The 57,671-nt window shown below is 31.9% G+C and carries 64 protein-coding genes and 3 pseudogenes; 59 read left to right on the plus strand and 8 right to left on the minus strand.

From position 1 onward, the window contains the following. Positions 1 to 21 precede the first annotated feature (21 nt). A complete protein-coding gene (locus CAB05_RS22090) occupies positions 22 to 327 on the plus strand; it encodes a hypothetical protein (protein ID WP_087999138.1) in 306 nt (101 codons plus the stop codon). Positions 328 to 521: 194 nt separating this feature from the next. Here the strand turns inward: CAB05_RS22090 and CAB05_RS07170 are convergent, their stop codons facing one another. Next, positions 522 to 1,805 carry a saccharopine dehydrogenase NADP-binding domain-containing protein gene (locus tag CAB05_RS07170; protein ID WP_087999139.1) on the minus strand — a complete coding sequence of 428 codons (1,284 nt, stop codon included), beginning with the start codon at positions 1,803 to 1,805 and terminating at the stop codon, positions 522 to 524. A 298-nt stretch (positions 1,806 to 2,103) separates the two neighbouring features. Between CAB05_RS07170 and CAB05_RS07175 the strand changes: the two genes are divergently transcribed. The 32 genes from CAB05_RS07175 to CAB05_RS22340 all read left to right on the plus strand — a co-directional run bounded on the left by CAB05_RS07175 (position 2,104) and on the right by CAB05_RS22340 (position 30,372). Continuing rightward, positions 2,104 to 2,691 carry an SET domain-containing protein gene (locus tag CAB05_RS07175; RefSeq protein WP_087999140.1) on the plus strand — a complete coding sequence of 196 codons (588 nt, stop codon included), beginning with the start codon at positions 2,104 to 2,106 and terminating at the stop codon, positions 2,689 to 2,691. A gap of 547 nt (positions 2,692 to 3,238) precedes the next feature. Continuing rightward, positions 3,239 to 4,579, plus strand: a complete 1,341-nt coding sequence (locus CAB05_RS07180) for an erythromycin esterase family protein (protein ID WP_087999141.1) — start codon at positions 3,239 to 3,241, stop codon at positions 4,577 to 4,579. Positions 4,580 to 4,786: 207 nt separating this feature from the next. Continuing rightward, the gene (locus CAB05_RS07185) at positions 4,787 to 5,365 is read left to right on the plus strand and encodes a sensor domain-containing protein (protein ID WP_087999142.1); all 579 of its coding nucleotides are present in this window, start codon (positions 4,787 to 4,789) and stop codon (positions 5,363 to 5,365) included. A gap of 94 nt (positions 5,366 to 5,459) precedes the next feature. Further along, positions 5,460 to 7,247 (plus strand): hybrid sensor histidine kinase/response regulator transcription factor, encoded by a 1,788-nt coding sequence (locus CAB05_RS07190; RefSeq protein WP_087999143.1) that lies wholly within the window; start codon positions 5,460 to 5,462, stop codon positions 7,245 to 7,247. Positions 7,248 to 8,123: 876 nt separating this feature from the next. Further along, positions 8,124 to 8,579, plus strand: a complete 456-nt coding sequence (locus CAB05_RS07195) for a hypothetical protein (protein ID WP_087999144.1) — start codon at positions 8,124 to 8,126, stop codon at positions 8,577 to 8,579. Positions 8,580 to 8,793: 214 nt separating this feature from the next. Beyond that, the gene (locus tag CAB05_RS07200; RefSeq protein WP_213087718.1) at positions 8,794 to 9,111 is read left to right on the plus strand and encodes a cyclic-phosphate processing receiver domain-containing protein; all 318 of its coding nucleotides are present in this window, start codon (positions 8,794 to 8,796) and stop codon (positions 9,109 to 9,111) included. Further along, a complete protein-coding gene (gene tnpA / locus CAB05_RS22730) occupies positions 9,108 to 9,476 on the plus strand; it encodes an IS66 family insertion sequence element accessory protein TnpA (RefSeq protein WP_407920421.1) in 369 nt (122 codons plus the stop codon). The genes CAB05_RS07200 and tnpA overlap by 4 nt, the downstream gene beginning before the upstream one ends. 183 nt (positions 9,477 to 9,659) lie before the next feature. Then, the gene (locus CAB05_RS07210; RefSeq protein ID WP_087999146.1) at positions 9,660 to 10,088 is read left to right on the plus strand and encodes a DUF6326 family protein; all 429 of its coding nucleotides are present in this window, start codon (positions 9,660 to 9,662) and stop codon (positions 10,086 to 10,088) included. Positions 10,089 to 10,507: 419 nt separating this feature from the next. Beyond that, positions 10,508 to 11,071: a DUF3916 domain-containing protein gene (locus CAB05_RS07215; RefSeq protein ID WP_087999147.1), complete on the plus strand. Its 564-nt coding sequence runs from the start codon at positions 10,508 to 10,510 to the stop codon at positions 11,069 to 11,071. 575 nt (positions 11,072 to 11,646) lie between these two features. After that, positions 11,647 to 11,865, plus strand: coding sequence for a DUF4083 family protein (locus CAB05_RS07225; RefSeq protein ID WP_235821411.1), 219 nt, complete (start codon positions 11,647 to 11,649; stop codon positions 11,863 to 11,865). A 182-nt stretch (positions 11,866 to 12,047) separates the two neighbouring features. Then, a complete protein-coding gene (locus CAB05_RS07230; RefSeq protein ID WP_087999150.1) occupies positions 12,048 to 12,587 on the plus strand; it encodes a hypothetical protein in 540 nt (179 codons plus the stop codon). A gap of 214 nt (positions 12,588 to 12,801) precedes the next feature. After that, a complete protein-coding gene (locus CAB05_RS22095; RefSeq protein ID WP_158093203.1) occupies positions 12,802 to 12,972 on the plus strand; it encodes a hypothetical protein in 171 nt (56 codons plus the stop codon). A 91-nt stretch (positions 12,973 to 13,063) separates the two neighbouring features. After that, positions 13,064 to 13,408 carry an SdpI family protein gene (locus CAB05_RS07235; RefSeq protein ID WP_087999151.1) on the plus strand — a complete coding sequence of 115 codons (345 nt, stop codon included), beginning with the start codon at positions 13,064 to 13,066 and terminating at the stop codon, positions 13,406 to 13,408. A 181-nt stretch (positions 13,409 to 13,589) separates the two neighbouring features. Next, positions 13,590 to 14,414: an aminoglycoside 6-adenylyltransferase gene (locus tag CAB05_RS07240; protein ID WP_087999561.1), complete on the plus strand. Its 825-nt coding sequence runs from the start codon at positions 13,590 to 13,592 to the stop codon at positions 14,412 to 14,414. A gap of 289 nt (positions 14,415 to 14,703) precedes the next feature. Next, positions 14,704 to 15,102 carry a hypothetical protein gene (locus CAB05_RS07245; RefSeq protein ID WP_087999152.1) on the plus strand — a complete coding sequence of 133 codons (399 nt, stop codon included), beginning with the start codon at positions 14,704 to 14,706 and terminating at the stop codon, positions 15,100 to 15,102. A gap of 188 nt (positions 15,103 to 15,290) precedes the next feature. Further along, positions 15,291 to 15,812: a DUF6368 family protein gene (locus CAB05_RS07250; RefSeq protein WP_087999153.1), complete on the plus strand. Its 522-nt coding sequence runs from the start codon at positions 15,291 to 15,293 to the stop codon at positions 15,810 to 15,812. A 286-nt stretch (positions 15,813 to 16,098) separates the two neighbouring features. Continuing rightward, entirely contained in the window at positions 16,099 to 16,521 is a 423-nt protein-coding gene (locus CAB05_RS07255) for a hypothetical protein (protein WP_142283063.1), read from the plus strand. Between the two features lie 91 nt (positions 16,522 to 16,612). Beyond that, on the plus strand, positions 16,613 to 16,897 hold the full coding sequence (locus CAB05_RS07260; RefSeq protein WP_087999155.1) for a DUF8220 family protein: 285 nt from the start codon (positions 16,613 to 16,615) through the stop codon (positions 16,895 to 16,897). A gap of 91 nt (positions 16,898 to 16,988) precedes the next feature. Continuing rightward, a complete protein-coding gene (locus CAB05_RS07265; protein WP_087999156.1) occupies positions 16,989 to 17,351 on the plus strand; it encodes a hypothetical protein in 363 nt (120 codons plus the stop codon). 188 nt (positions 17,352 to 17,539) lie between these two features. Beyond that, positions 17,540 to 18,061 carry a GrpB family protein gene (locus CAB05_RS07270; RefSeq protein ID WP_087999157.1) on the plus strand — a complete coding sequence of 174 codons (522 nt, stop codon included), beginning with the start codon at positions 17,540 to 17,542 and terminating at the stop codon, positions 18,059 to 18,061. Positions 18,062 to 18,264: 203 nt separating this feature from the next. Further along, on the plus strand, positions 18,265 to 18,816 hold the full coding sequence (locus CAB05_RS07275) for an AAA family ATPase (RefSeq protein ID WP_087999158.1): 552 nt from the start codon (positions 18,265 to 18,267) through the stop codon (positions 18,814 to 18,816). Between the two features lie 176 nt (positions 18,817 to 18,992). Then, positions 18,993 to 19,814: a hypothetical protein gene (locus tag CAB05_RS07280; RefSeq protein ID WP_087999159.1), complete on the plus strand. Its 822-nt coding sequence runs from the start codon at positions 18,993 to 18,995 to the stop codon at positions 19,812 to 19,814. An 80-nt stretch (positions 19,815 to 19,894) separates the two neighbouring features. Continuing rightward, positions 19,895 to 20,320, plus strand: a complete 426-nt coding sequence (locus tag CAB05_RS07285; protein WP_087999160.1) for a DUF7878 domain-containing protein — start codon at positions 19,895 to 19,897, stop codon at positions 20,318 to 20,320. Between the two features lie 275 nt (positions 20,321 to 20,595). Beyond that, on the plus strand, positions 20,596 to 20,781 hold the full coding sequence (locus CAB05_RS07290) for a hypothetical protein (RefSeq protein ID WP_087999161.1): 186 nt from the start codon (positions 20,596 to 20,598) through the stop codon (positions 20,779 to 20,781). Positions 20,782 to 21,261: 480 nt separating this feature from the next. Next, entirely contained in the window at positions 21,262 to 24,519 is a 3,258-nt protein-coding gene (locus tag CAB05_RS07295; RefSeq protein ID WP_087999162.1) for an Ig-like domain-containing protein, read from the plus strand. Between the two features lie 358 nt (positions 24,520 to 24,877). Continuing rightward, positions 24,878 to 25,297: a hypothetical protein gene (locus tag CAB05_RS07300; protein WP_087999163.1), complete on the plus strand. Its 420-nt coding sequence runs from the start codon at positions 24,878 to 24,880 to the stop codon at positions 25,295 to 25,297. A 403-nt stretch (positions 25,298 to 25,700) separates the two neighbouring features. Continuing rightward, positions 25,701 to 26,477: a hypothetical protein gene (locus CAB05_RS07305; protein ID WP_087999164.1), complete on the plus strand. Its 777-nt coding sequence runs from the start codon at positions 25,701 to 25,703 to the stop codon at positions 26,475 to 26,477. Between the two features lie 482 nt (positions 26,478 to 26,959). Next, positions 26,960 to 27,190 (plus strand): hypothetical protein, encoded by a 231-nt coding sequence (locus tag CAB05_RS07310; RefSeq protein ID WP_087999165.1) that lies wholly within the window; start codon positions 26,960 to 26,962, stop codon positions 27,188 to 27,190. A 139-nt stretch (positions 27,191 to 27,329) separates the two neighbouring features. Beyond that, positions 27,330 to 27,827 carry a CDI toxin immunity protein gene (locus tag CAB05_RS07315; protein ID WP_087999166.1) on the plus strand — a complete coding sequence of 166 codons (498 nt, stop codon included), beginning with the start codon at positions 27,330 to 27,332 and terminating at the stop codon, positions 27,825 to 27,827. A 230-nt stretch (positions 27,828 to 28,057) separates the two neighbouring features. Then, on the plus strand, positions 28,058 to 28,354 hold the full coding sequence (locus CAB05_RS07320) for a hypothetical protein (protein ID WP_087999167.1): 297 nt from the start codon (positions 28,058 to 28,060) through the stop codon (positions 28,352 to 28,354). Positions 28,355 to 28,777: 423 nt separating this feature from the next. Next, positions 28,778 to 29,656 (plus strand): SMI1/KNR4 family protein, encoded by an 879-nt coding sequence (locus CAB05_RS07325; RefSeq protein ID WP_087999168.1) that lies wholly within the window; start codon positions 28,778 to 28,780, stop codon positions 29,654 to 29,656. Between the two features lie 284 nt (positions 29,657 to 29,940). After that, positions 29,941 to 30,372 (plus strand): AbrB/MazE/SpoVT family DNA-binding domain-containing protein, encoded by a 432-nt coding sequence (locus CAB05_RS22340; RefSeq protein WP_167374462.1) that lies wholly within the window; start codon positions 29,941 to 29,943, stop codon positions 30,370 to 30,372. Positions 30,373 to 30,432: 60 nt separating this feature from the next. Here the strand turns inward: CAB05_RS22340 and CAB05_RS07335 are convergent. Then, a protein-coding gene (locus tag CAB05_RS07335) for an IS3 family transposase (RefSeq protein ID WP_087999170.1) occupies positions 30,433 to 31,736 on the minus strand; the annotation gives its coding sequence in 2 pieces (ribosomal slippage) (positions 30,433 to 31,283 and positions 31,283 to 31,736; 1,305 coding nt in all). Positions 31,737 to 32,391: 655 nt separating this feature from the next. Between CAB05_RS07335 and CAB05_RS07340 the strand changes: the two genes are divergently transcribed. From CAB05_RS07340 to CAB05_RS07405, 14 genes and pseudogenes are all read left to right on the plus strand, one after another. Next, positions 32,392 to 33,633: a glycosyltransferase family 2 protein gene (locus CAB05_RS07340; protein ID WP_158093204.1), complete on the plus strand. Its 1,242-nt coding sequence runs from the start codon at positions 32,392 to 32,394 to the stop codon at positions 33,631 to 33,633. Then, positions 33,626 to 34,474 (plus strand): polysaccharide deacetylase family protein, encoded by an 849-nt coding sequence (locus tag CAB05_RS07345; RefSeq protein ID WP_087999172.1) that lies wholly within the window; start codon positions 33,626 to 33,628, stop codon positions 34,472 to 34,474. Before CAB05_RS07340 ends, CAB05_RS07345 begins: the two co-directional genes overlap by 8 nt. A gap of 234 nt (positions 34,475 to 34,708) precedes the next feature. Next, positions 34,709 to 35,083, plus strand: a pseudogene (locus CAB05_RS07350) (GNAT family N-acetyltransferase); the annotation flags it as partial. Positions 35,084 to 35,572: 489 nt separating this feature from the next. After that, positions 35,573 to 36,028, plus strand: a complete 456-nt coding sequence (locus CAB05_RS07355; RefSeq protein ID WP_087999174.1) for a cell wall hydrolase — start codon at positions 35,573 to 35,575, stop codon at positions 36,026 to 36,028. Positions 36,029 to 36,281: 253 nt separating this feature from the next. After that, positions 36,282 to 36,497: pseudogene (locus tag CAB05_RS07360) on the plus strand (SF0329 family protein); the annotation flags it as partial. A gap of 341 nt (positions 36,498 to 36,838) precedes the next feature. Beyond that, positions 36,839 to 37,204 carry a hypothetical protein gene (locus tag CAB05_RS07365; protein WP_087999175.1) on the plus strand — a complete coding sequence of 122 codons (366 nt, stop codon included), beginning with the start codon at positions 36,839 to 36,841 and terminating at the stop codon, positions 37,202 to 37,204. Positions 37,205 to 37,349: 145 nt separating this feature from the next. Continuing rightward, positions 37,350 to 37,775 carry a hypothetical protein gene (locus tag CAB05_RS07370; RefSeq protein WP_087999176.1) on the plus strand — a complete coding sequence of 142 codons (426 nt, stop codon included), beginning with the start codon at positions 37,350 to 37,352 and terminating at the stop codon, positions 37,773 to 37,775. 49 nt (positions 37,776 to 37,824) lie between these two features. Then, positions 37,825 to 38,052: a hypothetical protein gene (locus CAB05_RS07375; RefSeq protein ID WP_087999177.1), complete on the plus strand. Its 228-nt coding sequence runs from the start codon at positions 37,825 to 37,827 to the stop codon at positions 38,050 to 38,052. Between the two features lie 46 nt (positions 38,053 to 38,098). After that, positions 38,099 to 38,299 (plus strand): hypothetical protein, encoded by a 201-nt coding sequence (locus tag CAB05_RS07380; protein ID WP_087999178.1) that lies wholly within the window; start codon positions 38,099 to 38,101, stop codon positions 38,297 to 38,299. 172 nt (positions 38,300 to 38,471) lie between these two features. Then, positions 38,472 to 38,672, plus strand: a complete 201-nt coding sequence (locus CAB05_RS07385) for a hypothetical protein (RefSeq protein WP_087999179.1) — start codon at positions 38,472 to 38,474, stop codon at positions 38,670 to 38,672. Positions 38,673 to 38,980: 308 nt separating this feature from the next. After that, a complete protein-coding gene (locus tag CAB05_RS07390) occupies positions 38,981 to 39,649 on the plus strand; it encodes a Type 1 glutamine amidotransferase-like domain-containing protein (RefSeq protein WP_087999180.1) in 669 nt (222 codons plus the stop codon). Between the two features lie 202 nt (positions 39,650 to 39,851). Then, on the plus strand, positions 39,852 to 40,361 hold the full coding sequence (locus CAB05_RS07395; RefSeq protein WP_087999181.1) for a DinB family protein: 510 nt from the start codon (positions 39,852 to 39,854) through the stop codon (positions 40,359 to 40,361). 203 nt (positions 40,362 to 40,564) lie between these two features. Then, positions 40,565 to 40,720, plus strand: a complete 156-nt coding sequence (locus tag CAB05_RS07400) for a hypothetical protein (protein WP_213087719.1) — start codon at positions 40,565 to 40,567, stop codon at positions 40,718 to 40,720. 380 nt (positions 40,721 to 41,100) lie between these two features. Next, complete coding sequence (locus CAB05_RS07405) at positions 41,101 to 41,643, plus strand: DUF1003 domain-containing protein (protein WP_087999182.1); 543 nt, start codon at positions 41,101 to 41,103, stop codon at positions 41,641 to 41,643. Between the two features lie 140 nt (positions 41,644 to 41,783). Here the strand turns inward: CAB05_RS07405 and CAB05_RS07410 are convergent, their stop codons facing one another. Next, entirely contained in the window at positions 41,784 to 42,323 is a 540-nt protein-coding gene (locus tag CAB05_RS07410) for a helix-turn-helix domain-containing protein (protein WP_087999183.1), read from the minus strand. Between the two features lie 132 nt (positions 42,324 to 42,455). Between CAB05_RS07410 and CAB05_RS07415 the strand changes: the two genes are divergently transcribed. The 7 genes from CAB05_RS07415 (at position 42,456) to CAB05_RS07445 (ending at position 47,684) form a co-directional block, all read left to right on the plus strand. Beyond that, positions 42,456 to 42,695 (plus strand): PLD nuclease N-terminal domain-containing protein, encoded by a 240-nt coding sequence (locus CAB05_RS07415; protein WP_087999184.1) that lies wholly within the window; start codon positions 42,456 to 42,458, stop codon positions 42,693 to 42,695. Then, positions 42,692 to 43,591: an ABC transporter ATP-binding protein gene (locus tag CAB05_RS07420; RefSeq protein ID WP_087999185.1), complete on the plus strand. Its 900-nt coding sequence runs from the start codon at positions 42,692 to 42,694 to the stop codon at positions 43,589 to 43,591. Before CAB05_RS07415 ends, CAB05_RS07420 begins: the two co-directional genes overlap by 4 nt. Positions 43,592 to 43,593: 2 nt before the next feature. Further along, complete coding sequence (locus CAB05_RS07425) at positions 43,594 to 44,382, plus strand: ABC transporter permease (RefSeq protein WP_087999186.1); 789 nt, start codon at positions 43,594 to 43,596, stop codon at positions 44,380 to 44,382. Between the two features lie 334 nt (positions 44,383 to 44,716). Beyond that, the gene (locus tag CAB05_RS07430) at positions 44,717 to 44,923 is read left to right on the plus strand and encodes a hypothetical protein (RefSeq protein ID WP_158093205.1); all 207 of its coding nucleotides are present in this window, start codon (positions 44,717 to 44,719) and stop codon (positions 44,921 to 44,923) included. A 153-nt stretch (positions 44,924 to 45,076) separates the two neighbouring features. Continuing rightward, the gene (locus CAB05_RS07435; protein ID WP_087999188.1) at positions 45,077 to 45,748 is read left to right on the plus strand and encodes a Crp/Fnr family transcriptional regulator; all 672 of its coding nucleotides are present in this window, start codon (positions 45,077 to 45,079) and stop codon (positions 45,746 to 45,748) included. A gap of 88 nt (positions 45,749 to 45,836) precedes the next feature. Continuing rightward, on the plus strand, positions 45,837 to 46,166 hold the full coding sequence (locus CAB05_RS07440; protein WP_087999189.1) for a carboxymuconolactone decarboxylase family protein: 330 nt from the start codon (positions 45,837 to 45,839) through the stop codon (positions 46,164 to 46,166). Between the two features lie 1,068 nt (positions 46,167 to 47,234). Beyond that, the gene (locus CAB05_RS07445; RefSeq protein ID WP_087999190.1) at positions 47,235 to 47,684 is read left to right on the plus strand and encodes a DUF805 domain-containing protein; all 450 of its coding nucleotides are present in this window, start codon (positions 47,235 to 47,237) and stop codon (positions 47,682 to 47,684) included. Between the two features lie 265 nt (positions 47,685 to 47,949). On the opposite strand, the gene CAB05_RS07450 is transcribed toward CAB05_RS07445, so the two are convergent. Further along, positions 47,950 to 49,194: an NAD(P)/FAD-dependent oxidoreductase gene (locus CAB05_RS07450; protein WP_087999191.1), complete on the minus strand. Its 1,245-nt coding sequence runs from the start codon at positions 49,192 to 49,194 to the stop codon at positions 47,950 to 47,952. A 517-nt stretch (positions 49,195 to 49,711) separates the two neighbouring features. After that, complete coding sequence (locus CAB05_RS07455) at positions 49,712 to 50,821, minus strand: GerAB/ArcD/ProY family transporter (protein ID WP_087999192.1); 1,110 nt, start codon at positions 50,819 to 50,821, stop codon at positions 49,712 to 49,714. Between the two features lie 201 nt (positions 50,822 to 51,022). Between CAB05_RS07455 and CAB05_RS22100 the strand changes: the two genes are divergently transcribed. The 3 genes from CAB05_RS22100 to CAB05_RS07465 all read left to right on the plus strand — a co-directional run bounded on the left by CAB05_RS22100 (position 51,023) and on the right by CAB05_RS07465 (position 53,098). Then, complete coding sequence (locus CAB05_RS22100; RefSeq protein WP_158093207.1) at positions 51,023 to 51,169, plus strand: hypothetical protein; 147 nt, start codon at positions 51,023 to 51,025, stop codon at positions 51,167 to 51,169. A gap of 651 nt (positions 51,170 to 51,820) precedes the next feature. After that, positions 51,821 to 52,438, plus strand: a complete 618-nt coding sequence (locus tag CAB05_RS07460; RefSeq protein WP_087999193.1) for a hypothetical protein — start codon at positions 51,821 to 51,823, stop codon at positions 52,436 to 52,438. 231 nt (positions 52,439 to 52,669) lie between these two features. Further along, on the plus strand, positions 52,670 to 53,098 hold the full coding sequence (locus tag CAB05_RS07465; protein WP_087999194.1) for a hypothetical protein: 429 nt from the start codon (positions 52,670 to 52,672) through the stop codon (positions 53,096 to 53,098). Positions 53,099 to 53,318: 220 nt separating this feature from the next. Here CAB05_RS07465 and CAB05_RS07470 read toward each other — a convergent pair. Further along, positions 53,319 to 53,651 (minus strand): annotated as a pseudogene (locus CAB05_RS07470) (hypothetical protein); the annotation flags it as partial. Positions 53,652 to 54,108: 457 nt separating this feature from the next. Here CAB05_RS07470 and CAB05_RS07475 point away from each other — a divergent pair. Beyond that, entirely contained in the window at positions 54,109 to 54,309 is a 201-nt protein-coding gene (locus CAB05_RS07475; protein WP_087999195.1) for a hypothetical protein, read from the plus strand. Between the two features lie 474 nt (positions 54,310 to 54,783). After that, entirely contained in the window at positions 54,784 to 55,260 is a 477-nt protein-coding gene (locus CAB05_RS07480) for an SMI1/KNR4 family protein (protein WP_158093208.1), read from the plus strand. A 146-nt stretch (positions 55,261 to 55,406) separates the two neighbouring features. Here CAB05_RS07480 and CAB05_RS07485 read toward each other — a convergent pair whose 3' ends face one another. Both CAB05_RS07485 and CAB05_RS07490 read right to left on the minus strand, forming a co-directional pair. Next, positions 55,407 to 55,865: an LptM family lipoprotein gene (locus CAB05_RS07485; protein WP_087999197.1), complete on the minus strand. Its 459-nt coding sequence runs from the start codon at positions 55,863 to 55,865 to the stop codon at positions 55,407 to 55,409. Between the two features lie 363 nt (positions 55,866 to 56,228). Further along, the gene (locus CAB05_RS07490; protein ID WP_087999198.1) at positions 56,229 to 57,071 is read right to left on the minus strand and encodes a hypothetical protein; all 843 of its coding nucleotides are present in this window, start codon (positions 57,069 to 57,071) and stop codon (positions 56,229 to 56,231) included. Positions 57,072 to 57,671: the final 600 nt, after the last annotated feature.

Here is a 57,671-nt window from a genome sequence, read left to right on the forward strand (position 1 = left end):
AATATTTGGGGTGTTTGAAAAATGTCATTATTAAAGAAATATGGAATTTGGGTTTCCAAAATTATTGCTAGAAGATATGATCTAGCTGAATTACTAGCTTTGGGAATTTTTTTTCCTTCGCTTTTCGTCGGAACTAAATTTCTTCTTCACAAGTATTCTTTCATGAATACTTTATTAGTTGTGTTTTTGGTCATAAATCTCTTTATATTATCATTAAACTTGTTGAGGAGAATTTTGGGTAAATTTAATATTAAAATACCAAAGTGGATGAGTGCTATTCCGGTTACTATTGTTATTATTTTTATTATTTTTGAAGATTTCATATAAAAGGAATGTTTCCGTTGTTTCAAGAAATAAACTTGCTGTTGTTCAACTAACTGGCGCGTTAGTTGAACAAAACTTAGGAGCTGAGTATTGATATAATCCCCTTAAGTAAAAGGTACAGCTCTCCTTTGTACCTGTCTACTTAAAGGGGATTATATCAATATGCTGCTTTTTTGTTATTCCACTCCCTAAGATAGTTAGATATCATCTCTTGTGTTTTTTAACTTTTTCATGCGATCAAGTAATAGACCATCGGTTTGACTGTTTTCCCCTATTACAAAATCAGACATATAATAAGATAGGTATTGACCATAATTATTTTTAGTGTTTAACAATAATTCATCTACATAGTGAACCCCATTAGGTATTGAATCTAACAATAAGGTAGAAAGAGCGGAATAAAGACCACATGCAACTTGAAAATAGGTAGCGTTCGTTTTGAATTTTTCGAAAATTTCACAATTGTTCATTGAATTATATATATATCGTTCTTTGCCATCGTAAACTAGTAGAACTCCTACCATATCATCTCCTTCTAGCGGTGCTTCAGAAGGATCAAGAACTTTCATTTCATATTCCCATAAATCATCTACATGATCGAGGTTTGCTTTAATTAATTCAGTTGTGTACTCGTTAATACGGTATAGAAATCCGCCCTCCATATCAAATAAACGACATAAAGTGTATACTTCCTCATGTGGCATTAAACATCCATAAAAGCTTTTATCACCTAATGTGACTTTAAATTCAAGGTCATAAACTTTCTCATATATAAAAAGTGGAGAGCGATGCTTCATAAACATCGGATAGCATAAAATGGCTTCATCAAGAAAACATTCAGGTGACCACGTTACATAAATAACATTGTCTTTTGTATTGTCTTTATTAACATAAAAAGATGTGTCATGTTCTACAATGTAACAGGCTTGAGGAATTTCTAGAGGATATTTTTTGATAAGCTCTAATGCCATCCATTGTACAACTCCAGGATTCATTCCTGAACAAACAATTGCCTTAGTATTTTGAAAGCTATGCTTATTTCTTTCAAAGATTCGAATTCGCTCTATTAAAGGAAACCCTTCAAATAACTCTTCATTCTCATCGATCATTGTATTTTCTAATGCGGAATTAACATAATAGACACCTAGCTCATTACAGCAATGAAGCATTTCAATCGTATCTGCCCACGAAACATCAATAACAATTTTTGTTTCTGTTTTCTTAAGATGTTTTTTAAATCGTTCAGTATCTTTAAGGTCAAACTGATGGATTATAAATTGATTCTCTAAATTTGAGAACAATTTGTTATAATAATTATTTTCTTTTTGCTTTACATCAATCAAATGAATTTTTGAATGCCGGATTAGATTATGAACGGGGTCGCTGGCATCGTTTGCTGAATGATTTAATATTGCCAAGATAGATTTTGCAACGCCTCCCGAACTTCCGAGAATAGTTATCACTGTATGGTTATTGGACATTTGAAACCCTCACTTTACAAATTTACATCCAATATATGCTAAAGACTACAAATGGCTTAGACATGAATCCTTAAAATTTAGCATTGAATCATACTCTTACAGTTTCTGAACAATTTTGCCTATTAATAAACCATTCTTTAAGATCAGTGATTGTGGAACAAAAATAAAATAGCTTTCTCATTTTCAAAGGGGACATTTCGCTGATTGAACTTTGATAAAATACGCGAACGAACGGTCACTTAAATGAAACTGCTGTATATTGTAATAATAAGTTTTTTAGAAAGGGTGAACAGAATCGATGATACATCCAGATACCGAGATTCGGTTTGTCAACGAAAAGATTGGAGTAGGCGTTTTTGCCACAAAATTGATTCCAAAAGGAACGATTATCTGGGCGTTGGATGATTTGGACATCATCCTCGAGGAAGATAAAATTGAAGCGCTTGATCCCCTGCGAAGGGAAATCGTCTATAAATATTCCTACCTCAACGATGACAACTACTATGTGCTGTGCTGGGACCATGCTAGATACATTAATCACAGCTTCAGCCCAAATGTGGTATCGACGGTCTATGAGATTGAATTGGCGTCGAGGGATATTCTTCCCGGAGAGCAAATCACATGCGACTATGCTACGCTCGGGATAGACGAACCGTTTGAGTGTGAACCGGAGGAAGGGACGTCTAGCACCGTAGTGATGCCGGATGATTATCTGCATCGCTACAAGGAATGGGATGAGTTGGCTAAGGAGGCATTCAAACGATTGAATCAAGTAGACCAACCATTGCGGCATCTGATTCGACCAGAGTTCGTCATCAGGATAACCGCGATCGCAGAGGGACGTGCCGAGCCGGATTCCTTTCTTACGCTCTTTGAAAATGAGTAAAGGTTACCAAACAACCACCAGCACAAAGATTTGGTGGTTGTTCTATGTTCATTTAACCAGCTATTTCCGGTGATCCAAATTAAAAATAAAGATTTCATAAGTTATCCATCCAAATGCTATATTGAGTCTAAAACTACTGTATTTCAAGAATGGGAGATTTCTGCAAAAGCATATAATGAAAATGGAAATATAGTTTTCTTGTTCAACTAACTGGCGCGTTAGTTGTACGAGATCAAGAGTCACAAATGCGACTTTTTTTATTGAACAAACTGGCAGTATAGTTTCTGTGGTTCTTTAATAATAAAATAAAGCCCCAAATACTAGTCTTACTTGCAATCCAATAATGTAATTATTAATCATAAGTTGTCATAACCGATGGTACGAAAGTGTAATGATTAGCCTATGGCCTATGTCAAATAAATCTTATGACAATATGTCACTAGATAATATGATATTGAATAAATAACAATTGAATTAAGGCAATTGATTCGTGAAAGTACATGAATCAATCTTGCTTTTGAAAATAATTCAATTGAGGTGATAAAAAATGAATAAGAAAAAGATGTATGGAGCAATGGTCAGTACAGCTATATTAGTTGCAGGATGTGGTGTAGAAGGAAAAGCTCAAACGGTAGCAGTCGAAGATTCAGCTCGACCAATCCAAAATAATATCGTTAAATCAATACAATCACAGGCAAAGCGATTAAAAACGATTGAACCATCAAAATCATTTGACGATTTAAAACTACTTAAGAACATGATTGGGAGAGCACAATATGTAGGATTAGGAGAGAATACTCATGGAAGCTCTGAGATTTTCACCATGAAGTTCCGCCTAGTAAAATACTTGGTTACTGAGATGGGTTTTACGAATTTTGGTATGGAAGAAGATTGGGGTAATGGCTTAAAGCTAAATGAATATATCCAAACAGGAAAAGGAAATCCTAGGGAATTTTTAAAATTGTTATATCCTACTGATGAAATTATAGCCATGATTGAGTGGATGAAAGATTATAATGCTGATCCATCTAATAAAAAAAAGATCCAATTTATCGGACTTGACTTAAAAACAATGGACCAAAGTGTTTTTAATAAAGTAATTGATTATGTAAAGCTGCATCGACCAGATTTGCTGGCAGAAGTGGAAGAAAACTATAAAGAGCTTTCTTTATTCACTGGAAGTATACAGGAATATATGCAGCTTGCTCCTGAAAAAAAAGAAAAATTCAAGGCAAATGCTGAGAAAGTAGTCGAATTACTAAAAGATGAAAATGAACAAGCAAGCACAGAGAGAGTTTCATCCGAGCTGATTTGGGTGAAAGCGACGGCGAATGCAATAGAGAAATTTACCATAATGCTGCTTCCTAATGATTATCCAAGTATAGTGAGGTTACACGATCAATATTTGGCCGACCATGCAATGTGGGCACAAGAGATTTTTGGCGGTAAAACTATGGTATGGGCACACAATATTCACATCGCCAAAGGTATTATCGATGAGCAATTATACCCTAATGTTGCGGGACAGTTTTTGAAAGAACGTTTAGACAATAATTATGTCACAATTGGTAGTACAACTACGGAGGGGAAATTCACCTTATACAGCGAATATAATCCTTCCACTGGAGGTAAGCTTGCAACGGAAATTATTCCACAAGATGTGAATAGTTTCAATTATACCCTTGGAAAAGTCCCATATGAAATGTTTTTGTTGGATAACCGTCACCTTAAAGGTCAAGCAAAGAAATGGGTTAGAGAAAAAAGGCCATTACTAAGTATAGGGGGACAACTCATCCCAAACGGTTCGTTATATTTTGATACTTCATTGCTAGAGCAGTTCGATTTAATTTTTCATATCCGAAAAACAAGTCCATCTCATATTAAATAAGAGTACAAAACAATCCCTTCTTGCAGAGAGCCAAGAACGGGATTGTTTTGTAGAGGATTAATAAATTAATCTAGTTTTTAACCATGAGTAGGCTGCTCTCCCCTTTTTTGCATCATTTAAAAATGTCATATGACATTTTTACACTGGTGAGTATGACAAAGTAAGCAGTATGATGCGGTTATTAAACAGAGAGGAGCGATGAACCTTATGAAATCAAGATTCATCCAAAATGGTTATTTTTTATTGCTAACTTTCGTTACAGGATTGTTTTATTTTTGTTTTTACCTGGTAGCTCTGATATTCAGTTTCACCCTTTCATTTACCGTAGTTGGAATTCCACTAGTTATACGCGTACTACAGACTACAACACCCTTTATCAAATATGAGCGCATACAAACCAAAATTTATACTGATATTTCCACAGACTCATACAATAGAGGTGTAACAACGGATACATCGGACTGGGCTCAAGTGAAGTTTGTGCTTACGAATCGTCGCACCTGGTCTGCTGTCTTTTGGTTAATGCAGAAATTTGTGATTGGAATTTTCAGTCTCATTAGTGCAATTATTTTTTATGTAATGCCACTTATGTTTCTGTTGGCACCACTACTATATCGATACATCGACATGAATATCCTTTTCATGCAGGTAAATACTTTTGCCAAGTCACTCCTTGTAATGGTTATGGGTATAGTGTCTACCGCCTTAAGTATTAAAATAGTAGATGGTTTGGCAAAAAAAATTGGAGGTTATACACACAGTATGATTCGTCAGCTAAATCGATAAAAGTTTGAAGTTTAAACTTAAAAGTATAAAAATCCAAGAAAGAATATTTTATAATATAGAAATATGAAGGAAGCCTACTTAGGGGGTAAATGACTTGTTGGATTTGGTTAAGTATTGGTTTTGGTATGATTGGATAATGTTAGGCATCCGTCTACTTGCTAGTGTGTCTATCATCCTAGCTACATTCAATTTTCAGGATGGATTAACGTTACCACTTTGGATTATTATTCTTTGGGAAGTTGTTGCCTTCTCTATCCCATGGGTAGCCTTACTGTTCAATTACAAATATTACTTGTTTACAGAAATACTGTTATTTGGCGGACTATGTATATATTTAACCTCTTTATTTCCAGAAGCTTATAACACATTTCTTATACCGGTGTTTCTTATCGCAGCAAATAGTATGTATTTGTCCTATTATTGGACAGCTCCAACAACAGTTTTTATAATAACTGGAATTTTCTATGCCGTTACGCCAAGTAATAACTATTGGATTATGGTAACCTACTACGGACTCGCTTATGTAATGGGGTTCGCTTTTCATTTATTAATCGTCAATCATAAACAAAATGAAGCGATTTTTAAACAAAACGCGGTACTTGAGCAATATATGTCTCAGATCGAACGCATTACACTAGCAGAGGAGCGAAGCAGGCTGTCTAGTGAGCTTCATGATACAGTTGGCCACGCTTATACTTCCATTATTTTGGGGATGGAGACGTTACGTTCCGAGCTTGTTACCGAAATGGGTATACAGAGGCTAGATTCTCTGCTTGAAATGGGACGTAAAAGCATCGAGGATGTGAGAGGTTACCTACATCAAATGGAGTCTCCGTGTCAATCGCTTTCCTTGATTCAATCTCTACAAAATCTTGGAGCTGAATTTCAGGAGTATGCTCGGGTGAATGTAAGCTTTCGAGCATTCGGAGAGGAATACCAACTGTCTCGGCAAGCGAGGATAGCGTTCATTCGTTGCTTACAAGAATCCCTTACGAATGCAGTACGTCATGGTCAGGGGAACGAAATTATAGTTTCATTGCAGTTTGAACAACAATATACGAGGTTGGAAGTGCAAGATAATGGAAAGGGAAATGTAGAATGGCAGGAAGGCTTCGGTATTAATGCGATGAAAGAGCGGGCAATGAATTTGCAAGGCCAATTGTCTGTATATACAAAGCCAGATGAAGGAATGCTTGTTACATGTACTATACCGCGACAAACTGAAATAAAAGATGGACTTATTCGTTTGTTAATTGTCGACGACCAGCCATTTGTTCGGGAAAGTTTGAGTAGACTACTCGACACATATGAAGATTTAAATGTAGTAGGTTTGGCTGAAGATGGAATCCAAGCCATCGACTTGTGCGGGCGCCTTCAACCCCACCTTGTACTAATGGATTTAGATATGCAACACATGGATGGAGTCGAAGCAACCAAAAAGATTAAGCAACAATGGCCACATATCCGCGTATTGATTTTTACAACGTTTCAAGATACGGAACAGGCGTTGGACTCGCTTCGTAACGGTGCGGATGGATTTTTACTTAAGTCTATTGAAACGTTGGAGCTAGCTAATACGATCCGACTTATTCACAGAGGTGGGACCCTGATAGATCAGGGAATGTCTCACAAAATATTTGAGAAGTTTGATAAGCAAAACGATACTCCACAATCAAAAACAACTGCTTATGAGCTAACTGCCAGAGAGATAGAAATATTGCAGCTAGTAGCAAAGGGACTCCGATACACTACGATAGCTTCAAGGTTATATTTGTCGAATGGTACGGTTAGAAACTATGCTTCCCTGGCTTACACAAAGTTAGGAGTGCGTAACAAAGAAGAAGCTGTCCAGAAGGCTCAAGATATCGGAATTATCACTTAGTACGATTTAACTTTATAAGTGAGGTCATAAGTGGTGAAATTCACATCGATGGTGACGATATCATTAATACTGAATGGTTTACTTTTGAAGAAATATTAAATATGGATGATAAGAAACATTGGAACGGAAAGTCCGTTAAGAAAATCATTGAGGATGTTCAGTCAAAACGACACTTTCCATTTGAATTAATCCAAGATGTACTTTAATGAGACATTGCCTTATTCAACTAACTGGCGCGTTAGTTGAATAACTTAAGGGACTGTTAATCAGTCCTTTTGTTGTTCCTCTACAGAAAAACAGTTAGAAAATAAAGGATATTAAAAATAATGGTTGAATATGGTTATTTAGATTCTCAAAAAATAGAGGTGAATAATTATAGTTATTTTAAAAGAAATAATTAAACAGTTAAATAATAAATCTATTTTACCTCCGATGTATTTAAGGAGAAATTCAACTTATTATACTTTTATTTCATATATTAACAATTCAATTGGTTGCTATATTAGTGATAATTTTGATGGAACCTCACGCTTTATATGTAGAGCATACAAGGAGTTTCGATTATTAGAGGATAGAAATGAAATTAAAGATGAAAACATTGAATATTTTTCTCTCTGCAAAAAGTATTTAATAACTATTTCTGAAAATTTGATTCAGAAGCAGTTCGTTAGTGAATTTGAAAATAAAGAACTTATATCACTTGGATTAGAAACTTTACTAAACTAAAGAGAGCATTTGTTGAAGTTCAAGAGCAGCCATTGGCTGCTTTTTATTTTAATAGTTGGCAGTCTAAATCAATACAAAAAGGACTTATTAGAATCAAATGGAATATTAATTAAGTAGTAAATATTAATATATAATCAATAGGGGGATAAGGTGAAGAAAAGTAAGAAGTCTCTTTGGATTGGTTTAATTGTGATTATTTTAATTGCTAGCACCATTACATACTATAAGATTCCCTTAAAAACTAATACAGTTTTTTATAATGGAGAAATTAAAATAATTGATTTCGGTTTTTATGTAAATGGTAAAATGAATAACTACAATGTAAGATTTAAAAATACAAAAGAAATTAATCAGATAGTAAATATATTTAATACCACTCGATATACGAGAATCCCTGGAAATAGAAATATAAGAAATGACGGGAAGCTTTTATCAATGTATGTGTTTGTAAAAGAAAAAAATCTTGAATTTTATATTTTAGATATTAATGACCAAGGTTATTTAAAAGTTGGTAAAAACATCTATAAGTTAGCTGATAAACATACACAAATATTTAATGAATTATATGAGATATTAGTTGCAAACCGTAAACCAATCAATGAATAAACTAATTCACTTATTGAACTAACTGGCGCGTTAGTTGAAGATCATGGCAGCCATTGGCTGCTTTTTATTTATGTGTTTGGCAGTCTAGTTGAATTAGCTATGCTATAATTATTGAACTAAGAATTTGTTTTTTGTATTAAAAGTTGTACAAGAAAAATAATATTTGTGGAGTAAAATATGAATGAAACTGTTAAGAAATATATAAAAAAGTATTATGAAAAAAGGGAAGATAAGAGACTGTCCTGATGGATATATCATTGCAAGAAACATAGAGGAAGCAATTTATTATCTTAGGAATTATAACGTTCATAATCTTTCTCATGATCATGATTTAGGTGAGGACGGAGAAGGAAATTTACTACCACCAGGCTATGACCTTGTTAAATATATTTGTGAAAATGGATTACGTGCCGAGAAAATATACCTTCATACTGATAATGGTGTTGGCAGACAAAATATTTGTAAGCGTCAAATCTTATACACCTTCAAGGGACACCAATTCCATGAGATAATCTTCCTCCGAACGATATGAGGAGGATTTTTTTGGTGGTGGCAAAACTCAATGGGCTATGGCGTGTGAGGATCGCAATCTACCGGTTCAGTGGTGAACGTGTTGTTATTTGGTGTGAGCGCCATGAGATTGCACAGAAACAACTGTATTATTGGATGCGAAAGCTGAAAGGTCTGAAGGTACAGCAATCGCTCCGTCAATCAGGTGTGTATTCATTTAATTCCAACGACGCTATACCAAACGTTACAACCACCCCAGTGCTTGTCAAAATTGGTCCTGCAAGTATTGAGGTTTGGACAGAAAAATCGAAAGTTCGTGCAAGTTCATATTATTGGGATGATCCGAATATGATAATGTATGGCCCATTAAAATTTGTAGGTACGTGAGCGTGTTGTGAATAATGGGTACGTTTTTATCAAGTGTGTTGAGAAAGGTGCATGAAAATTAAAATGTAGAAGTAACTACTTGAATTCTTCGTAGGATATGCGAAAATATCGAATTGTTATGGTTATCATAAAATGACGTGGAATATAGGGATTACAACTTTTAATTTATGAATGGAGATTAATATGAATACACAAAATAAAGCACAAAATGCACTGGAAGACATCAAAGTCAGTTCGAAACTGAAGATTGCTACGCTGTGGGCGAGTTTTATGTTTCTCTATATTTATGTTGATTATTTCGCCTTATATATGCCGGGCAAAATAGAAGGTATTCTGGCAGGAAAAATATTTATATTTGACATTTCACACGTCTTTCTATTGATAGCACTGATTTCGGTAACAATTCCAGCTCTTATGATTTTCCTTTCTGTTGCCCTGCCGGCAAAAGTAAGTCGCTGGGCAAATATCATTATTGCAGCGGTGTATATTCCCTATACATTGTTTAATTTGACAGGAGAGGCTTGGGTGCACATGGTGTTTGGCGCTGTTGTAGAAGTCGCTCTTCTTTGTCTAATTATCTGGTATGCATGGAAAAGGCCTTCTTCGTTATAAAAAGTAAAAATGCAATATATTGGAATAGGGTGGAAGGGCTGGGTATGCGAATTGTAAATAAGTCAGAATATGAGATGAAAGTAGAATTAAAAGATGTACAATTGATGGAAAAGAAAAAACCTATATGGGGATTTTCTTTATAATGAATAGGCTTATATATTGTCTGCTATCTTTGTAAGTTAATAAATGAATCGGAAAATAAATAAGTTCTTATTCAACTAACATATGCTTTAGTTGAACAACGTGATCGACTTTATAGTCGATTTTTTTATTGCGCTAGATGACAGGATTTTTCAATAAGGAAGAATTATTTTATCTTATAAAATAACTAGTAAATTATGATAAAATCATTCAGGGTATAAACGTCTATGGTAAGCACAATAAAGGCAAATATTTTATACGATTAAGAGGTAGAAATAATGAGGCGTAATAACAAATATGATTATAGTGATAAAAAGAAAATTCGAGGATTGAAAAGAAGATTTCGCAATTTAAATCGATATATTTTAGAAAGAGAAGAAGTTTTACCGATTCCGCCAAATGATAGTTCTACTTACAGGGGATATCGTTCTTATGTTTTTGATTTCGGTCGTGATTTTCCTGGATTCCATCGATATCCAGAGCGAATTAAAAAGCGAGTTTACCAATCTTTAATTGATTTTACATATAACCTAAATCAATTAAAGGGTGATAGTGAAAAAGAGTATCGTATATTTTGTTGCTTAACAACACCAGACATCGATTACGCAGCGGTTAGTATTTTATTCACACGAAGTGGTATGGAAAGTTTTTATGACGGGTTACTAGGAAGAAGAAATCTAAATCCAGACCAATACCAACTAACAACTAATCGAGAAGTCTTATGTCACGAATTGGACGTATGGATTCCTAACGAATTAGACGTTAAAGGGATTATTCGTGAGGATGAAGATGGGGAATTACAAGGAAAACAAATTTGGCTAATAGGTAGTTTTGAAGAATAAGAAAAATAACTTAGCAAATTGATATAGAAATAAAAGTAGAGCATCTTCATCTACAGTTATATTAAGGAGAAAAAGTAAAAATATATGTCTATTTATAAATTTAGTTTAGTATTAATTTTAATAGTACTATTCATTATTTTTTATTGGTTTTTGAGGAGGATGTTAAATATATCAGATAGATATTTTACTGGGATTGACCTAATAATGGCAGGTTTGGGATTATTATTATTATTGGGTTATTTAAATATGTTTCGAAAAATATTTGAAGGTTTTGGTTTTCCCACTAATGATATATTTGAGGCGAGATACTCTGGATTTTCTTTTATATGTTTTGGACTTGTATATATATTAATTAAATCTTTAAGAAAAAAAAGAAAGTCTTAGTGTAAATTGAATCATAATTTAAAAATAAACTAATATTTGTTATAGAACTAACTGGCGCGTTAGTTGAACAACAGTGGACTACTTAGTAGTCCTTTTTTTATTTTATAACGTTCAGTTTAGATCAATAAGAAGGGGAACAGGCTATTCTAATTGAATTTAAGAATGTAATAATGTTTGGAGGGATAATTTTGGTGTTGGGTGATTTGTTATATTTGTTAATAATTATTAGTTTATTACTACTTTTCTCTGTCTCTTTAGGATTGTTTATTAAGAGAAGAACTAAAAACCAATCTATTAAAACAGAATCATTAAGAAATATAGAAGAGAAGTTAGACAGATTAATCGAGGTGCTTGAAAAAAAACGAACTAATATTATTCAACTAACTGGCGCGTTAGTTGTACAACAATAAGGCTGCATTGGTAGCCTTTTTTTATGTAATAAATTGATTATGGTCTTGAATTAAAAAATTAATCAATTAACTCGATATATAATTCAAAGACAGTTTTTAATAAAAGTGTGTTGTCAAAATTTCGGTTTGTATGTAAAAAATTAATTGATCAAGGAATTTGAATGAAAGGATAAATGGATTTAATGAAAAAAGTAAAATTACTTTTGATAGTAATCATTTCATTTAGTTTATTATTAATTTCTCCCTTTTTACCAGGGACTATTATGTACTTCACTTCACTATGGGAGTACAAAGTAGATGATTTTGATACTTTTAAAAAGGATTTCCAAACTATAGTTAACTTAGCTTATCGTGAATTTAACAAAGGTCAAATGATGGAATCTTATATAGTTGTAAATGAGAATCCCGATGGAACAGTCAATTTAGAATATGAAGATGTGAACACTGAAGATTTCGTTGAAGTAAAGATGAGCAAAAAAGAGCAAGAATCTCTTAAGAAAATTTTAGAAAAAGCTTTTCATCAAGGGGATATGGCATATTTATCCTTAATTAGAGTGTATAAAAATCAGGTAGAATTCGAAATCGAAAATGGTCAATATTCTTTGATCTATAGAAAAGATGATCATAAACCTAAATTTGTAAATACCTCGTATACAAAAGGTACTTTTAAGACAAAGAAGATTTCAAATCATTGGTACCATGCAAGATTCGTAGAAGATTAAAAGACGGCTGGTTTTCTCGTTTTTGCAAAAAATTAAATTCTCTTCCTAATTGAACTAACTGGCGCTTTAGTTGCAAAAGACTTGGGAGCTGATCATTCAGCTCCTTTTCAACTATCTGGCAGGTTAGGTTAACAAGGAAAATTCTATTGTAGATTAAAAATATAGGAATTCGAATATTATTTGGTGTAATAAATTAAAAGAGGAGGATGGAAAAATGAAAAAGTTGGATATTTTTTTAATAGCATTAGTTGCTCTCATTTCTGCAGTGCTCTTTACTTTTCTTCAAGGAAAAATAAGCAATAGTTATATCTCATTAATAGTTTTAACTTTTGGATTGGGGATAGGCTTAATTTCTAGATACGTTAGTGCAAGGCAAAAAAAATGAACCCTTTCCTAATTCAACTAACTGGCGCGTTAGTTGAAGTTCGTCAGGGGTTCAGAACAATATTAAGTTAACTTTAAATAGGGGTGAGAGAGTGGAGAATATAGCCTCAAATTTTATCAGTTTATTAATTCCTTTTCTTATGATTGCCATTGGAATTGTACATAAAATAAAAGCTCCCAAAAAAATAAATCATTTTTACGGTTATCGCACCTTCCGTTCTATGGCATCACAAAAAGCTTGGGATCATGCTCAAAAATTGTTAGGCTATTATTCCATTAGGTTTGGTATCTGTAATATAGCGATTGCTATATTCCTTTTGTATATTTTACCTTTTTCATTGGATGTAGTTACGTTAATTAATATGGGATTAAGTATGGTTTTTTTATTTATTCCAATTTTCTTTATCCAAAAAAATTTAAAGAGAAATTTTCAGTAACATAACCTTAGATTTAAAATTTTTGTACAACTAACTGGCGCGTTAATTGTATAGTTTGAGCAGCCTTTGGCTGTTCTTTTTTATTGGAGTACTGGCAGTATAGTTGAAGAAGGAAATAGTTCTTTTTTTACGAATTTTAATATTTGAAGGCATTTTTAAATTAAGGAGTGGTTATTTGTGTGTGGGATTAGAAACTAAACAAAGAGATCTAGATATTCCAAAACATCGTCAAAACTTAATAAATGAACTTGAACTAGATTTGATAAATGATAATAATGTATTAGCTGTTTTTTACGGAGGGTCAATAGCAAATCAAAACACTGACTTATATTCGGATATAGATCTTCGTATAGTGGTTAAAGATGAATTGTTTGAAGAATATAGATTAAATAAAAAACAGAGAGCAAAAAAATGGGGGAATGTTCTGTTTTTTGAAGACTTTCCATGGGCAACTTATAGTATTGCTCACTATGATTCATTTATTAAAGTTGATAGCTTTTACTATAAAACAATAGATATTCAACCATCAGTATGGCTTCAAAATATAAAAAATGTCCACGATACTACTGAATTGGTGAAAACTGTATTAGAAAAATCAATGAGTTTATCATATAAGCCAACAATAGAAGAAGTAGAAGTATGGAGATCGAAATTCTTTGCTTATGTTCACGAAGCATATAGAAGAATAATGAGAAAAGAAACATATTATGCACTTCATTGTTTAGATAACCTTCGTTTATCAATGACAACAGCCTGGTATATGGAAGCAGGAATTCAACCTAACACTTTCGGAGACTGGGCTAAATTAGAAGGTAAAAGTAGTAAACTATGCGATTGGCAGTTAGCACTACTAGAACAATGGTTTAGTAACAGGGAACCAATTGAAATAATGAAAGCAATAAAAAATATGGTTCCTGAATTTAAAAGAGTTCATAAAAGTTTATGTAATAAACTAGGTTTAGAAGAGGACCCTGAATGGGTAGAAACAATACTTAATATGGTTTAATTTATAAATAATTCCTTATTCTACTAACTGGCGCGTTAGTCCAACACAATCAAGAGTCGCAAATGCGGCTCTTTTTAAAATACTCAGTTATTAAAAGCACTTCGCTTTTATGTTCTATTGTATAATTTAAGTACAACTAGAATTCGGGGGATATTTAAAGAAAAATGAAAGTTTATAAAGCGAAAATTCAATTGGTATATTTCTTCATAATAATTGGTTTTATTTCACTGTTTTTTACCATCATGTTCTCGGTTAGTATTAATGGGTTTAATTTAACAGATTTCTTCATTTGGATTGGTTTACTCGCCTTAACTTATTTTTTATTTTGGTGTGCATACTCTATGTTTCTTTCGAGAAAAAAGGTGAAGGAGTCCATTGGGATGATGAAGGTATAGTAGTTGATTTAGATGGTAACAAAATTTTTTGGGATGAAATAGAGAATATCGAATTTTATAAATCTGAATATGAAATGTTTACAAAATCAACATATATACGAGTATTCATTTACAAAGAAGAGCAAGTAAGATTGAGACATAAGCTCCCATTAAAAAATATCTTTTGGAGATATAGTGGTAGTATCGATTGGTTTATGTTTGAAAAACCAAAAGAAATGCACAAAGCACTTATTCAATTTTGGGAAGAAAAAAATAAACTTAGTTCTAACAAAAACGAAAACTTACTTAAGTGAATTTTTGAAATGCTTATTGAACTAACTGGCGCGTTAGTTCTACAAGATCATTAGTCGCTTATGCGGCTTTTTTTTATTGATGTAGTTGCATAAGAAAAAGGCTTCTTTAATAAAAAATAGAATAATATGTAAATGGAATATCATATAGAAAAAGAAAATAAGTGTTAAAGGAGGCAATGTAGCGATTTATGAGTGGTCCAACAGTTGGTATTCTATTAAAAGAAAAGTTGTCCATTGAAAACATAAAATCTCTTTATCAAGAAATAAAAAATTACAGTATCGAAATTGATAAGAAAGATATAGAATCCAATGGGTTTGATTTTTGGATTAATGATGGAAAGTCACTTGGAACCTCTTATTTTGGTGAAGGACTTCCATTTGGAATTATAATAGAAGAAGTAGAATTCGATGAAACTGAAGAGAATTTGATATACCAAGCAGTAAACTATTTTCCGAAACAAGAGATTATTATCATCTCATACTGTAATGGGAAATATGAGCATCTAATACTTGCTAATTTGGCTATAATGATCACGGAAAAGTTTAATGGAATAATTGATATGGGTGGAAAATTACCTTCTTCATATTCAGAAATAAATGATGGTTCAATATGGGAAATATCATATGGCAAGGATAGGGTCTATCATCTTTCTGATGTTGGTTTTCTAAAGAAATGGGTACAACATCCTAATTTTCTAATGATAAAGTAACAAAAAATACCGGCCTTATTCAACTAACTGACACGTTAGTTGTAGAACACGATCGACATTTTAGTCGATTTTTTTATTGCATTAAATGGCTTGTACAGTTAACTATAGTATTGCGGTTTATGCCACATGAACCGTGGTTTCGATCGCTAAAGAGGAATTAGATATGTGTATTTCGAATATTAATGAGATGCAATGTCACAGAAAATTATCTACCCACTATCAAAGGGATATAAATTCGCCAATTGAAATTGAAGGTTTAATCGAGAAGAGAGACTGGAGGGATTTCATGAGAAAATGGTGTTTAGTAGGTTGTATATGGATTCTTTTTATAAGCATAATTTTGGGTTGCGGTAACACTCGAAAGAATTTAACGAGAGTTGACTACAAACAGAATAGAACAAACGGAACATATTCGGATATAGTAATGCTAACAGATAAAAAGAAACTTGAAAAAATAGAGCGTATTTTCAGCAAAATTAAATGGGAAGAAAATGTTGCGGTAAAAAGAACACGAAAAGAAGACATCAAAGCAACATTATTCTATGTAGAAGAGAAAAACATGCCAGAAAGATTGTACGAATATGAAATTTGGTTCCACAATGATATCAACAAGGCGGTATTGATAGGAGACAATGGTGAACAAAGTTATGCCATGCTGAACAAAGAACTTTCAAAAGAATTGCAAAAACTTTTGAATTACGAAAAGTAAAGTTGTACTTATTTGGGAGAGTCCAATTTATTTAACTAACTGAAGATAATAGAATAAGTAGCTAGATATCTAGATATGTGGAGGATTAGCATTGAAGAAAAATGTGCAAGTAATTGACAGTGCAGTAAATAGCATTTTTAAGATATTTGAAGTAAGTTCGGAGCAATTTAACATACTGTTTCCTAATCATTCAGAAATAGCATTTCTTGAGGATTATCCAGAACTAATTGATGACATTAGCTTTTGGAGTGAGTTCTATAAAAATAGATTAGATAAAATTGATGTTGTGGGTATTCATGGAACATTACACCTTACAGGAAGTGATATTGATAAAAGTGAATTTCCTAATAGAAGAGAATTAGACGTATGTAACTAACTAGCGCGTTAGTTGTAAAAATATAGAATAAAACATGCTATAGTAATGTTAACTTGAAATTCAGAATTTAACGCTTCTAGGAGAATTACAAATGAAAAAGGTAATTATTATTAGTATAATTTTAGCTGTTTTATTACTTAGTGGGGTAGACATTACATTTAAAGATGCATTGTTATATGCTGTTATTTATCTTATTGGGAAGACTCTAATCTATTATTTCGAATCTAAAAAAATAAATTGGAAGCAAAATATTAGAAATTTTGCTTTTTTCGTTATTTTTGCTTTTTCTTATCATACTTGTTATCTAATACTAGAATCATTAGGATTTAGATCTATTAAACTTTTTTCAAGTGGGTTCGGATTAATAGTGGGAATTTTAGGAGGATTATCATTTATATATATTGTATTTGTAGTACCCTATAAAATTTTAATTCAAAAAAAAGAACATAAGTAGGATATTATTTTCTCTTTAATAACCTTCTTCAACTAACTGGCGCATTAGTTGAAGATCACGAGTCACACATAAGTGGCTCTTTTTTTTGAAGAGAGGGTTGCTCTTTAAAAAATCCCCTTTTGGTAAATATTTTTGATATTATCGTTTAAGGTATTTGCTAAATATGGTAAAAGTTTGGAGGAGAACATATGAAGGTAAGACTGAAAGAATATACTCAAACATGGAAGACGATGTTTGAAGATGAAGTAAAAGTATTAAATGCTATTTTTGGTAATGAAATAATAGTTTTTGAACACTTCGGTAGTACATCTATCCCTGGAATGAAAGCAAAACCAGTTATTGATATGATGTGTATTGTAAGAGATATTGAAAGAATTGATACATATAATGAAAAAATGATTGAGTTAAACTATGATGTAGCTGGTGATTGGGGAATTACGGGTAGAAGATTATTTCGTAAGGGTGGAGAAAACAGAACACATCATATTCATTTTTATCAAATTGACAATCCACATATCGAACGGCATTTAATTTTTCGAGACTACCTTCTTGCACATCCTGAAGAAGTTCAGAAGTATAGTGAATTTAAAGAGAACTTAGCAAAGAAGTATGAGTCTACTTCTGATTATAGTCCCGCAAAAAAAGCATTTGTATCGGGGATGGAAAAGAATGCAATTGTTTGGCATAAATTAAGAGAAGCTCAAAAATAGATATTCAAGAACATACAATTAGTAATATATAATTAATCCTTCTTCAACTAACTGGCACGTTAGTAGTACAACATTATCGACTGTTAGTCGACCTTTGTAAAAAAAGATAGTAAGTATTAACACGGAGTTCTATTGTACAATATAGGAAAAATTGTTATTGAACAAACGGATTGTTTATCGATAGTTGAATGGAGGATCTAGCCATGGGTATTAGGAATTATCTGGTTGAAGGCGTTTCGGGAACCGGTAAAACTTCGGTGTGCAAAGAATTGCAACGGCGCGGCTACCATGCCATTAATGGTGACCGTGAATTAGCTTATCAAGGTGATCCGGAAACTGGTACACGGACGGATGGCGTAACGGAAGCCGACACAAACGAGGACCACATTCGGCATTTACACGAGCATCACATTTGGGATGTAGATAAAGTAAAAGCTTTGGTTGCTAACCAGGATGAGGCGGTAACATTTTTCTGCGGTGGCTCTAGGAACTCTTCGAAATTCATAGATCTTTTTGACGGAGTGTTTGTCCTCGAGGTTGACCTTGACACATTGAACAAGCGGCTTGACGAGCGACCGGAAAATGAGTGGGGTGGAAAGGGAAGGAAAACGGAACGGGAACTCATTGTGCGATTGCACCAAACGAAAGAAGACATTCCGAAAAACGGAATTATAATCGACGCCACCGCACTGATCGAGCACGTCGTTGACGAGATCGTTCGTCAAAGCGAAGAAAATAAACGTCACCGACAGTAACTTACGGTCGCTCACGGAGGCGTTAGTTTAAGATAATTCTTTTTCAACTAAATGGCGCGTTAGTTGCATACGAAAGCAGCCGATGGCTGCTTTTTTAATTTAAGTAATTGGCAGTTTAGTTACATAAGGAATGATATAATATTTAATTAAAATTATAAGGATAGTAGGATAGACAATTGAAAAATATAAAAAAAATCATTCAGATTATCATATTAAGTACATCAACCCTAATTCTTAGTGGATGTTTTTCTAAAGAACATATGTATAAACCTGTTAAAGATTACTTAAAAGCTAATTATGGCTTAACAGAGAATATTAAGATAGTGTCTGCTACAAATTATTGGCTTGCAGGTGTCGATCATTCTGTCTTTATAAAAATTAGTAAACCTTATCATGCTTATATAGATTTACAAGCTGATTTCGACTCTTTAGAAGTTATTCCTGAGGAAGGGGATGACGTGTATTTAGAAATATTTAAAGGTGCATATATTGAACAGCATTCAGAGGTTATTAAATTTTCAAATCATTTAATTGAGAAATACAAATTAGTATCTCCACAGCAACATGTGAATGATGAAGTAAACGACGAAGCTAAAGCAAGAGCAGCTGATCTATACTATCTACATATTAATATTGGTGGTAAGACACAAAAATCTAGATTAATTGAGCAATTTAAAAAGAGTCAAAAGATTGATACAACGAGTATCTTAGCAACAATTGTTAAAAGAGTGCCGGAAGTTGAAACATACCACATGGGCATTGTAAATTTTACTTACGAATATAAGGTGACTAATAAGAAAAGGAATGTCCCAAACTCAAAAGTACTTGCCGAGGAATTTAAGAGGAGTAAGCTACTACAAAAGGGATTATATTGTATAGAAATTCAAGTTGAAGATAAAGAAGGATATTCAGATGATGAACACAGTAGCTATTCTCTTTTTAGGGTAGATGACAACGGAAATTACACATTAATTCCTGTACGTTCCAATAATAGGTAAGACCTATAATAGTGTTATTGAACTAATTGGCGCGTTAGTTCAATATCAATTGGTTATTACGAAAGTGTGAGGTGTGTTTTATGGATGTAAATTTCTCGTTTATATTGGATACCGAGATACCCAGTGGACCAGCTTATACTGCATATAAAGAAGGATACATAGAAGGTCAATTAACTATTTGTCTGAATGGAAAAGTTTTTTTTGATGAACCATACATCAATCTTGCAGAGTTTGGAATCCAATTGGGAAAATGGCTACTAAAGATACAAAGTGGAAATAGAGAAAATATGGACTACGAAACTATTGATCATGATGAGATCATAATTAATTTTAATTATACTGCTGATGAGTACTGGTTTATTTATTCTATTTGGCAAAATTTTGAATCGGATGAATACGTTGACACAAAGTCATTGGTTAAGGCAGTAAAAGATTTTTTACAGGAATTAAATAAGGAACTTCACGACATTCATTATATGTTTACACTTGATGAGTTCATTGATTAAATAATTTATTTATTTATTTATTTATTTATTTATTTATTTATTTATTTATTAAACCTTACTAAAGAGGACATTGTTATGTAACTAACTGGCGCTTTAGTTTAACAAGGATCGACTGCTTCGGCGTTCTTTTTTATTGCACTATCTAATTACAGGAGCAGATTCACTTGTTTTGCATACTTATCAATTGAAACTAACCCTTCAATATTTTTTTCCGTCAGACGGAATGATTTCCCCAATATCTACACGAATAATATCACCTTTGCGAAGTTGAATTGATGCTACTAATTTATATGAACTATGAATTAGTAAAAAATATAAGTGATAAAAAGACTACCAAGTTTATTTTAAGACAGTCTGCAAGAACAAGATGGGAAGAAATAAAAACATTCAATTGTTCAAAAATTAGTAAGAGAATTAAAGCATTTAGATGTTTAATTGTTGCTGATCAAACATTAAAATAATAGTTATTGATCTTATTTATTTAAAGATTCAATTATTCAATATGTTTTACTATATCGTATGTTCAAATAAATTATTTTTTCTTGAAAAAAGATTGAGAATGTAAGAGAATCTCAATCTTTTTTTGTTATAGAATTATTCTACAAAAAAAGTTGGATTATACAATACTTAAGATTTGAAGTAAAAATGTAGATAAAAAATTTAGGATGGAAAATTTTAGGTTAGATGCTATATTCAATCCTAAATCTCATTTTCAATTTACCAATCTATTATCATCTAATTTATCAATCATTATCATCTAAAATATTGTATTGTTTATATTTCTGAATACTTATAAGATTATGACTAGTCTTACTATATCTCTTAAAGGAGGAATAAATAACACGATTTAATAGTGGATTTAAAGAAGCAATGAATAGAAGGCGGTTATTATGCAATCTGCATCCTCAGTTTGTTTAATAAAAAAATATGGAGGTTAACAAATGAGAATAAAAATGACAAAACGTATTACATCTTTAACACTCGTACTAACCCTATTCATGTCTCTATTTAGTAGTTTGGTTTTTGCCTCAACTGAAAAGGCAGCCGGAGCAACAAAGAGCCCACCAACGAAGGAGATTGTAAAACTCATTCCAAGTGAATCAACAGTCTCGCTCTCACTGAATCAAGGTCACCACGGTTTAAAGGTTGAAGCAGAGTATAAGGATGGAAGTAAAGCAGATGTTACAGCGGAAGGAAAATGGACATCACAAGATGAAAAAGTTGTAACTGTTGAAACTGGAAGACTAAAAGCAGTAAATATTGGGTCTACAAATGTACAATTTAGTCTTGGTAATGCCGTTTTAAACATTGAAGTAAATATAAAGAAAAGTACACAAGTTTTAAGTCAATTGTCAACTCCTTCAGAAAGTAAAAAAATTGTATCGCTTGTTTTAGAAGCTAAACAAATTACCTACATAGATGAAGGGCAAGAGCGTCCGATCGCTTTAAAAGCGCTTTATAGCGATGGTTCGATGGAAGACGTATCGAAATTAGCTAAATGGGAATCAGAAGATCCTTCAATTGCATTGGTTGAAAAAGGTGTATTAAAAGGGATATCAAACGGTAATGTTGCAATGAAAGTAACTTACGCAAATCTTCCACAAATAAACTTCTTTGCTTCGATAAGAGGCATTCCTCATGGTGATGAGCTGTACCTTTCGGCTGACATGTTTAGGTTAGAAACCTCTCATGAGCCGGTTCAAGTAGATGCCAATATAAAGAACACCTGGGGGAATGGAGCATATTCATGGAAAGATGTTACTTCTTCAGGAAGTTGGACAACGACAAATCGTAATGTTGCTACTGTTAATAAAGATGGTCAGATTACCCCAGTTGGAATAGGCCAAGCATACATCTATTTTAAATACGATAAGTTGGTTAGTGCTGTACTTGTTAATGTTGTTAAGCCTACAAAGCTTGTAACTGATGAACCTACAGTTGAATTATTGCCAGGTCAAAATTGGCCTGTTAATTTAACCGAAGTATTCACAAACGGAATATCAGAAGGTGGTGTGAATTTAAGTGAAAATGTAAATCCTAATGAAGTCAAATGGACCGTCGATGATAACAGCATTGCAACGGTTACTGATTCAGGATATATCATTGGACGTAAGACCGGTAAAACCATTGTGACAGCTTCCTATCGATCAGATGTTCTTCCTCCAGTTAAAATTGAGGTTGCTGTCACCAATAAGCTTACTACTCCAAGAGTTATTGGTTTGACAGCATCTCCATCAAATCTCTCTTTAGGTGCAGGAGATGAATCGCCAGTTGCAATAACAGCGATTTACAGTGATGGAAGCACGGAGGATGTCTCAGGTTCCGTTGAATTTTACTCTGATAATGAAAAAGTAGCTTATACTCAGCGAACATATGGTGGAGCACCAAATGTTATTGGTAATATGAGTGGCTCAACTGTTTTTCATGCTATCTATAATAATGGTCGTAACACTGTAGATATCCCGGTGGCAGTCAAGGATAAAGATGGTCAGAAGCAGGCTCCAATCCCTGAATCAATTTCTGTTACACCAGATATGAAAAATATGGTAATAAATCAACAGCAGCAATTAGAGGTAAAAACGACCTATTCAGACAGATCAAATTCAACTTCATATGCGGAATATAAATCATCTAATCCTAATGTTGTTAAAGTAAATAAGGATGGCCTGCTTACTGCTGTAGGCACTGGTACAACAACTATTACCGTAGATAGCTCTGGATACTCAAAGCAGGTTTCAATTGTCGTTTCAAATGAACCTTCTAATGATTTTGTAAATAAAATTGTTGATCTGATTCCTAGTGAAAAAGACATCTCCTTTAGTTTATCTGAGCACACGCATTCGTTCTCTGTAAAAGCAAAATATAAGGATGGTTCAACAGCTGACGTTACATCAGACACAAGATTCACATCATTAGACCCAGACAAAGTTACAGTTAAGAATGGTGTTCTTACAGCAGTAGCAGCAGGAACAACACAGGTACTGATCGATTACGGCACAAGCACAAAAATCTTGAATGTTTCAATCCTTTCTAGGAATGATGCATCAATTAAAGATTTAAAAATTGAGTCCTTACTTGTTTCATCATTGAATGTTGTTGTTCAAAAAGATAAGCTTTATCCAGTACATCTCTTTGCTCAATACAATGATGGAACTCAAAGGGAGATATCGAACTCAATTCAGTGGACAACAGAGGATTCAACAGTTGTAAGTGTTAAAGATGGGAAATTTATTGGAATGAAAACTGGAAAAACGACGGTTAGTGCAACAATTGCAGGTTTCTCTTCTATTAAAATTCCAGTAAAAGTACAAGACCAAGCTGGACCAGTAAATTTAGTAGGAATTGTTAGCACAGGGATGGTATTACAGCCTGAAGCAGGATCTCTAGTAGATGCGCTTTCTGGTACGCAAAATGGGATGATATTACACCCTGAAGCAGGAACTGTTGATGCGAACGCGTTTGCTGAGTATACAGATCATAATATCGTTCAGGTTGATACAGAAGGGAAATGGGAATCTTCCGACGAAAGTGTAGCAACTGTTGATCAGAACGGGGTTATTAAATGGGTCGGCCCTGGTGAAGCATACATCTGGTTCATTTATGAAAATATGAGAGATGCTGTTTGGGTAAGAAACATTAAGCCTGTAGATTTATATTGGGCTGAAAACGATAAATGGACAGATAGCAATGTAATATTAGAACCTAATAAGTCCACTGATATATCAATTAATGGATTCTTTGGTCGTCCAGGCAGAGATGGAAGGTGTGATTGTTATAATCTTAATAGCAAAGCAAAATTGACGGTGGCGGACGAATCGGTTGCAACGATTTCTGCTGATGGACATCTCATCGCTCACTCTGTTGGAAAAACGACAATAACTGCTACTGTTTTTGGAATGTCAAAGACAATTGATGTAGAAGTTGTAGCAAAGTATCCTACATTTACTATAGGTATAAGTTCCTCGCCTGGTTATATCGTAAATTCAGTAGGCTCAAAAAATGAGGTAGTCATTAATGCTATGTCAAGCGATGGAACGATAAAAGACGTAACAGCTGATGTCAAATATACTAGTTCCAATCCGGAAGTAGCGGAAGTGACCGCTGATCATAAGATTGTGACGAAATCAGAGGGAGCAGCTGTGATATTTGCCGAATATGACGGATTTAAAATTTATTTTCCTGTTATCGTTAAACCATAAAGCATACTTTGTATTATTGACGTTTAGATGAACTTTACCTTTAAGATACAAAATAGTCTGGTTTTTATGTTCAACCCCGTAAGTTAGCTATAATCTAACATTACGGGGTATTTTTATGAATGAATTTAAAAGGAATAGTAAAAATTCCTTTATTAGTTCAATTAATGAATTTGCAATGAAGCAAGGTATCAAAATAAGAAATTCTTATTAAGCTAACTGGCGCGTTAGTTACATAACGGATAGGCTGCTTCAGCAGCCTTTTTTTGCACTAATTAGCAGTCAAATATTCAATTTTTGATTATGGTGTATTATAAAAGTACAAATAAGATATAAAAACCTTGTTTAAAGGAGAAATGTAATGAGCCTTGCGACTTATCTTGGGTGTAATTTTAATGTAGAAATAACGGACAAAGTAACTAATGAGCCTATTGAAATTGGTTACACTTTTTCAGATGAAAATAACAGAAGAGATGTTCAAAGTAAGCACTTTTCTACTCAAAATGTATATGAAATTGAATTACCGAATCCTATTTGGCAGTTAAATCATTATCAAAAAAAGAACTATCCACGAAATTATAAAAAATCACAAAGAGATTTTATTGCTTTATGTGACCTTCTAAAACAGTATCTTAAGCCAGGGGAGTATTGTGAAATCTATCCCTGCTGGCTAGGTGAAGAGCTTGAGCGAAGTGAAAGTGAATGTACAATTCAATTAGACAGTTATAATATCGATAAAATTACAATTTATGAAAAATGTCTAGTTAGAATAGAGAAATAGATGTTCATATAAATAGCACCAATTCTAAATAGAACTACAAGTTTTCTTATGTAACTAACTGGCGCGTTAGTTAAAGAGCAAGAAGGCTGCTTCGGCAGTCTTTTTATTTTGTAAAGGAAAACCTAATTTCCATAAATTTCAAAATTAATGTTCAATATTGTTTTGATATAATTACCTTTGTGAGTGTATTCAATCGGGAATGGACGTAGTGAAAAATTTGAATGGGACGTGTTGTAATTATTATTATTGGAGTGTTATAGGAAGTATAAATATTTTCTTTTATAATGAAGAAAAACATAAAAGTAATATTCCGAAATGGACTTGAATTTAAGAACGGCACATTAATTGATGAATTTCAATGAGTGGTAACGGCGTACTATGCTAGTAAAAGGAGGTTTTATGTTTGAAAAAAATTGTGTTGTTTTTGCTTTTTTTATCTCTTACGATTGGTTTATTTTTCTTATTTAAAAACAAACCGCTTCATGAAGGTAGTTACATTCGTTATGATCAAAAGCATGACAAGATTGAATACCTACACATTAAAAATGTAAAGCCTTTTAATGGAGAGATGAAAATCATTTATTTAGATCGCAGTGATTTCAGTATTAAAGAAGACCAGTACGCTCTTAAAACCTCACCTCAAGCAGATAACTTTAAAAACGTTTCAATAAGACAAGCAGAAGCTAAACTAACAAAATTTAAAGTGACGTTAGAGAAAAAAATGGTGAACATAGGTGTTAGCCGCGTGAAGGAAGTATTGAAACAGCCGTTTTTTGATAAACCTGTAGTTTTACCTCCAAATCATAGATTCGAAGGTAAATTGGGTGCTACAAAATTCGTTTATGTGACATTATTTGGTCGAGATGATATTTATAATTATTTTTATGTTGATTTAACAAAAACAGCTAATAAAGATTATGAAAACGATGTAACCTCAAAATATAACCCTAGTATTTTGATGACCTCAGATACAGCTGAACAAATCATCAAACTTGCGGATGATTATTATTACAAGAGTGATGGGACATACAACCCAAATTTATTTTATAATGTTGAAGATGAGAATGATGGTATGTACACTGTTAGTGTGTATGATTTGTCTGACGATACCTCTCCGCCAATATATACGTATCTTGTTGATTTGAAGAATAAAACTGTAGAACTAAAAAAAGATAGCTAATTAGCTATCCTTTTTTAGTTCTACCTAATTTAGTTTTTCAAGGATCAACAATTATTAAATTTTTATTGAACTAACTGGCGCTTTAGTTGAACAAGATCCTTGTCGCAATTGCGACTTTTTTTATTGAAGAAACAGGGCAGATTAGTTGAATTAGAGTGTTATAATTAATGTGAGTTTACAACAAAGAATTAAAAATGGAGTGACAATAATGTCATGGTATATATTAGGGTATTTAGTTTTCTACTGGGGGATTCCTCTTTTAATACTAATTGCACTGTTTACTTGGTTGGTGTTTAAACTTTAAGAGAATCCTTGTACAACTAACTGGCGCATTAGTTGAAAAACGTGATCGACGTTTTTGTCGGTCCTTTTTATTGCACAAAATGGCAGGAAAGTTGAATATGGAAAAAGGTTTCAATGGTATGATATGGAATATAATGGTAATAAACATTAGCAATTAACTTTTTAAAAGTAGGTGAATTATGAAGAAGAAAACACATGAAACAGAGTCAACGGATAGTAAGGTTAATGTGGATGATCACGAAATATATTCACCGATAGAGGATTTACAAAGAATAGAAGGTGTTGGTCCTTTAAAAAGGAATAGTTTAGACTTAGATAAACAACCAAAGGCAATTAAATTTATAGGATATTTTTTTATTGCATTTGTTTTAATATCAACTTTATTTTTTCTAATTGCAAATTTCTTATAGAACTAACTGGCGTGATAGTTGAATTTTATCGCGAGTCGCTAAAGCGGCTTTTTTTATTGAAGTAACGGCTGGAAAGTTTAATAATTATTATTATCTAAGAGGGGATAATTAAGTATGTTTTGATGAAAAGGTGATTTATTTGGATCGAGAAGAAAAAGAAATAAGAAAACAAAGATTGAAAGAACTTATACAACAAAGTCAGAAAAAGCGTTTAGAAGAAGAATATACAAATTTAGCATCTGTGTATAAAGAGGATTATCAAGATATAAATTCTGTAGAAATTTTATCAGAAGAAGAAAGTGAAAGTATTTATGATAAATTACAAGATAATTATCCATTAGTATCTTATGGAATTGGTGGAATTGACTGGAATTTAATGAAAAACAAAATGGAAATTACGACTTCGCGTCAAATCCAACAGTTTATTAATGAGCAAAGATATGACAATGTTAAGGTATATAGTTTAAAAAAAGCATCAGGATATCCAGGAACCCCGCCAGTTTTAGTAACTCCAATAAATAATATTATTAAGAGTTTCAATGACTTAAAATATGTTGAGCAAATACTATATTGTATTGAAAAGAAGTTTGTACTAGAAATAAATTTTAGTGGAAAAATTTTATTAGGGTGGAAGTAACGGATATTGTTATGTCTGTTTTTCTTCTTCAACTAACTGGCGCGTTAGTTGAAGTTACGAGTCGCAAATGCGGCTTTTTTTTTGAAGAAAATGGCAGTTTAGTTTAATAAGGATAATTATAAAAAGCAAATTCCCCCAAATTACAATTCTTATTCCAGTGATATAATTAATTTATATTTATTTACTATTAAATATAATACTAAGGTTTTTCTTTTATGGAGGAAAGATAAGTGCAGAAAGTAAAGAATGTTCTTTGTATCCTTTTTAATTTCTTTATCTTTGGTTTTCTTGTGTATTTTTTGAATGCACGTAGTAGTGGTTTTTGGAGTGTAAGCCCTTGGGGAGCTCACAATTTTACAACTATAACAATCCAAATAGTTGTGATTATTTTACCTTTAGTAGCCTTAGCATTATCAATATTTATGGGTAAATCTAGAATAAGAATTGTTATGATACTAGTTAGCATCGTATTTTGTCTAGTATTCTTACACTATATTTTGGCTTGGTATAGGTATTTAACAGAGTAAGAATAAATTGTGCAACTATTGAGAGCTTTAGTTGAACAAGTAATTGCTATAATAAAAGGCAGAATTTTTTTATAAGGGGAAATAAAATAATGTTAATACTTGCCCAAGAAGCGAATCCTATTTTAATTTATTTAGCTCTAATTGCTCCAATAATAGGCATTGTTTTGTTTCTTTTAGCTATTGTTATTATTGTTTGGATAGCAATTATAAGATAAGTTCCTATCATCAATCCATCATAATTCTTATTCAACTAACTGGCGCGTTAGTTGAACAATGATCGACTGCTTCGGCGGTCTTTTTTTAATGGACTTAATGGCAGTTTAGTTTACAAAGAAATGATATAATTTTATTGAAAAAATAAAGGTTTTTTATAAAAAGCATTGAAAAAACTCATATTAATCGGAAAGTATCATGGAGGAAGAGATGAAGAAAGTAATAAACATGATTAATCCAAGTTCAAAAGTGGCTGGAGTGTTATTAGTTGAATTGAAAAAAACAGAAAAAGCACTTGGTGCTATTTTTCCAGATGAATACAAGGAACTTTTTATAGAAACGAATGGAGCGAAATTTGGTGATTGGACTTTGTTCCCTATACAAAATAATGAACAAACGGCATTAACAATTGATATTGTGAAACAAAATCGGGAATTCAGACCAAATAATCTCCCAAATGATATGATGTGTATTGGTGAAAATATTAATGGTGATAAACTTTGCTATCGAATTAGGAAAAGATTTATGCAGGAACTAATTTATACTTGGAATGATAAAACTGGGTTAGGCAAATATGCGTCTTTAACATTAAGTGAATTTATCGATCGGCATGCACCTAAAATAAATACTAATAAGCCTAATAAACTTGGCACTTTTATGGTTGAAAGCGGAAAGCTAATTGTTACTGACCCATACTATAAAGTGGATGAAGAAGCTGAGTTGCAGATTGTACTTTTAAATGTGAAAAATGGTAAATGGACGGCTTCCATTTCTTATACTCCTGATGAAGTAGTTAAAAACTTATTTGTATTTTATGGGGAAAAGAAACCAAGTGGAAAATGGCATGTTTGCGATAAACAGATTGGAGTTGACTCTGCACAAACAGGAATTTTTAATTTTAATACATTTGCTAGAGACGAAGCAATCGAATTAGATGAGATAGTTGCTTCCGATGCACAGGGGGGAGTTGTGTCAGATGGTGCGGTTTCAATGTCTGGTTATGGTGACGGATTGTACGAGGTTAAAGTTAAATATAACATTTCAAAAGAGATTATTGGTGTGATGATAGACTTTTGTGAAGAGGAATAGTGGATGCACTAAGTGCTTATTCAAATAACTGGCGCATTAGTTGCATAAGAAAGTGCTTAATCAAATAAAAAGCGAGAACATGGAATTATATTCCATGTTCTTTTTTTATCATAAAGCCTATATTGGAGTATCTTATTATTTGATGTAAAAAAATACCAAAAATAACCTATCGTTAAATGGAGAGAATATTTAAACACTTTGATATTATAAAACTAAACTCAACGTGTATGTTATTAGATAATACGTTGTTATACAAAAAGAGAGAAAAATGGGGAGTTACACTTATGAAATCAACAGGTATTGTTAGAAAGTTAGATGAATTAGGTAGAATTGTTTTACCGAAAGAATTAAGAAAAACCATGAATATTGAAGGCAGAGATCCATTAGAAATTCATGTAGAAAAAGATTCGATAATAATTACTCAGTACGATAATTTATTAGGAAAAAGCGGGATTGTGAGAAAAGTAGATGATTTAGGAAGAGTTGTATTACCTAAAGAACTCAGAAAAACGTTAAAGCTTCAAACAAATGAACCTTTAGAGGTTTTTATTGATGAAAAACGAATAATACTTAAACAATTTTTTCCAGATAAAACATGTATGATTACTGGTGTAATTGATGATAAAAACTTTATTTTTGAAAATGGTAAGTTAGTGTTAAGTAAAGATGGTGCAAACATTCTTATCCAAGAATTACATAAATATGTAGGTCAATAAAATAAGCTAGTAAAAGGGAGACGACTCTGAAGTGAACCCAAAAAGTTAGACATATAGTTTTTATGCAGCTAATGAGGATTGGACTCTGTATTGTACAGGGGACAATCCTTTTAGTTTTATCTTAATACGTTCATAGTTGTAATAGTGAATATATTCATGTAACTTCTCAATAAACTGATCCATACTGCTAAATTCTTCATTGTATAGTAATTCAGACTTTAATAAGCCAAAGAAGTTTTCAATGACTGCGTTATCTAAACAATTCCCTTTACGAGACATACTTTGTTTAATTTTATTTTGTTTTAGTATCTCTCGATACTTTCTCATTTGATAGTGCCAGCCTTGGTCTGAATGAAGTATTGGTTTATCTCCATCATTTAGGCAGCCCAATCCCTGTTGTAACATTTCGTATACTAAATGAAAAACAGGACGCTTGTTAATGCTATAAGCTATAATTTCTCCGTACATTTGGAATTCTGTGATATCAGTTGCCCACTTCTCATTTGGTTTTGAAGCTGTAAAATTTCTTTCAAGTATATTAGGTGCAATTTTTCCTACGTCCCCTTTAAATGAACGGTATTTCTTTGCACGAACAGTAGCTTTCAATCCAATTTCATTCATCAATCGAAGTACTGCTTTATGATTTATTTGATAACCTCTTTTACGCAATTCTATAGTAATACGACGGTAACCATAACGTCGCTTATGTGAATGATATATCTCTTTAATCATTTCTTTTGTTTTATTATATTTGTCTGGTTCTTTCATATTTTTAACCCAGTAGTAATAAGTAGCACGAGGAATATCAGTTACTTTAAGCAGAACTGATAAGCTAAAACTAGTCCTTAATTCACTTATGATTTGTGCTTTGATTTGGTTTGTAATTTTTCTTTTTCTTGAATTAAGGCATGTAACTTTTTTAAATAAGCAACCTCCGCACGTAAACGCTCATTCTCTGCTTGTAAGTCTTCTTGAGAACCTGGAATAAATGTATTCTTTTTTTGTTTCTTCATTGATGGACGCCCCTTTTTCTTTGGATTAAGGGCATCAATACCATGTTCTCGAAATGTTTTTCTCCAAACTTCAATTGAACTTGGAGAAGAAATTCTAAACTTTACAGCTGTTTCTAAAACAGAGGCCCCTGTGTCGCTCATATATTTTAATACGTCCATTTTAAGCTCTAACGGATGTTTTGTATATGTAGAAATTAATCCATCCACTCCATATTCATTATAAAAAGCTACCCAAGTTTGTACGATTTTCTTTCGAACACCAATAGATTTACCGATTGAATCAAATGATCCTTCACCATTAAGATATTTTTGAATAGCTGTTAATTTTTGATCTAATGAAATTTTAGTCACAAAAAATGCACCTCCAATTGTTAGTTGTGTCTAACAATTGGGGTGCATTTCACTCCTAGAATCCTTATTGAACTAGCGCATGCGCTAGTGGAAGATCACGAGCAGCTTACAGCTCGTTTTTTCATGTAAATGGCATTCAATGAGAAAGTGGTATAATTATCTAAGAAAATTATGATATTTAAAAAAGACTGATTCAATTAATGAATCAGTCTTTTTTTAGTAATATTTGCAAGAGCATGAAGAATAAGTAGATGAATTTTCGTTCGAATTGTAAAAAATTAAGCATGTAATTTTAATAAATGTATTAAGAGTATTTATTTTGAAATAATTGTTCTGAAAAAATCATATCAATAAAATAAAATAGTAACAAAACTTTGTTAAGATATCTCTTGTGTTTATTTTTTCTGCAGTAGACATTCTTGTTACTAATGATCAAAGATGCTTTTCAAATATATAGATTAGATCTATATCATAAATGGCAATGGTTATCGTAACAAAGATAATTTTTTAAAGGAGATTTTTAATAATGCAATTTTTTACAATTCTTCTATTGTTTCTATGTACCTTTTTTCCTCTTTTCCATATGGTAAATTCTCTTACAATCTTTATTAATCGTAATAAACCCACACATATCCAAGTACGAAAATATAAAAGTATGAGTATCCTAATCCCATGTTATAACGAAGAAAACATAATTGAAACGGCTATAAAAGGGATGGAAAGAATAGATTACGCTGCAAAAGAGATCTTTTATATTAATGATGGTTCTCAAGATGGAACAATGAAAATTTTACATAATCTTTTACGTCTTGTACCGGATACTCGAAAAATAGAAAATCGTTTACAATTCAAGAAAGTCAAAAACTTCTATAAATCCACCTTGTATCCAAATGTTTATGTAATCGACAAAGAAAATGGTGGGAAACATGATGCGTTAAATGCAGGTATTGAATATTCAAATAATGAATTAGTAGTAACTTTAGATGCTGATAGTATTCTAGCAGACGATGCATTACAAGTATTAAATACGGAATTTCAAGATAATGCTGTAATAGCAGCAGGTGGTATGGTACACCCTCTCCAAGGTGTTAGTTTTAATAAAAAGAAAGTTCACCGTTCTTTATTAGTTAATCATGTTATTAGATTTCAAATTTTTGAATTCATAAAAGGTTTCTATATTAATAGAGTATCACTTGCAAAATTAGATGCACTTTCTGTTATTTCTGGTGCATTTGGCATATTTAATAGAGAAATTTTATTTCAAGTTAATGGATACCGGAAGACTCTGGGTGAAGATATCGATATTACATTAAAATTTCAGCAATATATTTTAAAAAATCCTGGCAAGCGGATGGCCTTTGTTCCAAATGCAGTATGTTTTACTGAATGTCCTGAAACTTGGAGAGATTTATTTAAACAACGAGTTCGTTGGCAGAAGGCATTTATTGATTGTATCGTTCATTATTTCCCAATGCTTATTAAGACGTTTCTTTTTCGAACTGTCTCTTTTTTTATGTTTATAGATTCATTTATTTTAGGTACAATTGCCATCTATTTTACGGTATTTAATATAGGATATATGTTAATCACTAATTTAGATCAAGCTATGAATTTAATGATTCTTTATTTGTTAGGTGTAGTTTCTTTAAACGTAATTTACAGTATGTTTGCTGTGTATCTTGCTCGATATTACGAAGTTCGATTCGAAGGAAAAGAAAAGATCCGATTTGCCTTTACGATTCTATTAGATTTAGTTGTGTATCGTTTTGTAACACTATTTTTTGTACTTTATGGAACAGTAGCATATTTTGTAAACAGCAATGATTGGAACAAAGTTGCAAGAACAGGACGAAATTATGAATTAGAGAAGGATAAAGGACTGGTGAAAGTTGGATAAAAAGCTTGTTATTGTATATGTTATTCTTATTTCATTTTTTATAATAGCATATCCATTTATGAAGAGTAGTGCATCGTTTGTTTCAGAACCAAAACAAAACGAAGAGTTTATTGGAAAAAGTAAATGTAGACCTTCACCAATTATAAATACAAAAGAAATACTAAAAGATCAAAATAAAGCTAACATTATTTTTACAATGGATGATGGTTGGGAAACACAATATACTAAGGCTTTTCATATTTTAAATGATAAAGGCATAAAAGGTAGTATTGCGATAATTCCTACAAAAATAGGAACTGAGGGATATCTGACATTAGGTCAATTAAATACCTTATACTTATCGGGTTGGGATTTAATGAATCACACATATACACATCGCCACTTAGCAAAATTAACAAAACAAGGGCAAAAAATAGAATTAGATAAAGCACGTACATGGCTAAATGATCATTGTTTTACAAAAGCAAGTGATATTGCTGTTTATCCATATGGTTCTTATAATCAAGACACATTAAAAGTATTACAGCAAGAGAAATTTCGAAGTGCACGTACGATAGTGGATGGAATACAATCTAACCATATAAAAAAATATGAAGTTCGAACGATCAACTTACTTTCTTCTACAGATATAGAATGGGTGATTGCTCAGATTGATCAGGCAATTCACACGAAACAAACGATTGTATTTACAAATCATCGTTTTGATAAAAAAGCCGATAATGCACAAATGAATTTTGATCCAGAAAAATATAAAAATATTGTTAATTATGTGGTTAGTAAGAAAGAACAATTAAATATCCTTACCTATTCTGAATGGCTTAATTTAAAGGGTTTAAATTGACCTTCGTCTTTTCTACTTTTGTAGAGAAAACCATAAGTAGCAGTTGCTAACTAAATAAATATCTTTTGCATATAAATAATAAACTAAAAAGCCAGTAAAAAAGCTCAGAATAAAGCTCTGAGCTTTTTTATTATAGATAAACTCATACATTAGTTATATTTTCTTAAAAACAAAAAAAACTAGCCTAAAACAAGGTTTTAACATTTAGTTGCTACGGCAGCTCTTTTTTCTTAAAAGAGCCACATCGAACCGAATGCGATCTCGATTGCTCAATCGAAATTTGAATCTTCACTAAAGCCATTTGCTATTCATTTTGAAGGTAAAACAGTTGGATTCTTAATGTTTAATACTACTGAAGAAGAGCTTGATGGTTATTGGATATATAGAATAATGGTTGAAAAGAATTTTCAACAACAAGGAATAGGCAAAATTGCGACTCAGTTAATGATAAATGAAATTGCTAAACTACCAAATGCCAAAAAAATTGTAGTAGGTTATCATCCTGAAAACTTAGGAGCACATAATTTATATTCAAGTTTAGGATTTATTGATCATGGCGACAGATTTGGTAAAGAAATGGCTGTTGTATTAGATATTGAGCAAAAATAAATATTCCTAATGTAACTAACTGGCGCTTTAGTTGTATAACACCAAAGGCTGTTATGGCGCCTTTTTTGCACTAAATGTCAGGGTAGTTTTTTAGAGTGATGAATAAATAGGATAATTTGCTTTGGATATTTGAAGGACACTACTGTTAAAATAAAAAAATACTAAGCTATTCCGTGAGGTATTATAGTGTATTAACTAAAAGACAAATCAATTGAAAAATATTTAGGGGCATAATAGTGATAAAAATGAGTAATAAAATAATAATAATATTTGGTACTTTAATTTATTTTTTTTCCTTTTTATTAGTTTTTCCTGTGAGTTTAGCTTTGTATAAGGTATTAGGAATGGGGTCAGGGGATCCTACCCTTGCTTTTTGGACATTGATTAATAACCTTCTTTCCTAGAGAATGTAATTTTCATTTCTAAAAGCGAGGTTTTTTAACGTAAAAAGTTGTGAAAAATCATATCTTGAATAAAGGGGGTTTTTCTATGACTCGAATAAAATACATTCAAAGTGATGTTGAATTATTGGCAAGATTAATCCGAACCGAAGCGGAAGCGGAAGGACAAAGGGGGATGTTATCTGTTGGTGCTGTCGTGATAAATCGAGCCTTGGTCAAGTGTTCAGATTTCAAAAATGTTGATACAATTCGAGAGGTCATTTATCAATATCATGGGAGCGACGCTTCCTTCGACGCGATTCAATCGCCATCTTTTTATCAAAGAGCGACCGAGCCTTATTTGAAGCTTGCTAGACAATGTTTACAGAATTGGCGACTATATCCTGCTGTGTATTCTTTGTGGTATTTCAATCCATCCGGTGCGGGAGTTCAAAATACCCAGTGTCCGCCTAAATGGTATGGTCAGCCTTATGCGGGAGTTTGGAAGAATCATTGCTTTTATGAGCCGACTGGGGCGGAATGTGCGGAAATTTACAAAATATAAAATAAAAAAAGAGCCGAAATTGGCTCTTATTTTACTTCCCAAAGTATGTCAGCGAAGACGTTGAATGTTATTTTTGAAACTCCCCAGTGTAGCAAGTCGTCGCTGTAAATGATTTCATTTGTACGCTTTTTCCATCTGTAAGCGCGATATATTTTCATTGTAAAAAAAGAATGAACCGAACCCCATTCTAATTGCTGGTGAACGTTCATAAAAAATTAAAGATTCATATGAAAATATCATGTTAGTAAGAGTTATGAACGTTTTATTGTGGAGGATAAACTTGAGAAACCAACAGTGGAGTAAAGTAAAGAAAAAGTTAGAGGGCTTTATCTGTGACTCTTTGAAAAATAGAGTACAGTTTACTGTCACGAATTATCGAAAGGCTCATTACCGATTAGGAAGGGCTTTTATTACGTTTGATAAAAAAGAAGTCTTAAATATGTGTATCATCACATCTGATATAGCCATTAATAAAACTAACTGGCGTCGTTAGTTCAATAAGAAACAAAAAAAGAACTTCAGAAATGAAGTTCTTTTTTAAATTTAAAACTTATGTTAAATAAATTAAATAACGAATTATAGAGGAAATCCATTTTCCCCCAAGTTAAAGTTTATTTTAACTAAAAATGTTTATTTTCACATATATGTTATGAGTAAATATTACTTTATTGCAGTACCTCGGCATTTTTTATTGAGCAAAATTATTTAATTTTACGTAGAAAATATATTACCCATTTATAAAATTCCCCCAATTTACGTGGAATTTTATAGATATTACACTAATAATATTAAAAACTTTAGGAGGATAACATGAAAAAGATTTTAATGGTGCTAGCTTGCACATTTCTTTTATTTGGTTGTTCAACGAAAACAAAAACTGAAAATAAAATTAGTCAAACCGTTGCAATTGTAGGCGTCACATCAGTTAACACTATTATTTATACGGTCGATAACGATAGTACTCTAATCAAGTCTATTAAAAAAGGATTCGAAACAAAAAAATCACAAAATGGGCAAATCGAAACACCTGATTTAAGACTAACCTTTATAAATGAGGCTGGTAATATAGAGAATTTTGAAGTGAATTACAAGCAAAGCATCTATTCGTCCAAAGGGCATGTTTATAAACTTGATTCAAAAACAACAAGTCTACTTCAAGAGCAATTTATGAATTAATACTGTAAATCTATATTTAATAAAATTGCTTAAGGCTCTAAAGAGCTGAACAATCACCTCCTATTTTACAATTGCAGTTTAGTAGAAAAGGAAAAGTGTTAATAGTTCTTCTTGAATTAAGAGTTTTATCAGCTTAGGAGGGTATATGAAAAAAATATTCATTTTAACATTAATTCTAACAGTTTGCCTTATTACTTCTGCATGTGTATCAATGAATACAAGTAATAAAAGTATACAACCAAAAAAATTAGATGTTGAGCAAACATCGAAGCTGGAAAACTGGGATATTCAAGCTATCCCAAGAATGGACCATAAAAAATGGGTTTATGATACTATAATTAAGTTTAATCGAGATAAAACTGTAAATTTAACAGTATTGAACTATGATAAAACAAAAATTAGGTATGAGGATGTAAAACCTCTAATTCCTCTTAAAACGTTTGGAAGTTATGACTATGAAGAAAGTGTTTACTCTAGAAAAAATAGTCATTTATCTTTTACTCTAAAATGGAGTGAGGGTGACAAGATTTATAATGGTGTAGCTAAATTTAATGTTAAATCCCAAAATTAGTAAGGAATAAGTCATCATCATAAAAAAATTAAAAACGAGGCTAAAATGGATGAAAATAAGCACAAAGCGCGTGATTCAAATTGGAGGGCTAGGAATTCTTCTTCTTTTTCTAGGTGTGACATGGTTTTATCCTTATTCGTTTTTTAGTCTGAAAAAGTCGGTAACATATGAACCGTATGTTGTTGCGGTTAAAGGCTACAAAAATATGGTCAATAAGATTAAACAAACGGTTGAACCAACCGACAAAATCCAAACGAATAATGTTAAAGGTAATTAAGCTTCATTATTGAATATTAATAATCTATAAGAAAGAGGAGATTAATATGAAACCTTTAATAGCTGTTTTGTATATTTCTTTTGGTCTAATAATTGTTACATTAACGTACTTTGAAAATTTTTCTGGTCCTAAATATATTACAGATATTGGATGGTTTCTTGTTATATTTGGTTTATTTTATCCATATTACAGTAAAGTTGTTAATTATTTTAAGTTAGAATTTAAAGAAGAGAAAAAGGATATTTAACTTATACAACTAACGAGCGCGTTAGTTCAACAACATGATCGACTGTTTAGTCGATTTTTTTATTGTGCTAACTCGTAATAAAGCTGAATAAGAAGGAATGAATAGTAATGTGTAGAAGTAAAAGAAGTAAGTGAAAGATAGGAGATAGTATAGATGATAGGAGATTGTATAGATGATAGACTTACAAAAAGATTTTAAGTTTTTTGCATTGAGTTTAATATTTTTAGGAGGATTTTTAGGTTTTATAATTTCGGAAATTACACAAACAACGCAAATGGGTATTTGTATATTATTAGGAATAATTTGCGGATTCTTTAGCCTTTTCACATTAACTATTTATAATAAATGGTTTGATAATAATGCCCAAAAATAATTTTACTTAAACTTGTTTCCATTTTACTATGCAACTAACGAGCGCGGTAGTTGCAGTTACGAGTCGCAAATGCGGCTTTTTTTATTTAAAAAACTGGCAGAATAGTTGAACAAGGATTTAAATAAGTTTTGAAGAATTGTAAAGTATAGGACAGATTGAGCTTCACAAGGTATTCGAATAGACAAATAAGCCGAACATCGGATAACAATGATTCAATTGAAGTGTTCTATTCATTCATAACGCTAGGATTGCTATCATAGAAGAATGAACGAACTTGACAGTACCAAACAAGGACAAGGAGTGAAGTTATGAAATTTCTGCTTACATCTGGAGGCATCAATAACAAAAGCATACTCGATGCGCTGGTTGACATGCTGGGCAAGCCAATTGCTGACTCCAACGCCCTTTGCATCCCCACTGCGATGTATGGACACCCATGGGTTGGCCCTGGCGTCAAAGCCTGGCAGTTCATCAGTGGGAAAGAGGAGAATCCCATGGTCAGCCTCGGTTGGAAGTCAGTCGGCGTGTTGGAGCTCACAGCACTGCCAAGTATCGACGAAAACCGCTGGAAACCACTGGTTCAGGAGACAGATGTACTGCTGGTGTCAGGCGGCGACGCCCTTTACCTGTGCCACTGGATGCGTCAATCCGGGCTGGCAGACCTTTTACCGTCACTGAACTCAGTCTATGTGGGAATGAGTGCTGGGAGCATGGTGATGGCACCTAACATAGGGGAATACTTCGTTGGTTGGACTCCACCAGAGGGTGGTGATGAAACACTGAGACTGGTTGATTTTTCAATCTTTCCGCACCTGGATCACGAGATGCTGCCGGGAAATACCATTGCTACCGCAGAGAGATGGGCAGCCGAGATGCAGGGGCCAGCGTATGCAATTGACGATCAAACCGCCATCAAAGTAATCGACGGAGAGGTTGAAGTTGTCTCCGAAGGGCATTGGAAACTGTTTTCGCCCTGATACTACTCCTCAGGAAACTGTTGCTAAATTAATATTGAAATAGATTGAAGCTCATTCTAACTTAAGTTAGGATGGGTTTTATTAAGAAGTCATATCCTAATGCAACTAACGATCGCTTTAGTTGTATAAGAGAGTTATTATTTTTATACAGTCGAATATTAGCCTAGAACCATAATTAACTATTCCGATGAGGAGGATTTTTGTGCGTCCACGACCATTATTTATTGAAAATCCAGAGCATGCTAGGTATGTTAGTCTTGTGCCAGATGGAGATATTGAGGAAATACTTAGTAAGCAACGAACTAAGACCATTACCCTCTTAAGCAGCGTATCAGAGGAGTCAGCAAGGAAGGCGTACGCACCAGGGAAATGGACTTTAAAAGAAGTGATTGGGCATATGACCGACTCGGAACGTGTGATGTCGTATCGAATGCTTGCCATTGCACGAAATGAAAGTGCACCACTCCCAGCAATGGATCAGGATCAATACGTTTCTACGGCAAACTTCAACAAATTATCCTGGGAGCAGTTACTAGCTGGTTTAGACACGGTACGCTCCAACACGTTAAGCCTTATTTCAACCATTGATGATGTAGCGTGGGTTCGTAATGGAACTGTAATGAACAGCCCAGTTTCGATAGGTACCATTGCATATGGCATTGCCGGGCACGAGTTACACCATATGAAAGTGATTAGTGATAAATACTTATAAGTCTTTTTCTATTAATGAAAAAACCTAATTTCTCATTTAATGCTGAAAAATTAGGTTTTTTAATATTGAAACTTCCTTAACGTTGTAAATCTGCATTTTACTGACGCTACCCCTTATAGCGAATTTACTATACTTTCAATCAGAACTAAGGAGATAATTTATGTTGGATTTAGATAAAACAAGAGAAAAAATCATTGCCTTAGATGAGTCAGATGCTAAAAAACATTGAAATGATGACCGCCGCTTATTTGGAAATGGCAAAAGAAGGAAAAGGTGACTTTACAAGCGATAAAAGTGTAGATGAACTAGTAAAGATATTAAATAATATCCCGAGACCAGATGTACTAAAAGAGATGTAAAAGAAAAAGCAACAAGTGAATTAAATAAAACTTCTTATTCAACTAACGAGCGCGTTAGTTAAATAACATTAAAGTCGCATTTGCGACTTTTTTAATGGAAATAAGAAGATATTCATAAATATAGAGAGAATAATTAAATACTTGTAAAATAGTATAGTCCAAATGGATAAGTCATCATATAATATTAAAGTGTTTATATACGAAAAAGTGAGGTGGAACATTTTTATGGGTAGTCCCAGTATAAGTGAGTCGGATAATTTACCGACATCAGAGGAAGTCATACAATTGAATATCCAAGTCGGATTACACTATAAAAATGTAGTCCGACTTCTATAAGATTTTGAAACATGGCTTCCTCTAAAAAAGAGGAGGTTGGAAAAATGGTACAAAACATTTGGAAACAAATTAATTTTAAAAAACAAATTGAGAAACCCCATAAAATACAGGGTTTTGATATTGATTTAAACCAAGAAAATTTATCACGTATTGACCGACTTGTGGACCGTTATGAATCAGAGATCCTGCAACATCTGAATAGTGATTATAAACAATCAACAAAGTTGTCAGATAAGATCGCAGATAAAATTGCCCAATTCGGAGGTAGTTGGAAGTTTATTATTTGGTTTAGTTGCACACTTGCTGCCTGGATGATTTGGAATAGCTTATCTATCACGAAAGCTTTTCATTTTGACTCTGCGCCTTTTATCTTGTTGAACTTATGTCTATCTTTTATTGCAGCTTTTCAAGCACCAGTTATTATGATGAGTCAAAATCGTCAAGCAGTACGAGATAAGCATGAATCTGTAATAGACTTTGCAATAAATTATAAAGCAGAGCAAGAGATTGATGACATGCAAAGTCGACTACACAATATTGAAAATCAATTAACAGAGATTAGAGAATTACTTAAGCAAAAAATTTAATGATACTGATATAAAAGGATCTTCATTACAATTGAGAAGATCCTTTTTATTTATCACCGTAAGAATAAATAAATATATGATTTCATTGCGTTTCTTCTTTTTGTATTACTTCATTAATCAAGTTTTCCTACCATAAATGTTTAAGTTTCTGGAATAATAGTAATGGCAATTGTTCGAACAGGGTCATCTATTTCTTTGTTCGTGGCATTGTAGTATTTGGTCATTAATTCATTTAATTCGTTTTGAAACTGTAAAAAAAGTTCTTCATTAATCTTTAATTCGACTACAGAAAAAGTAGCACGATCCTCTTGGTGGTTTTGTTCCTCTAATTTTTTTAGATAGTTTTGGTATTGAGTCATGAGTAACAACTGATAAGAGGATATATAGTTTAATTTTTCCTCAATAGAAGCTTCTTTCCACTCATCTTCATCAAGTCTTGCTTCTTCTTCATTTAAAACGTAATATTTTTCGGAAACTGATTTGACCTTTTTTTCTTTAATTACCCGAATAATATTAGAATCCACCATAATTTGTATATGCCTATATAGAGTTGCTTGAGGTACATCTTTAATGATTTTAATCATCTCTAATGGTGTTAGACCATTCTCTTTATTTCTCATTAACGCTTGGCAGATTTTCATTCTTACCGGATGCATTATAATTTCGGTTTTATTACTCATAGTATCACCTTATTCACTGATTAACTTTAATTCTCATTATAAAGAATGAGAACAATAGTTGCAACATACCATCAATTATATTATCATTATCAATAATGAGAATGAAGTACTCAAATAGGGGGAATGGTGAAAATGAAGCTACACTATGGGTTTGATGATCTAAAAGATTTTAATTTTATGGCTTATTTACCAATTATATTGCCAGTTATTGTAGTATCGGGGGTATTAATTTTAATTGCATTAATTGATTTGTACCGACATAGAAAAATGAGAGAAAATGTGGTCTTATGGGCGATTATTATTTTATTTGCGAATACAATAGGATCTATTCTGTACTTTGTATTGGGGAGAAAGGATAGTGAGAGATTGTGAAATTGGAAATCAGAAATGTAACAAAAACATATAAAGAGAAAATTGCTGTCAATAATTTCTCAATGGAACTACAATCGGGAGAATGTGTTGGATTAATCGGACCGAATGGAGCAGGGAAGTCCACAATAATTAAAGTGATTTCAGACATAATCAATGCTAACTCAGGTGAAGTATTGTTGAACGGTAATAAAATATCGCAAATGAAAAGGGAAATAGGATACTTACCACAATACCCTAACTTTTTTAATTGGATGACCGCGAAAGAAACCCTTGCTTTTATGGGGGAACTTTCTGGGATTCCAAAAGAAGAATTAGTAAAATCGATACCGGAAATTTTGATAAAGGTAGGACTAAAAGGTGAAGAAAATTCAAAAGTTGGCACTTTTTCCGGTGGAATGAAACAACGACTTGGTATTGCTCAGGCACTACTTCATAAGCCTTCATTTATAGTCATGGATGAACCAGTATCTGCATTAGATCCAATCGGGCGAAGAGAAGTGTTAAACCTTATTGAAGAAATAAAAAAGGATACAACAATTTTATTATCGACTCATATATTGAGCGATGCAGAAGAATTATGTGAACGATTTGTAGTGATTAAGAATGGAACAAAAATAGAAGATACAACGATTACGGAACTATTAAATCGTAATAGCGAAAATAAAATAAATGTGGAAATTACAGACAAGGATCAACCGTGGATTGAAGTTATAAAAAAATTACCTTATGTGCAGGAAGTAGAGGTCATTGGGTACAAAATCAAAATTAATGTTGATAACATCAAAAATAACAAAAATATGTTACTGAAAAATGCACTAGATCATGAAGTTGATATTGTTAAATTTGATATCAATAATGATACTTTAGAAGATATATTCTTAACTTTGGTGGTGTAGAAATGAATAACTTTATTGTACTAACTAAAAAAGAATTTTCACAAATGATGCATGATTATAAAGTTATTTGGTTGCCGATTATATTTATCATTCTAGGGTTAACTCAGCCGATAGTTACTTATTTTTTGCCATCAATTTTGGAATCATTAGGCGGTGCTCAGGGAATTACGATTGATCCAAGTATGACAAATCAAAAAGGTGGCGAAGTGCTAGCCAGTACGTTAGGTTCTCAATTTGATCAGCTTGGAATTATGATTATAGCAATCTCAATGATGGGTATTATTCAATCAGATAAAGCGAATGGTATGTTAGCCTTTATTCTAACAAGGCCTGTTAATGTTGTTTCATATATCGGTGGGAAAATTGTATCTAATGGTTTGATAGTAGTTCTAAGTGTATCAATTGGATACATTGTTTCTTACTTATACGTAAATTACCTATTCACCGATATTCCATTTTTACATATGATTACTGGTCTATTATTTTACTTAGCATGGGTTCTTTATATTGTTTCTTTTACAACAATGATTAGTACTATTTTTCGTAGCCAGGGTATTATCGCATTAATTTCAATTGTTTACCTTTTAGTTTGTAGAATTATCGTCGGTTTGTGTCCAGCAATTGATTATGTAAATCCAGCTAGTATGAGTAAACATGCAATGGAATCACTAATAACAGGGTCAGTTAATCCAAACGGAATAGTCAATATACTACTTACAATTATTTGTATTTTGATGACACTCTTGGTTACGTATTATTGGATTGCTAATAAAAAATTTAATCATGAATAAGTCTTATATTATGAAATAGAAAACTATCTGTAATATGAACTAATAGGCATTGGATATAGAAGTTCCAATGTCTTTTTTAATCTGTTTAACAAAATATAGCTTATAAGATTAAGCAAATAGTATAAATGGTTTTTATGACCACGTTTATTAAGACATTTTCCACTCTATAAATATTTTCATAATTAAAAATTATAACGGATTTTTCTCCTATTGAAAGAGCTTATTTTTTAAAGGAAAAAATAAGACATTTTATTCAACTAACGAGAGTGTTAGTTGAAATACCTAATAGCAGGAAATATATTACATTTATAGAATAGAATGTTAATAATAATGAATGAACAGAGGTGACTTAATGGGCGTTGGCATTCAATTAACATTGTATTTAGTAATTTCAACGTTATTAAGTTTTTTATTTTTGAAGCTAGGAATTACGAGTAATATCTATTTAACATTTTTCATTATGATAATCGCTACAATTTTTACAGTAAGATTATCAGAAAAAGTTTATAAAAATAAATTTATAAAGAAAACTGAAGTATAAAGGATTTTGAATGGGTCCTATATGCTTTTTTCTTATTCAACTAAAGAGAGCGTTAGTTGAACAACATGATCGACGATTAGTCGGTCTTTTTTATTAAACAAACTGGCAGTTTAGTTGAACAAGGCTTTATTTTGTAAGATAGGAGGTTATCTTTTGAAAAAAGAGCAGATCGAAATGATTAATAATAAATTTCCCTTTTTCAGAGAAATACCAATACATGAATGGAAAGATAGCAGCGGGTTTATAACGACTCTACCTGTTCGTCAAATGATTGAGGAAGGATATATTTTTAAACATGTTTCTTTTGTACTTAACGGGTGTATTCGAGTTTATAAAATAAGTCCATCTGGAAAAGAGTTAACACTGTATCGATTAAGAAGTGGTGACACATGTGTTGTCATGTTAGCAAGCATTTTAGGTGAGACAGGATATGAAGCTATCGCTGAAATAGAAAATGAAACCGAGCTATTTGTTCTACCTGCTCAATTATTTAGAGAATGGTCACATAGATATAGAGAAATCAATACATATATTCATCGTTTATTTATAAAAAGAATAACAACAGTTGCGAATCTTATTGAGGATATAACGTTTAAGCCATTAAATTCAAGGTTGGCTGACTTGTTGCTCCAAAAATCAAATGGAACATCCGACAATCTTCTTTATATTACTCATCAATCTCTTTCCATAGACTTGGGTACTGCAAGAGAAGTAGTCAGTAGAACATTAAAAGATTTTGAAAGAAATGGGTGGATAAAACAGGAACGTGGTAAAATTTTTATCAATCAAAAGGAAAAGTTACAAGAACTAGTTGAAGTAATGTGATAAAGTCACTGAAATTATTCAATCAAAATCCTAGAATAAAAGATGTAAATCGTTTCATGCAAAAAATATTTTTCTAGGAGGAAATAAGATGACTTATTATAAGCCAGAAAATTTAAAGAAAATTCCACAGTTAGTAAAGAAAAGCCCTGAAGCTGCAAACGCCTATTTTCAATTTGAGAAGACGGTCTTTGAGAAAGAGACTATTCTTTTAAAAAAAACGAAAGAGTTAATTGCTATTGTAGTAGCTCATGTTACTGGTTGTCCGTATTGTATTGATGTACACATAAACAAATATAAAGCACTTGGAGGTACAATGGAGGAAGTTACTGAAGCTATTCTAGTAGCAGCATCTACTAGAGCAGGTGCAATTCTTGCCCATGGTGTTAACTCTTTGAACGCTTTCGAGGAAGGGGATTGAGTGAACAAGCATTAGCTTTTGCAAAGGAACAAGGACAAAGAGAAATCGTTGAGTTATTAGAAAAAAGGCTTATGTAACTAACGAGAGTGTTAGTTGCATAAGTGACCGTTCAAATTAAGTTAAAGAAAATAGATGAATAAGTGTGTCAAATTTAAAGGTGAATGCAATCGTAACAGAAGCCTATTTTGATGTTCCCCAATGGTTAAACGTATACGAAGACAAAAAATATATAACACTCTCAAAACTAACGAGAGCGTTAGTTTGAAGATCATGAGTCATTAATGTGGCTCTTTTTTATTGTTGAAACTGGCAATTTAGTAGAACAAAAAACAAGGTAAATTAGTTGGATTATAGAAAGGTAACAAAGAGGTGGTTTAATGAAAAACTTCTCTTTACTAAAACTAGGGAGTTAAACTTAATGAAGTTTCGGAGATTTTATTTACTGTAATTGCTTTGATATTGTTATTTACAGGAGATGGTTTTTATTATTCACATAAATCAGTGAATAATAAAAACCATCTCTGCAAAAGTAATAGATAAAATTCATTCAAAAGATAAATATATTGTTAAAATTGTTGATGTTAATAACGTTTTAAAAAATACTATTAAAACCAATTTAAATAACTTTATTGATACGATCTTTTTATTAACTTTTGGCATTTTTGTTATTATTAATCAAATATTATTACCAAAGAAAATGTCCAGAATGTTAAATTAGATTGTTTTATTTTATTCTAGGATGCTTCTTCATACTTTTGGGAATTGGACTATTATACATTATCGTTACAGAAGGACAATCAATTATAAATGATGTTAGAAATGATAAATGATTCGATTTAAGAATAAGACTGTATCGAGCTACTAATAAAAGTATGTCTTAATCAACTAAGGAGCGCGATAGTTAAGATTAAGTTCAGCAACTGGCTGAATCATATGTAGTATAAAAACAGGATAGAAATTGCAGATGAAACATCTGCGTTTCTATCCTTCTTTTTTTAGAAAATATAGCCATTTGAAAATTAATAAACTTTGAAGTTACAATAATTGATATAGGATGGGGGAATATAGATGAAATGGTATTTTCAAGCATTAAAAAATACATTTAATTTTAAAGGCAGAGCAAGACGAAAAGAATATTGGATGTTTAGGTTGGTGGATTTTCTATTCTTAATTTCGTTTTTCATAACAGGATTTTTGGTTGCAGGTGAAAAAATACCAGAGGTAGTTGGGGTAATTCCCAAAATTTATGACGTTTTGATATTTATTCCATATTTATCTGTGAGTGTTAGGAGACTTCATGATATCGGTAAAACTGGTTGGTGGGTTTTGATGTTAGTCCCAAGTAAATGTTCGTTATACATGGGAATAGATGTTAGTTCAAGAACTATGACCTTTGTAAGTATTACAATGCTTGTTACTTCGTTAATAGGTATCATTATTTTATTCATATTTGCATGTAAAGATAGTCAAAAAGGCGAGAACAAGTACGGGTTTAACCCTATTGGAGAGTTACTCTAAAGCAAACATATAATAAAATAGTTATTTCCTATTCAACTAACGAGCGCGTTAGTTGAACAAGAAAAGGAGGATAATCATTAATCGATCATCCTCTTTTTCAAGTTAGGAGGGGGAATTTATTATTGTAGTATCATCGGTGTGGGGAGGAATTTATGAAGAATACTTAATTTATTACAATGAACAAGGAAACCCTCAAATGGGGTTTCCTCTATTTTTATGTAGTAATCAGCATTAAAGTTTAAAATAGCCTATATGTTAAATAGAATCAATTAGAAGAAATAAAAAATTCACTGTTTAGCAAAGGTCGATCTTGCAAGTATAAAGCTAAATCTGGACAGTTCCCTTCAACAATTTCCTTTGCAATAAGCTTCGACAGCAGCTGGCTGTAAACCGTCCCGTTATCACCAAAGGCAAATAGGAAATAACTATTTGGAAATGCATCATATTTTCCGATAATTGGAATGCCATCGAATGTGCCTCCATAAAATGCTGCTAAGTAATATGCTGGCTGTACTTGAATAGTTGGAAACATTTTATTAAACTCTTCTATCAGTTTCTTCTTCTTGTGAATCAGTTTACTATCACGATCTTCAGGGTAAGAAGTATTATCATCAAGTCCGCCTATGATAATCCTGTTATCTCTAGTTGTACGCATAAATAAATAGGGACGAGCGGTTTCCCAAATGAGTGTTCTGTTATACCATTTGGAAAGATCTTTGACTGGTTGGGTAGTTACGGTATATGTACTTACAAAGGAAGCTTTTTTCTCCTTTTGAATTTCTATTCCTTCATAACCTGCTGCATAAATAATATATCTTGTTTTGATAGAATGACCATTCTTAGTAGATACAATCACCTTATCTTGTTCTTTATCATAATGGTGACCGTTCATTTCCGAATGTTCAAATATTCGGATTCCTTTACTTGCGGCGTACTCCAAAAGTGCATGGGTGTATCTGAAAGGATTGATTTCTGCATCATTGTATGAATAAATAGCGGCATCCCTGCTAAATGGATATTTTGCTTCAATATCATCCTTTGTTAAAAAAGTAAGTTCACAGTTTTTCTGTTTTAAGAAATCATATTCCTTTTTTAGACTTTCAACGTCGTCCCGACAGCTTGCGGTATAAAGAGTATCTCTTCTGTTGAATTCACAATTAATGATGACTTTTTTTGAGGCTACTTCAATTTCATTTATGGATTCCTTCAGTAGTTGTAAATGCCTTTCGATGTAACCTTCTCCAAAGGTGTTGATCAAATCTGTAAACATTTTTTCACCGGAATATTGAAGGAGGGCCGTATTCGTACTAGTACTGCCGCAGCCAATGGTTGATTTTTCAATTACAACCACATCTAAATTTGTATCGGAAAGATAATATGCACATTGTGCCCCTGAGCTTCCCCCCCCAATGATTAAAACATCACAAGATAGGTCTGCTTCCAACGCCGGATATGATGGAGCATCAGGAAAAGTTGTAGGCCAATAATAGGTTCCAGATTGTAAATTCATCTATATCCTCCAGTTATTAAAAAGTATATTTTTACTATTTCCAACCTCATTTTGTGTATGCAAAAAATCCCACTCAGATTTAACACTGTGTAATATTAAATATATGTGAAAGAATGAAGGTAACTGAACTGAAGTGAAATTTAAAATAGAAACGGCATCTGCCAGTTCTTTCGAGAAAATGACAAGTAAAGCACAAAGGCAGGAGAAGTGAGGCGCAAACAATTTAGCTCGATTTCACGTATTGAAAATCTGCACATATACTCGGAGCAAGAAACTGAAAAGAGGAAATTCAAAAATTAAGGATGAAATTTTTGAATGGATTGAAGAAAGAGGATTTACTGAAGAAATTAGGAATTTTTTAGTAAGAATAGTATTATGTTCAGCTAATACATAGTTCGTTATGTAACTAACTGCCGCATTATATATGATCGACTACCTGTATTGAAATTTAGGATTAAAAAGGGGTAGCTACTGCTATCCCTTTTTTATACTTAAAAATAACGTGGTTAAGTAATTACTATTTTTTTGAAAATTTTATTTTTCTTTGAATAAGAACAATTAATAACAGACATACAGGAATAATAACTTGAAGAGGTATATGTAAATAATATGGGACTATTTCAAATCCTTCTTTAATGTGTTCTAAGTAATTTGGGGCCATGAATAAAGAAAGCATAATAATTATAATACTAAGGGGATATATTAGCTTTTCAGTTTTCTTTACATTAAATAAATCGGCAGAACCAGAAAGTGCACAATAGAAAAAAATAGTAATTTTTATAAATCCTCCAAAAACCATTAACATAATAACAAATGTATCTAGTCTTTGTATAAAATGTGCAATATTAACAAAACTAACTGCCGTTAAAAGTGGAAAAGAAGTTCTTTCAAATAATGAAGCGCCTAAGATTGCTATATTATTAATATTGAATATAATCATTAATATCCCTGTGACAATTATCGCTAAAAATCCTATCTTAAATGTTTTTTTTGTTTTATTTACATAGGGAAAAATCATAGTAAACGTTATGAGTTCACCAAAAGGAAAAGTTAATGTAATGGGAAAGACATCTTTCAAAATTGGTTGTATTCCATTTTCTAAAACTGGCCTTAAATTATTAAAGTTTTGTAATTTAGAAATTGTTTCTGCTCCAATTAAAAAAAACAACATAATAACAATTAACATAAAAATTACTTCATTAGCCCGTGCAAATGTTTCAAGTCCCTTATATAAGCTATAAACTATTAGTGACATCATAATAATTCCAATTAAAATAATAGACGAAGAATTATATAGTGTAATAACTAAAACTTCTTCAAAATCACGTAAATCTCGTGCTGCAATATAAAGGAAATATACAATATAAATTAATGCTACAACTTTACCTGCATATTCTCCTAATATTAGTTGTATGTATTTTGTAAAAAGTAAACTTGGATATATTTCATATAATTTCAAATACACATATAATAATATACAACACAAAATAAGACTAATAAATATACTTATCCAACCGTCTTGTTTTGAATTATGAGCAAGGCCGAATACTGATGTAGTTCCTCCCTCAAACAAAAAAATCATACAAAATAATTGGAATCCACTGATTGATAATTTTCGATTCATCATATTACCTCAAATGATTTCAATTTAATTATAATATTATGGTTACCTTTAATTTCCAATAATATGTGAAAGTGAAATATTACCGATATTGATACTAAGAAAAAGGATAGGTAATTACTATCTTTTTTCAATTTTTTTATTTCAACTCTTTCAGTAATTCGTCACTTTAATGAGGAAAGGTATTAGCCCTTTTGGGGTGTAAATTTGAAGGGAAAATTGATTTATGGAATGACTATTTTATTTGCGATGTTATGTATCGGGTTGTCTACTTGTCAAAAAATAAAGAAATTGTTCATGTTAGTAAAAGAAATTGTAGATAGCTATGGTGGAAATCAAGGACTAATAAAATAATAGTTATAGAACTAAACGAGCGCGTTAGTTCAAAAGCAGACTCGGATAACTATGAAGGATTCGTTATAGTACTGTAAAATTATAATGAGGGGATATTTGTTTATGAGATCAAGTGTCAAAATAAAAAAAAATGGGAAGACGTAGATTTTTTTGAACTACATATGGAATTCATTGCAGTAGATTGCAAATCTTGATATTTACACTACAAATGAAGAATTAATTTGGATAAAGAGGTATATATTGATATTTTTAACGTTTATACTATTTTACACTTTTGCTTTGTGGTTAGTAGATGCTAATGTTGAATTTGCTATTATGAGTACATCTGGTGTTAACTACAGTATAATTAGTACTTATTTTTACGATTAGTATGAATATCTTAATTGGTCTTATAAAGTAATAAAATTTGACCGTATTATTGTCTTTATATATTCAATAATCTTTGTTGCTTTTTGTTTAATAAAAAAACGTTTGAAAATATAAGAAACATTCTTATTCTACTAACGAGAGCGTTAGTTGAAGGTCGTGAGTCACATTTGTGGCTCATTTTTTTATTAAAAAAATGGCATTTTAGTTGAACAAGGAAAACCAAAATAAAAATAGAATTAAGTAATATTATGGGTAAGTTTTTGATGTTGAGGTGAATTAGTATTGGAAAATAAAATTATTTATTGGATCGGTGGCTCTGCTTGTGCTGGTAAAAGTACTTTAGCTAATATGATAGCTGATAAGTATAAAATGGACCTTTATTCATGTGACGAACATTTTTATGAGCATTTGAGTAATATTTCCGCCATTAATTATCCGGCAATGTATAAGGTATCTAAAATGAATGCAAACGAAGCTTTTTATCTAAGGGATATTGAGGAACAGTTAAGAGTATATACACAATCCTTTATAGAAGATTTTCAGTTTGTTATGAATGATATTTTAAATACTCATACCTCATCAATTGTAGTAGAAGGTAATCAATTATTACCTTCTTTAGTTTTTCCTTATTTGAGAAAAAAACAAAATGCGGTTTGGATAATTCCCACAGAAAGTTTTCAAAAAAATCATTATAAGAAAAGGGAATGGTTAAAAGATATTTTAGAAAGTACAGACGATCCAACAGTTTCATTCGATAACTGGATGAAGAGAGATGCTCTATTTGCAAAGTATATCTATCATGAAGCTAAAAAATTAAAGTTACAAACTTTATTAGTCGATGGGAGTAATAATATAGATGAAAATTTCAACTATATTGAGAGAATTTTTGGGCTAAAATAAAAATTCTTATACAACTAACGCATGTGTTAGCCATCCATGGATCTAGAATTCACAACAGCGAATGAAAGGATTAGTTCGTTCTTTCATGATAGTTGTATAACAATCGACTGCTTCGGCGGTCTTTTTTGTTGTACTAACTGGCAGATTGGTTTAATAAGTAATTAAAGGTATTTAGAGATATTTTGAAGAACATAAAAATATCAGGTGGATTCTTTAGGAGGATTACAGGATATGTACAGATTTGTTCAGAGTATATTGGCAATTGTCTTGATTTTGAACCTTATGGGTTGTAATCAAGATCCAAAATCTTCAACAAACGGTACAACTGAGGAGACAACAATTACTAAATATTGGACTGGACAACAAAAGAATGCCGTTTCTTCAAGAGATATTGGTATTTGTGGAAAGTCAAAAGTGGCAAAAAGGAATGGTTCACCAGGTTTTATTATGATCAATTTTTTAGAAGAGCCACTTACATATCATTCAACTGAACTTGTAGTAAAATTCTCTTCTGAATCAATGATTGATACTGGGTATAAGTTAGGATCTTTGTCACTTTGGACAAAATCTGAATCAACTAAAGAAATATATATCGGTAAAATGGATAGCAGTAATAAACCAAATGATCTTGTAGTTTATCAGATTGGTGGTTGTTTATAATAATTGAAATCAAATACGATTTACATCAACTAACGAGAGCGTTATTTGAAGGTCAAGAACTGTTAAAACTGTTCTTTTTTTATTGAAGTAACCGGCAGATTAGTTGCATTTAAAAGGGGGATGTTAAAGTAGAAAAAAGTAAAAGAACCCTGTTTATAGCATAATAGGGTTCTTTTATTATATGGTATGGGGAGACCGAACGTTATTACTAGTTAATTTATTACTTCCATAGAGTTTCAGTTTTATGCTCGATGATGTGTACTACTTTTGGTTCAATATTTTTTTTCATTTGCTCCATTTGATCGTCATTATTACCAACCTGAATTTGTGCCTGTGTTTGTGCAATGGCATCAATTACTTGTTGTTTAGAAACATTTTTAGAAGCTGCAATCTCAACTACAGTCTTTCCTGTCGCTAATTCTTGTTTTAATTCTTGTGCGTTTATTTTTAATATAGAAAATAATTTTTCATCGTTTAAAAAATAATCTGCAGTATAATCAGGTTGACCTTTTGTAGAAAAAAAGCCTTCCACTTTAATATTTGAAGGTGTAGGTTGACCTTTTAATACCGATTGAATTTCTTTAGCGCTTGGTGCTTTTACTGTTGTTTTTACTTGTTTAATTTGATTAGATTGTACAGTTTTTACTGACTCGTTTTTTTCCTTTTGAGCAGCGTATGTAGTGCCAGCTCCTACTAATAATGCTGTTGAGATTCCAAGTACTGTGAATAATTTTGTTTTATGCTTTACCATTTTAAAACCCCTTTTCATAGTTATATTGGGTGTTACAGGTACAAGGATAACCAGACTATGTAAAGATGAAATGAAGATGAGATAAAGTTGAAATGAAACTTTCTTATTGAACTAACGAGAGCATTAGTTGAACAAATTCAGGAGTCGATTATGATCGGCTCCTGTTTAAGTATTTGTCTAGTTGAGTAATAAGAAAGGAAATACATATTTAAATGAAGAATATTTCAAATTTAGAAGTATGACTCAAGGGAGAGTTTAAATGGATAGACAAAGAACATTTTTTTATGGATTTATTATTGGAGTTACTTTAATGATTGTACCTATACATCCTTTCTTCTTTTGGAGAGATGTTATGGATATTGTTGACACTATTTTTCGTTATCTTGGTTTTGTACTTTTCCTAATTTGTGGTGGTGCATTAATTAAAGATTTATACAGAGTTATAGTAAGTAGGAAATAGCTTGTACAACTAACGCATGCTTTAGTTGAATAAGATTCCAAAATTGAACAACAAATAGAGAAACGGAGGATCTATACCGTTTCTTTTTTTATGGATACTCAAAGGTAGATCTATGCTAAAGTATAAAAATTGAAGAGTGAAAGCACTTAATGAAGAAAAGGTGAACAAGTATGAGTAATATTTATAATGTTAAAACACGAAAGTTAATTTTAACTGGTAAATAGTTTTCTATAATTTTTATTAAGTAACTAACGAGAGCGTAAGTTGTATAAAACTTAGGAGCTGATTTATTGAACAGCACCTATTTTACTTTTGGCGGATTACTTTGATAAGAAGATATTTAAATAAAAAACTATATAAAAAAGTTAAAAAATACATCTGGAGGCAATACATGGAGCTTTTAAATAAAACTTTAAATGGGCTGAAAAAAGACTACAAAAAGATAACACATTATATATTCAACATACTGAGGGATTGATTTACGAAGTTACTTGTAATTTCAAAGAACCAGCAGCTGAAAAAGCTATAAAATTATTTGAGAATCAAACGGGCTTTACGTTGCCACAAGATTATAAGGAATTTTTAATGCTACATAATGGTGCAAATCTGTTATATACACCAAGATACGGTGATGGAATTGAGTTATTTTCACTAGAATACACGTTAGAAGTGTATGAAAGCTGGAAGCACTACGAAATGTTCGAACGTAATTTATTTGCAATCGGGACATGTAGAGATGGATATTTATTAATTGACGCAGATCTGTGTAAACCAAATCCTAATCGAGAAGGAAATTATATGTACTGGTATACTGAGGGTGGGTCTGAAGAAGATGCAAAACTGCTATATACAAATTTCGAGTTATGGTTAGATCGAATCATAGCAGCTCAAGGCGATGATTACTGGAATTGGTCTATATTTTCGGCGGATAACTATTATAAATATAAATAAGTTTCTTATACAACTAACGAGAGCTTTAGTTCAATAGCGTACTTTAAATGTCGTTTTAGTAAATGAGATCATTTCTAGTACAAAAAAGGATAGGTAACGCAGAAACATATTCTGCTTTATCTATCCTTTTTTCACTTATTTTTAAATCAATCCAAATACTCGACTTTATTAACTTTTGTGTTTTTAAATTTCCAATTATTATCAATTTTTATTAAAGTATGCAAGAATTCACCCTGATTATCTCTAAATTCAGGACCGTTTAATTTAGTTGTCTTTTGAGTAATGATTACTTCTGCCTTATTACTAGTTATATCCTTGATTTTAACATTAATAAGTTCATACTTTAAATCATAAGTCTCAAATAGGTTTTGCATTGTTGACTTAAACTCTGCGCAATTATTTGTTGTACAATCAGTTTGAGATAATACTGCTTCAACATCTTCACTTTGAGTATATTCCAAATTAAGTTTGATAAAATTCTTTATTGATTGTTCATCCGATAATTTTTTATTTTTTTTCTTACCATCAGAAACACCACTTGTTCCACATGCTACTAATGTAAATACTACTGATATTAAACATAATACGTTAATAATTTTCTTCAAGTAATTATCCTCCATAATAAGAAATTCCTTATTAAGATATTCAATATATGTAATATTTTTCCTTTTTTTTGAAGTCTCTGTTAAATTAATATGTTGATCTTGGAACTAAAAAAAGAGGCTGTCTAATTTGACAGCCTTTAAACACTCTTATACAACTAACGAACGCTATAGCTTAAAAACACATGAGAGCCTATATTAATGTTTTTTTTAGAGGCAAAGCAAAGTCAGTACAATGTATCAGATTCAATTGCCCCATTTATACGGTAATGACAAATCATCAGAAATGTTTAATTGGATGAAAAGCATGCAATAATATCATTAAAATCATTTCCATGTAAATCTCTACCACTTGTAATTAGACAACTATTTAATGGTTGAAAGTAACGGATCGATATTCACTTTCCATGGAGAAAGAGGTGACGTTCTCACCAAAGTAAAAGAAAGTTTGGTTCTAATCAGACCTATATCTTTTATGAAGAGATTAACCTTAACTGGAATTTCAGTTGCAATGGAGTATGGCTCTGTCTCCTTTGTTTGGAGCAAAGCCCACTGTATAGCTTCTATTTTTTCTATTTTCTTAAGCTCATTTTTAATATTTTTTTGATTACTTATGGTAATATTTTTAGCCAAGCCTTTATCTCCGTTTTTAATGGTAACGAATAATACATTTAACAGTTGGGAAGGTGGAAGGTTATTCATATATTCATCAATCCTCCCAGCAGCTTTAAGGATCATCACTTGATGATTTATATCTGATCTTCCTGTCCGATGTGTAGTGCTTCCCCAAAAATGAATGCAAAAGTGACCACGGAAACCGTTTGGAAGAGAACCTGCACCATGTGGCATTCCGTGCATGGATGCAGGGATTAGGTTGTCATGAGCTAAAATTAATATAGCCCTTCTTCGCCAACTCCAGTTCCCATCGTATATTTCCTTCATTATCTTTGTATCTTCTCTTGTTAATGGCTGAACATCTGCATGCCTACTACCAGCTCTTCGTTGTACATCAAAGCTTTTGCCACTTTCCACATCAATTACAGTGAACTTTGAGTATTTTGGCAGTAATTTGTTGACAACTTCCCAATTCTGTATTTCTATTTGAAAGCTAATAGGAGAGAGAACTGGTTCGTCTGTCGTAGCGTAAGTAAGTTCTGCAAAGCAAAATAATGAAAGGGAAATGATTACAGTAAAAAAAGCTTTTTTCACAACTATATTTCAACTCCGATGTTTTGTATTTGAATATATCTATTTTGTGTTATTTTTTACATAAATTAGCTATTAAATAATTGGGAATATAAGGTATTCTTGATAAGGGAAAAGGGGATTAGTTTTGCAGTGGCTATTCATAGTTATGGCATTACTTAAATTTAACTAACTTCTTAATAAATTTTTATTAACTAACGAGATCGTTAGTTGAATAGCATCTATAGAAAAAAGACCAAGAAATGTGGTCTATTTATGTAATATTAAACTTAAACGCTTGTCTACTTTATAAAAATAAATGTTCTCCCAAAATTAAGTGGAGGAGAATACATTATTTTCATGCATAAGTAAATTAAAAATCCCTAGAAGTGTTGTAATATCAACGCTTATAGGGATTTTTTTATCGCTCTTTAAGAAACGACGTGGTCAACTGTTGTAAATTTTAAACGTTAATAAATAACTACAAAGGGGTGAGAATCCCTTTTTATTTAGACATCCTCAATTTAAAGTGACGCGACTTTTAAAGAAATTTATGAAAATTTCTTATAAAATTAATAGTTTTTTAAGAAATTGTTTAGAGGGAGTTCATCATTAAATATTATA

The sequence above is a fragment of the Gottfriedia solisilvae genome, assembly GCF_002128405.1.
In the GTDB taxonomy this organism is placed as follows: Bacteria; Bacillota; Bacilli; order Bacillales; family Bacillaceae_G; genus Gottfriedia; species Gottfriedia solisilvae.

Excerpts from the sequence above, each read along its gene's own strand:
- CAB05_RS07255 (WP_142283063.1), top strand. The coding sequence starts at position 16,099 with ATGAGAAAATGGTGTTTAGTAGGTTGTATATGGATTCTTTTTATAAGC.
- CAB05_RS07275 (WP_087999158.1), top strand. The coding sequence starts at position 18,265 with ATGGGTATTAGGAATTATCTGGTTGAAGGCGTTTCGGGAACCGGTAAA.
- CAB05_RS07210 (WP_087999146.1), top strand. The coding sequence starts at position 9,660 with ATGAATACACAAAATAAAGCACAAAATGCACTGGAAGACATCAAAGTC.
- CAB05_RS22340 (WP_167374462.1), top strand. The coding sequence starts at position 29,941 with ATGAAATCAACAGGTATTGTTAGAAAGTTAGATGAATTAGGTAGAATT.
- CAB05_RS07465 (WP_087999194.1), top strand. The coding sequence starts at position 52,670 with ATGTACAGATTTGTTCAGAGTATATTGGCAATTGTCTTGATTTTGAAC.
- CAB05_RS07215 (WP_087999147.1), top strand. The coding sequence starts at position 10,508 with ATGAGGCGTAATAACAAATATGATTATAGTGATAAAAAGAAAATTCGA.
- CAB05_RS07230 (WP_087999150.1), top strand. The coding sequence starts at position 12,048 with ATGAAAAAAGTAAAATTACTTTTGATAGTAATCATTTCATTTAGTTTA.
- CAB05_RS07475 (WP_087999195.1), top strand. The coding sequence starts at position 54,109 with ATGGATAGACAAAGAACATTTTTTTATGGATTTATTATTGGAGTTACT.
- CAB05_RS07365 (WP_087999175.1), top strand. The coding sequence starts at position 36,839 with ATGAAAAAGATTTTAATGGTGCTAGCTTGCACATTTCTTTTATTTGGT.
- CAB05_RS07440 (WP_087999189.1), top strand. The coding sequence starts at position 45,837 with ATGACTTATTATAAGCCAGAAAATTTAAAGAAAATTCCACAGTTAGTA.
- CAB05_RS07285 (WP_087999160.1), top strand. The coding sequence starts at position 19,895 with ATGGATGTAAATTTCTCGTTTATATTGGATACCGAGATACCCAGTGGA.
- CAB05_RS07370 (WP_087999176.1), top strand. The coding sequence starts at position 37,350 with ATGAAAAAAATATTCATTTTAACATTAATTCTAACAGTTTGCCTTATT.
- CAB05_RS07400 (WP_213087719.1), top strand. The coding sequence starts at position 40,565 with ATGAGTCAGATGCTAAAAAACATTGAAATGATGACCGCCGCTTATTTG.
- CAB05_RS07270 (WP_087999157.1), top strand. The coding sequence starts at position 17,540 with ATGAAGGTAAGACTGAAAGAATATACTCAAACATGGAAGACGATGTTT.
- tnpA (WP_407920421.1), top strand. The coding sequence starts at position 9,108 with ATGAGGAGGATTTTTTTGGTGGTGGCAAAACTCAATGGGCTATGGCGT.
- CAB05_RS07450 (WP_087999191.1), bottom strand. The coding sequence starts at position 49,194 with ATGAATTTACAATCTGGAACCTATTATTGGCCTACAACTTTTCCTGAT.
- CAB05_RS07415 (WP_087999184.1), top strand. The coding sequence starts at position 42,456 with ATGAAGCTACACTATGGGTTTGATGATCTAAAAGATTTTAATTTTATG.
- CAB05_RS07430 (WP_158093205.1), top strand. The coding sequence starts at position 44,717 with ATGAACAGAGGTGACTTAATGGGCGTTGGCATTCAATTAACATTGTAT.
- CAB05_RS22095 (WP_158093203.1), top strand. The coding sequence starts at position 12,802 with ATGAAAAAGTTGGATATTTTTTTAATAGCATTAGTTGCTCTCATTTCT.
- CAB05_RS07425 (WP_087999186.1), top strand. The coding sequence starts at position 43,594 with ATGAATAACTTTATTGTACTAACTAAAAAAGAATTTTCACAAATGATG.
- CAB05_RS07455 (WP_087999192.1), bottom strand. The coding sequence starts at position 50,821 with ATGATGAATCGAAAATTATCAATCAGTGGATTCCAATTATTTTGTATG.
- CAB05_RS07355 (WP_087999174.1), top strand. The coding sequence starts at position 35,573 with ATGACTCGAATAAAATACATTCAAAGTGATGTTGAATTATTGGCAAGA.
- CAB05_RS07180 (WP_087999141.1), top strand. The coding sequence starts at position 3,239 with ATGAATAAGAAAAAGATGTATGGAGCAATGGTCAGTACAGCTATATTA.
- CAB05_RS07185 (WP_087999142.1), top strand. The coding sequence starts at position 4,787 with ATGAAATCAAGATTCATCCAAAATGGTTATTTTTTATTGCTAACTTTC.
- CAB05_RS07380 (WP_087999178.1), top strand. The coding sequence starts at position 38,099 with ATGAAACCTTTAATAGCTGTTTTGTATATTTCTTTTGGTCTAATAATT.
- CAB05_RS07265 (WP_087999156.1), top strand. The coding sequence starts at position 16,989 with ATGAAAAAGGTAATTATTATTAGTATAATTTTAGCTGTTTTATTACTT.
- CAB05_RS07290 (WP_087999161.1), top strand. The coding sequence starts at position 20,596 with ATGCTACTAATTTATATGAACTATGAATTAGTAAAAAATATAAGTGAT.
- CAB05_RS07175 (WP_087999140.1), top strand. The coding sequence starts at position 2,104 with ATGATACATCCAGATACCGAGATTCGGTTTGTCAACGAAAAGATTGGA.
- CAB05_RS07410 (WP_087999183.1), bottom strand. The coding sequence starts at position 42,323 with ATGAGTAATAAAACCGAAATTATAATGCATCCGGTAAGAATGAAAATC.
- CAB05_RS07340 (WP_158093204.1), top strand. The coding sequence starts at position 32,392 with ATGAGTATCCTAATCCCATGTTATAACGAAGAAAACATAATTGAAACG.
- CAB05_RS07250 (WP_087999153.1), top strand. The coding sequence starts at position 15,291 with ATGAGTGGTCCAACAGTTGGTATTCTATTAAAAGAAAAGTTGTCCATT.
- CAB05_RS07295 (WP_087999162.1), top strand. The coding sequence starts at position 21,262 with ATGAGAATAAAAATGACAAAACGTATTACATCTTTAACACTCGTACTA.
- CAB05_RS07385 (WP_087999179.1), top strand. The coding sequence starts at position 38,472 with ATGATAGACTTACAAAAAGATTTTAAGTTTTTTGCATTGAGTTTAATA.
- CAB05_RS07200 (WP_213087718.1), top strand. The coding sequence starts at position 8,794 with ATGAAAAAAGGGAAGATAAGAGACTGTCCTGATGGATATATCATTGCA.
- CAB05_RS07390 (WP_087999180.1), top strand. The coding sequence starts at position 38,981 with ATGAAATTTCTGCTTACATCTGGAGGCATCAATAACAAAAGCATACTC.
- CAB05_RS07300 (WP_087999163.1), top strand. The coding sequence starts at position 24,878 with ATGAGCCTTGCGACTTATCTTGGGTGTAATTTTAATGTAGAAATAACG.
- CAB05_RS07325 (WP_087999168.1), top strand. The coding sequence starts at position 28,778 with ATGAAGAAAGTAATAAACATGATTAATCCAAGTTCAAAAGTGGCTGGA.
- CAB05_RS07375 (WP_087999177.1), top strand. The coding sequence starts at position 37,825 with ATGAAAATAAGCACAAAGCGCGTGATTCAAATTGGAGGGCTAGGAATT.
- CAB05_RS22090 (WP_087999138.1), top strand. The coding sequence starts at position 22 with ATGTCATTATTAAAGAAATATGGAATTTGGGTTTCCAAAATTATTGCT.
- CAB05_RS07170 (WP_087999139.1), bottom strand. The coding sequence starts at position 1,805 with ATGTCCAATAACCATACAGTGATAACTATTCTCGGAAGTTCGGGAGGC.
- CAB05_RS07405 (WP_087999182.1), top strand. The coding sequence starts at position 41,101 with ATGGTACAAAACATTTGGAAACAAATTAATTTTAAAAAACAAATTGAG.
- CAB05_RS07310 (WP_087999165.1), top strand. The coding sequence starts at position 26,960 with ATGAAGAAGAAAACACATGAAACAGAGTCAACGGATAGTAAGGTTAAT.
- CAB05_RS07445 (WP_087999190.1), top strand. The coding sequence starts at position 47,235 with ATGAAATGGTATTTTCAAGCATTAAAAAATACATTTAATTTTAAAGGC.